The 57,671-nt window shown below is 61.5% G+C and carries 49 protein-coding genes and 1 tRNA gene (2 of these 50 cut by a window edge); 30 read left to right on the top strand and 20 right to left on the bottom strand.

Features of this window, described 5'->3' with window-relative positions; genetic code table 11:
* The 13 genes from CAG25_RS22080 to CAG25_RS22140 all read left to right on the top strand — a co-directional run.
* Positions 1-2,023: the 3' portion of a bifunctional diguanylate cyclase/phosphodiesterase gene (locus CAG25_RS22080; RefSeq protein ID WP_085612939.1), read on the top strand. Its footprint begins 1,724 nt before the window's first position; the window shows 2,023 of its 3,747 coding nt (coding positions 1,725-3,747); the start codon falls outside the window, past its left edge; the stop codon is at positions 2,021-2,023.
* A gap of 15 nt (positions 2,024-2,038) precedes the next feature.
* Positions 2,039-2,115: transfer RNA gene (locus tag CAG25_RS22085), tRNA-Ile, on the top strand.
* 212 nt (positions 2,116-2,327) lie between these two features.
* Positions 2,328-3,416, top strand: coding sequence for a pyridoxal phosphate-dependent aminotransferase (locus CAG25_RS22090; protein ID WP_085612940.1), 1,089 nt, complete (start codon positions 2,328-2,330; stop codon positions 3,414-3,416).
* Positions 3,417-3,523: 107 nt separating this feature from the next.
* Positions 3,524-3,985, top strand: a complete 462-nt coding sequence (locus CAG25_RS22095) for an Lrp/AsnC family transcriptional regulator (protein WP_064599860.1) — start codon at positions 3,524-3,526, stop codon at positions 3,983-3,985.
* Positions 3,986-4,131: 146 nt separating this feature from the next.
* The gene (locus tag CAG25_RS22100) at positions 4,132-5,814 is read left to right on the top strand and encodes an NAD(P)/FAD-dependent oxidoreductase (RefSeq protein ID WP_085612941.1); all 1,683 of its coding nucleotides are present in this window, start codon (positions 4,132-4,134) and stop codon (positions 5,812-5,814) included.
* 12 nt (positions 5,815-5,826) lie between these two features.
* Positions 5,827-6,621 (top strand): carbon-nitrogen hydrolase family protein, encoded by a 795-nt coding sequence (locus CAG25_RS22105; protein ID WP_085612942.1) that lies wholly within the window; start codon positions 5,827-5,829, stop codon positions 6,619-6,621.
* 38 nt (positions 6,622-6,659) lie between these two features.
* Entirely contained in the window at positions 6,660-9,086 is a 2,427-nt protein-coding gene (gene pqqF / locus CAG25_RS22110; protein ID WP_085612943.1) for a pyrroloquinoline quinone biosynthesis protein PqqF, read from the top strand.
* A 159-nt stretch (positions 9,087-9,245) separates the two neighbouring features.
* Positions 9,246-9,320, top strand: coding sequence for a pyrroloquinoline quinone precursor peptide PqqA (gene pqqA / locus CAG25_RS22115; protein ID WP_003444522.1), 75 nt, complete (start codon positions 9,246-9,248; stop codon positions 9,318-9,320).
* A gap of 84 nt (positions 9,321-9,404) precedes the next feature.
* A complete protein-coding gene (gene pqqB / locus CAG25_RS22120; protein WP_064599867.1) occupies positions 9,405-10,316 on the top strand; it encodes a pyrroloquinoline quinone biosynthesis protein PqqB in 912 nt (303 codons plus the stop codon).
* 21 nt (positions 10,317-10,337) lie between these two features.
* Positions 10,338-11,090, top strand: coding sequence for a pyrroloquinoline-quinone synthase PqqC (gene pqqC, locus CAG25_RS22125; RefSeq protein ID WP_064599869.1), 753 nt, complete (start codon positions 10,338-10,340; stop codon positions 11,088-11,090).
* On the top strand, positions 11,087-11,362 hold the full coding sequence (gene pqqD, locus CAG25_RS22130; RefSeq protein WP_085612944.1) for a pyrroloquinoline quinone biosynthesis peptide chaperone PqqD: 276 nt from the start codon (positions 11,087-11,089) through the stop codon (positions 11,360-11,362). Before pqqC ends, pqqD begins: the two co-directional genes overlap by 4 nt.
* Positions 11,334-12,506 carry a pyrroloquinoline quinone biosynthesis protein PqqE gene (pqqE, locus tag CAG25_RS22135; protein WP_085612945.1) on the top strand — a complete coding sequence of 391 codons (1,173 nt, stop codon included), beginning with the start codon at positions 11,334-11,336 and terminating at the stop codon, positions 12,504-12,506. Before pqqD ends, pqqE begins: the two co-directional genes overlap by 29 nt.
* A complete protein-coding gene (locus tag CAG25_RS22140) occupies positions 12,472-14,280 on the top strand; it encodes a S9 family peptidase (RefSeq protein WP_085612946.1) in 1,809 nt (602 codons plus the stop codon). The genes pqqE and CAG25_RS22140 overlap by 35 nt, the downstream gene beginning before the upstream one ends.
* A gap of 3 nt (positions 14,281-14,283) precedes the next feature.
* On the opposite strand, the gene CAG25_RS22145 is transcribed toward CAG25_RS22140, so the two are convergent.
* On the bottom strand, positions 14,284-14,442 hold the full coding sequence (locus CAG25_RS22145) for a YqaE/Pmp3 family membrane protein (protein ID WP_003228885.1): 159 nt from the start codon (positions 14,440-14,442) through the stop codon (positions 14,284-14,286).
* A 207-nt stretch (positions 14,443-14,649) separates the two neighbouring features.
* The gene (locus CAG25_RS22150; protein WP_085612947.1) at positions 14,650-15,933 is read right to left on the bottom strand and encodes an aspartate aminotransferase family protein; all 1,284 of its coding nucleotides are present in this window, start codon (positions 15,931-15,933) and stop codon (positions 14,650-14,652) included.
* Positions 15,934-16,102: 169 nt separating this feature from the next.
* Here CAG25_RS22150 and CAG25_RS22155 point away from each other — a divergent pair, with 169 nt between their 5' ends.
* Positions 16,103-17,032, top strand: coding sequence for a LysR family transcriptional regulator (locus CAG25_RS22155; RefSeq protein ID WP_085612948.1), 930 nt, complete (start codon positions 16,103-16,105; stop codon positions 17,030-17,032).
* A 227-nt stretch (positions 17,033-17,259) separates the two neighbouring features.
* Here CAG25_RS22155 and CAG25_RS22160 read toward each other — a convergent pair whose 3' ends face one another.
* The 11 genes from CAG25_RS22160 to bioB all read right to left on the bottom strand — a co-directional run bounded on the left by CAG25_RS22160 (position 17,260) and on the right by bioB (position 31,970).
* A complete protein-coding gene (locus CAG25_RS22160) occupies positions 17,260-19,038 on the bottom strand; it encodes an acyl-CoA dehydrogenase C-terminal domain-containing protein (protein WP_085612949.1) in 1,779 nt (592 codons plus the stop codon).
* Positions 19,039-19,222: 184 nt separating this feature from the next.
* The gene (locus tag CAG25_RS22165; protein ID WP_085612950.1) at positions 19,223-21,019 is read right to left on the bottom strand and encodes an acyl-CoA dehydrogenase C-terminal domain-containing protein; all 1,797 of its coding nucleotides are present in this window, start codon (positions 21,017-21,019) and stop codon (positions 19,223-19,225) included.
* Between the two features lie 90 nt (positions 21,020-21,109).
* Complete coding sequence (locus tag CAG25_RS22170; RefSeq protein WP_085612951.1) at positions 21,110-22,399, bottom strand: GGDEF domain-containing protein; 1,290 nt, start codon at positions 22,397-22,399, stop codon at positions 21,110-21,112.
* A 208-nt stretch (positions 22,400-22,607) separates the two neighbouring features.
* Positions 22,608-24,722, bottom strand: a complete 2,115-nt coding sequence (locus CAG25_RS22175) for a cytochrome-c peroxidase (protein ID WP_085612952.1) — start codon at positions 24,720-24,722, stop codon at positions 22,608-22,610.
* A 260-nt stretch (positions 24,723-24,982) separates the two neighbouring features.
* Entirely contained in the window at positions 24,983-26,788 is a 1,806-nt protein-coding gene (locus CAG25_RS22180; RefSeq protein ID WP_085612953.1) for a phenylacyl-CoA dehydrogenase, read from the bottom strand.
* A gap of 276 nt (positions 26,789-27,064) precedes the next feature.
* Positions 27,065-27,361: a pyrroloquinoline quinone biosynthesis protein PqqE gene (locus CAG25_RS22185; RefSeq protein ID WP_085612954.1), complete on the bottom strand. Its 297-nt coding sequence runs from the start codon at positions 27,359-27,361 to the stop codon at positions 27,065-27,067.
* 106 nt (positions 27,362-27,467) lie between these two features.
* On the bottom strand, positions 27,468-28,148 hold the full coding sequence (gene bioD, locus CAG25_RS22190; RefSeq protein WP_007959854.1) for a dethiobiotin synthase: 681 nt from the start codon (positions 28,146-28,148) through the stop codon (positions 27,468-27,470).
* Positions 28,145-28,951: a malonyl-ACP O-methyltransferase BioC gene (gene bioC / locus CAG25_RS22195; RefSeq protein WP_085612955.1), complete on the bottom strand. Its 807-nt coding sequence runs from the start codon at positions 28,949-28,951 to the stop codon at positions 28,145-28,147. The genes bioD and bioC overlap by 4 nt, the downstream gene beginning before the upstream one ends.
* Positions 28,944-29,675 carry an alpha/beta fold hydrolase gene (locus CAG25_RS22200; RefSeq protein ID WP_064599891.1) on the bottom strand — a complete coding sequence of 244 codons (732 nt, stop codon included), beginning with the start codon at positions 29,673-29,675 and terminating at the stop codon, positions 28,944-28,946. The genes bioC and CAG25_RS22200 overlap by 8 nt, the downstream gene beginning before the upstream one ends.
* Positions 29,668-30,846 (bottom strand): 8-amino-7-oxononanoate synthase, encoded by a 1,179-nt coding sequence (gene bioF, locus CAG25_RS22205; RefSeq protein ID WP_085612956.1) that lies wholly within the window; start codon positions 30,844-30,846, stop codon positions 29,668-29,670. Before bioF ends, CAG25_RS22200 begins: the two co-directional genes overlap by 8 nt.
* A gap of 68 nt (positions 30,847-30,914) precedes the next feature.
* Entirely contained in the window at positions 30,915-31,970 is a 1,056-nt protein-coding gene (bioB, locus tag CAG25_RS22210) for a biotin synthase BioB (RefSeq protein ID WP_085612957.1), read from the bottom strand.
* Between the two features lie 91 nt (positions 31,971-32,061).
* Between bioB and CAG25_RS22215 the strand changes: the two genes are divergently transcribed.
* The 5 genes from CAG25_RS22215 to rarD all read left to right on the top strand — a co-directional run bounded on the left by CAG25_RS22215 (position 32,062) and on the right by rarD (position 37,637).
* Positions 32,062-32,799 (top strand): ComF family protein, encoded by a 738-nt coding sequence (locus CAG25_RS22215; protein ID WP_085612958.1) that lies wholly within the window; start codon positions 32,062-32,064, stop codon positions 32,797-32,799.
* 58 nt (positions 32,800-32,857) lie between these two features.
* Entirely contained in the window at positions 32,858-33,622 is a 765-nt protein-coding gene (locus CAG25_RS22220) for a TOBE domain-containing protein (protein WP_085612959.1), read from the top strand.
* Positions 33,623-33,690: 68 nt separating this feature from the next.
* Positions 33,691-35,592 (top strand): PhoX family phosphatase, encoded by a 1,902-nt coding sequence (locus tag CAG25_RS22225; RefSeq protein WP_085612960.1) that lies wholly within the window; start codon positions 33,691-33,693, stop codon positions 35,590-35,592.
* A gap of 116 nt (positions 35,593-35,708) precedes the next feature.
* Positions 35,709-36,683: a serine/threonine protein kinase gene (locus CAG25_RS22230; protein WP_085612961.1), complete on the top strand. Its 975-nt coding sequence runs from the start codon at positions 35,709-35,711 to the stop codon at positions 36,681-36,683.
* Positions 36,684-36,749: 66 nt separating this feature from the next.
* Entirely contained in the window at positions 36,750-37,637 is an 888-nt protein-coding gene (gene rarD, locus CAG25_RS22235; protein ID WP_039768038.1) for an EamA family transporter RarD, read from the top strand.
* Between the two features lie 223 nt (positions 37,638-37,860).
* On the opposite strand, the gene CAG25_RS22240 is transcribed toward rarD, so the two are convergent.
* A complete protein-coding gene (locus CAG25_RS22240) occupies positions 37,861-38,379 on the bottom strand; it encodes a glycine cleavage system protein R (RefSeq protein WP_085612962.1) in 519 nt (172 codons plus the stop codon).
* 454 nt (positions 38,380-38,833) lie between these two features.
* On the opposite strand from CAG25_RS22240, the gene CAG25_RS22245 reads away from it, so the two are divergent.
* Entirely contained in the window at positions 38,834-41,011 is a 2,178-nt protein-coding gene (locus tag CAG25_RS22245) for a malate synthase G (RefSeq protein WP_074692165.1), read from the top strand.
* A 68-nt stretch (positions 41,012-41,079) separates the two neighbouring features.
* Here the strand turns inward: CAG25_RS22245 and CAG25_RS22250 are convergent, their stop codons facing one another.
* Together CAG25_RS22250 and CAG25_RS22255 are read right to left on the bottom strand one after the other, a co-directional pair.
* A complete protein-coding gene (locus tag CAG25_RS22250) occupies positions 41,080-41,490 on the bottom strand; it encodes a hypothetical protein (RefSeq protein WP_085612963.1) in 411 nt (136 codons plus the stop codon).
* A 152-nt stretch (positions 41,491-41,642) separates the two neighbouring features.
* Positions 41,643-42,089, bottom strand: coding sequence for a response regulator (locus tag CAG25_RS22255; protein ID WP_064599912.1), 447 nt, complete (start codon positions 42,087-42,089; stop codon positions 41,643-41,645).
* Between the two features lie 253 nt (positions 42,090-42,342).
* On the opposite strand from CAG25_RS22255, the gene CAG25_RS22260 reads away from it, so the two are divergent.
* The 8 genes from CAG25_RS22260 to CAG25_RS22295 all read left to right on the top strand — a co-directional run bounded on the left by CAG25_RS22260 (position 42,343) and on the right by CAG25_RS22295 (position 51,419).
* Complete coding sequence (locus CAG25_RS22260) at positions 42,343-44,283, top strand: putative nucleotidyltransferase substrate binding domain-containing protein (protein WP_085612964.1); 1,941 nt, start codon at positions 42,343-42,345, stop codon at positions 44,281-44,283.
* Positions 44,280-44,987: a PolC-type DNA polymerase III gene (locus CAG25_RS22265; RefSeq protein ID WP_085612965.1), complete on the top strand. Its 708-nt coding sequence runs from the start codon at positions 44,280-44,282 to the stop codon at positions 44,985-44,987. The genes CAG25_RS22260 and CAG25_RS22265 overlap by 4 nt, the downstream gene beginning before the upstream one ends.
* Before the next feature lie 110 nt (positions 44,988-45,097).
* The gene (locus tag CAG25_RS22270; RefSeq protein ID WP_039768032.1) at positions 45,098-45,616 is read left to right on the top strand and encodes an RNA polymerase sigma factor; all 519 of its coding nucleotides are present in this window, start codon (positions 45,098-45,100) and stop codon (positions 45,614-45,616) included.
* Entirely contained in the window at positions 45,613-46,584 is a 972-nt protein-coding gene (locus CAG25_RS22275; protein ID WP_085612966.1) for a FecR domain-containing protein, read from the top strand. Before CAG25_RS22270 ends, CAG25_RS22275 begins: the two co-directional genes overlap by 4 nt.
* Positions 46,585-46,762: 178 nt before the next feature.
* Positions 46,763-49,189: a TonB-dependent siderophore receptor gene (locus CAG25_RS22280; protein ID WP_085612967.1), complete on the top strand. Its 2,427-nt coding sequence runs from the start codon at positions 46,763-46,765 to the stop codon at positions 49,187-49,189.
* 73 nt (positions 49,190-49,262) lie between these two features.
* Positions 49,263-50,393 (top strand): PepSY domain-containing protein, encoded by a 1,131-nt coding sequence (locus CAG25_RS22285; protein ID WP_085612968.1) that lies wholly within the window; start codon positions 49,263-49,265, stop codon positions 50,391-50,393.
* Positions 50,390-50,569 (top strand): hypothetical protein, encoded by a 180-nt coding sequence (locus CAG25_RS22290; RefSeq protein WP_011336259.1) that lies wholly within the window; start codon positions 50,390-50,392, stop codon positions 50,567-50,569. The genes CAG25_RS22285 and CAG25_RS22290 overlap by 4 nt, the downstream gene beginning before the upstream one ends.
* Before the next feature lie 220 nt (positions 50,570-50,789).
* A complete protein-coding gene (locus CAG25_RS22295; RefSeq protein ID WP_085612969.1) occupies positions 50,790-51,419 on the top strand; it encodes a glutathione S-transferase in 630 nt (209 codons plus the stop codon).
* A gap of 87 nt (positions 51,420-51,506) precedes the next feature.
* On the opposite strand, the gene creD is transcribed toward CAG25_RS22295, so the two are convergent.
* Entirely contained in the window at positions 51,507-52,877 is a 1,371-nt protein-coding gene (creD, locus tag CAG25_RS22300; protein WP_085612970.1) for a cell envelope integrity protein CreD, read from the bottom strand.
* Positions 52,878-53,042: 165 nt separating this feature from the next.
* Between creD and CAG25_RS22305 the strand changes: the two genes are divergently transcribed.
* Positions 53,043-54,053 (top strand): acyltransferase, encoded by a 1,011-nt coding sequence (locus CAG25_RS22305; RefSeq protein ID WP_085612971.1) that lies wholly within the window; start codon positions 53,043-53,045, stop codon positions 54,051-54,053.
* Between the two features lie 24 nt (positions 54,054-54,077).
* Here the strand turns inward: CAG25_RS22305 and creC are convergent, their stop codons facing one another.
* The 3 genes from creC to CAG25_RS22320 form a co-directional block, all read right to left on the bottom strand.
* Positions 54,078-55,496 carry a two-component system sensor histidine kinase CreC gene (gene creC / locus CAG25_RS22310; protein ID WP_085612972.1) on the bottom strand — a complete coding sequence of 473 codons (1,419 nt, stop codon included), beginning with the start codon at positions 55,494-55,496 and terminating at the stop codon, positions 54,078-54,080.
* Entirely contained in the window at positions 55,496-56,176 is a 681-nt protein-coding gene (creB, locus tag CAG25_RS22315) for a two-component system response regulator CreB (RefSeq protein ID WP_007959816.1), read from the bottom strand. The genes creC and creB overlap by 1 nt, the downstream gene beginning before the upstream one ends.
* A gap of 73 nt (positions 56,177-56,249) precedes the next feature.
* On the bottom strand, positions 56,250-56,753 hold the full coding sequence (locus tag CAG25_RS22320) for an ATP-dependent zinc protease (RefSeq protein WP_064599935.1): 504 nt from the start codon (positions 56,751-56,753) through the stop codon (positions 56,250-56,252).
* A 175-nt stretch (positions 56,754-56,928) separates the two neighbouring features.
* Between CAG25_RS22320 and CAG25_RS22325 the strand changes: the two genes are divergently transcribed.
* Positions 56,929-57,671, top strand: partial view of an acyltransferase gene (locus CAG25_RS22325; protein ID WP_085612973.1) — the 5' portion only. Its footprint extends 145 nt past the window's final position; 743 of the gene's 888 nt are visible here — the first part of the coding sequence; it begins with the start codon at positions 56,929-56,931; its stop codon lies beyond the right edge, outside the window.

A 57,671-nucleotide genomic window follows, 5' to 3' on the forward strand; every position in this document is an offset into this window, starting at 1 on the left:
GCTGCTGTCGCGCCAGAGCGATGGCCTGCTGCTGGAGGTCAACGAAGGTTTCAGTCGCATCACCGGCTTCAACAGCGCGATGTCGGTGGATCGCTCGGCGCTGGACCTGGGCATCTGGGTCAACCTCAACGAACGCAAGCAAATGCTCGATCTGCTGCACCGCGACGGGTTCGTTCGCGACTTCAGCTGCCATATCCGCCGCAGCGACGGCCAGATCCGGCTCTGCGAGGTGTCCAGCCGTCCACTGCCGATCGGCGACGAAGACTGCATGCTGACCATCGCCCGGGACATCACCGAACGCCACCTGATGCAGGAAAAGCTGCAACAGGCTGCAACCGTGTTCGAGAGCACCGCCGAAGGCGTGCTGATCACCGACACCCAGCAACATATCAGTGCCGTGAACCGCGCCTTCACCGAAATCACCGGCTACAGCGAAAGCGAAGCACTGGGTCACACTCCGCGCCTGCTGGCCTCCGGCCTGCACGACAGCGCATTTTACGCGGCGATGTGGCATCAATTGACCGACGAAGGTCACTGGCAGGGCGAAATCTCCAACCGGCGCAAGAACGGTGAGCTGTATCCGAGCTGGCTGACCATCAGCGCCGTGCGCAACCGCGACAAGTTCATCACCCACTTCGTCGCGGTGTTCGCCGATATCTCCAGCCTGAAGCACGCCCAGGCCAAACTCGACTACCAGGCCCATCACGACCCGCTCACAGGCCTGCCAAACCGCACTCTGTTCGAAAGCCGCCTGTTGATGGCACTCAACAGTCAGCAGGAAAACGGCGGCCAGGGCGCGGTGTTGTTCCTCGACCTCGACCGTTTCAAACACATCAACGACAGCCTCGGTCACCCGGTCGGCGATTTGCTGCTCAAGGGCATCGCCGTACGCCTCAAGGAGCAACTGCGAGACATCGACACCGTCGCGCGGCTGGGGGGCGACGAATTCATCATTCTGCTGCCCGGCCTGCAGCAACCCGGCGATGCCGACAACATCGCCACCAAACTTCTGAACTGCTTTGGCGCGCCGTTCCAGGCCGGCGAGCATGAGTTCTTCATCAGCGCCAGCATCGGCACCAGCCTTTACCCGCGCGACGGCTGCGATGTCGCGACCCTGATCAAGAACGCAGACGCGGCGATGTACCGCTCCAAGGCCAAGGGCCGCAACCGGGTCGAAAGCTACACCCGCGACCTCACCGCCCAGGCCAGCGAACGCGTAGCACTGGAACACGAACTTCGCCGGGCCATCGAGCGCGAGGAGTTGTACCTTTATTACCAGCCGAAAATCAGCCTCGACGATCACAATCTGGTCGGCGCCGAAGCCCTGATCCGCTGGCGCCACCCGAACTTCGGCGAAGTGCCACCAGAGCATTTCATTCCGCTGGCAGAAGAGAACGGCATGATTCTGCAAATCGGCGACTGGGTGCTGGAAACCGCCTGTCGGCAGATGTTCGAGTGGGGCCAGATCTATGAATCCCTCGGCCCGCTGTCGGTGAACCTCGCCGGCGCACAACTGCGCCAACCGAATCTGCTGGGACGCATCGAGCAACTGCTCAAAGACAACCGCCTGCAGCCGGAATTACTGCAACTGGAAATTACCGAAAACTTCATCATGAGCCAGGCTGAAGAGGCGCTGGCAGTGCTGCACCAGCTCAAACAACTCGGAGTGCAACTGGCCATCGATGACTTCGGCACCGGTTATTCCTCGTTGAGTTACCTCAAACGCCTGCCGCTGGACATTCTCAAGATCGACCAGTCGTTCGTCCGCGGCCTGCCTGACGACCCGCACGACGCGGCGATTGTCCGCGCCATTATCGCTCTCGGCCGCAGCATGCAATTCACAGTAATTGCCGAAGGCGTGGAAACCCAGGCCCAACAACAGTTCCTCGCCGCCGAAGGCTGCGAACAGATCCAAGGCTACATCGTCAGCCTGCCGCTACCACCAGAAGAGTTCGCCGCGACGTTTCTTCGTATAGCCGTATCAGATTTTTCGGATAGCACAGCCGAGAAACCGTCGCTATAATCCGCGGCCTACTGAGGGCCTATAGCTCAGTTGGTTAGAGCAGAGGACTCATAATCCTTTGGTCCACGGTTCGAGTCCGTGTGGGCCCACCAAACATGAAAAAGCCGCGCATTCGCGCGGCTTTTTCGTTTCTGCCATTCCGGCCCGGGGGCAGTCGTTCCATCTCCCTCAAAACATGCGACTTCCGAAAGCGTGAACAGGGCTTGCCTCGTGCCTGTTTAAATCGACAACTAACCATTTCGTTACACTTTTGTCCTGGCACCCAAAGCCGAGGCACATCTGATGATTCGAAAAAGGAATTTTTATGGTTGATGTCACTCGCCGCTCACTCATGGGAATCGCCGCAGCACTCCCCCTGCTCGCGCAGTCATCCTGGGGACAGGCGCAACGTCAGGATGTACCGGCACCGGTACCCGGCGATGAGGTACTGATCAATTTCAACGAGAGCCCCTGGGGACCGGCACTCACCGCCCGACAGGCGATGCAGGAAGGCATTGCACTGTGCGGGCGTTATCCCTACAAGATCCAGTACCGACTCAACGCTCTATTTGCCCGCCAACAAGGCATACCGGAGGAGTATGTTCAGACCTTCTGCGGCTCCAAAATGGCCTTGCAGCATGCGGTTCACGCCTTCACTCGACGGGGCAGCCTGGTCGTCGCGTCGCCCTCTTATGAAGACCCTGTCGAGGCGGCGCGTGGCAGCCAGGTCGCGGTCCACGAAATAGCGCTGAATCCTGATCACGCCCATGATCTGCCACGCATGTTGGCGGCCGACCCGCAGGCGGGACTGATCTACGTCTGCAATCCGAATAATCCGACCGGTACGGTGACGCCCCACGCAGATATCCTGCTCGCGCTGGCGAACAAGCCAAAGGGAACGATTCTGTTGGTGGACGAGGCCTATATCGACTTCTCGAATGCGCCAACCTGCATCCCGTTGGTCAAGGACCATCCCGAACTGATGGTGCTGCGAACCTTCTCGAAAATCTATGGCATGGCGGGCGCTCGCCTGGGTATCGCGATAGCCAACCCGACCCTGCTGGAGCAACTGGAGGTGTTCGGCAACTATAACGTGCCGGCGGCTCCGTCACTTTTGGGCGGCATAGCCAGTCTCGAGGACACGCAGTTGCTGCCACAACGCAAGCACACCAACACGAAGCTGCGTGACGAGACGATCAGCTGGCTGGCCGCTCGTGGTTTTCGCTGCACGGTGTCGCAGGCCAACTGCTTCATGGTCGACGTGAAACGTCCTGCCACGGAGGTGGTGCAGGCGTTGGCCGATCGCCGGGTAAAGGTAGGCCGGGTATGGAAAGAGTGGCCGACCTGGATTCGGGTCAGCGTTGGCACGGAAGACGACATGCGACGGTTTCGCGAGGCATTTGCCAGCGTCTGATATCAAGACAGTTCCTATGGAAAACCGCGCGAGTGTCGCCCACAAGCTTACCGCCGGCCGAGCCTGTAACATGCGCAGCCAAAGATCCGCGCCCATGGAGACGCCCCTTGTCCGACATCCGCCCACCCGTGCTCGATGAAATCGACCGCCAGTTGATCGCTGCCCTGCAAATCAACGCCCGCGAAAGCGTGGCGATGCTGGCGCGGCAATTGGGGATCGCCCGCACCACCGTGACTTCGCGATTGGCGCGACTGGAAAAGGCCAAGGTCATCACCGGGTATGGTGTGCGTCTGGGTCAGCGCGTGGTGGACGGCGGATTGCAGGCTTACGTCGGGATCAAAGTGCAGCCACGCTCCGGCAAAGAGGTGCTGCGCCGGTTGAGCGCGATGGCCCAGGTACAGCAATTGTGCGCGGTGAGTGGTGAATTTGATTACGTAGCCTGGCTGCGAACCGATTCACCGGAGCAGCTCGATCAGCTTCTGGATCAGATCGGCAGCGTAGACGGCGTGGAGAAGACCACAACGTCGATCATCCTCAGCAGCAAGATTGATCGCGGGCATCCAGTTTGATCACTACTTTCGTCATATTGCAGCACTAATGTTCAAAACGACGACACATTGCGTCTTATTAACGTGTTCTACGCTCCCTAGAATGGCTGGCATCTTTTCCTATACTCAGACGCGCATCCAGCGTCGGGTCGCCAGCAAGGTCAGCCATGAACAAGAACAATCGCCATCCTGCAGACGGTAAGAAACCCGTCACCATTTTCGGCCCGGACTTTCCTTTCGCCTTCGACGACTGGATCGAACACCCGGCCGGTCTGGGCAGCATTCCCGAGCACAACCACGGCGCCGAAGTGGCCATCGTCGGGGCCGGCATCGCGGGTCTGGTGGCGGCTTATGAGCTGATGAAGCTCGGCTTGAAACCGGTCGTTTATGAGGCCTCGAAGCTTGGCGGTCGTCTGCGTTCGCAAGCGTTCAACGGTACCGACGGCATCGTCGCCGAGCTCGGCGGCATGCGCTTCCCGGTGTCATCCACCGCGTTCTATCACTATGTCGACAAACTCGGCCTCGAGACCAAGCCCTTCCCCAACCCACTGACGCCGGCCTCCGGCAGCACCGTGATCGACCTGGAAGGCAAAACCCATTACGCACAGAGCCTGAAGGATCTTCCTGCGCTGTTCCAGGAAGTGGCTGACGCTTGGGCCGATGCTCTGGAGGCCGGCTCACAGTTCGCCGATATCCAGCAGGCGATCCGCGACCGTGACGTGCCACGCCTCAAGGAACTGTGGAACACCCTCGTACCGCTGTGGGACGACCGTACGTTCTACGATTTCGTTGCCACATCGAAAGCCTTCGCCAAACTGTCGTTCCATCACCGTGAAGTGTTCGGTCAGGTCGGTTTCGGTACCGGCGGCTGGGACTCGGACTTCCCCAACTCGATGCTGGAAATCTTCCGCGTGGTGATGACCAACTGCGACGATCACCAGCATCTGGTGGTCGGCGGTGTGGAACAAGTGCCGCAAGGCATCTGGCGTCATGCGCCGGAACGCTGCGTACACTGGCCGCAAGGCACCAGCCTGAAATCGCTGCACCACGGCGCCCCGCGCTCCGGGGTAAAGAAAATCGCCCACGCGCCTGACGGACGTTTCGCAGTCACCGACAACAACGGCGATACTCGCGAATACGCCGCCGTACTGACCACCTGCCAGAGCTGGCTGTTGACCACCCAGATCGAATGCGACGAAAGCCTGTTCTCGCAAAAGATGTGGATGGCGCTGGACCGCACGCGCTACATGCAATCGTCGAAGACCTTCGTGATGGTCGACCGCCCGTTCTGGAAGGACAAGGACCCGGAAACCGGCCGCGACCTGATGAGCATGACCCTCACCGATCGCCTGACCCGTGGCACCTACCTGTTCGATAACGGCGACGACAAGCCGGGCGTGATCTGCCTGTCGTACTCGTGGATGAGCGATGCGCTGAAGATGCTCCCGCACCCGGTGGAAAAACGCGTGAAACTGGCGCTGGATGCGCTGAAGAAGATCTACCCGAAGGTCGACATCGCCGCGCGGATCATCGGCGATCCGATCACCGTGTCCTGGGAAGCCGACCCGCACTTCCTTGGCGCGTTCAAGGGCGCCCTGCCCGGTCACTATCGCTACAACCAGCGCATGTACGCGCACTTCATGCAAGACGACATGCCGCCGGAGCAGCGCGGGATTTTCATCGCCGGTGACGACGTGTCGTGGACGCCGGCCTGGGTTGAAGGCGCGGTGCAAACGTCGCTCAACGCGGTGTGGGGAATCATGAAGCACTTCGGCGGGTCCACACATAAAGAGAACCCCGGCCCGGGCGATGTATTCAACGACATCGGCCCGATCGCCCTGCCCGAGTAAGAGGAATCCCCGATGCGCGTAGCCCTTTACCAATGTCCACCGCTGCCACTGGAACCCGCCGCCAACCTTCAGCGCCTGCATCAACTGGCGATGGAGGCCAAAGGCGCCGATCTGCTGGTGGTGCCGGAGATGTTCTTGACCGGCTACAACATCGGCAAGGAGGCAGTCGCGACATTGGCCGAGGTCTACAACGGTGAGTGGGCGCAGCAAGTAGGACGGATCGCCAAGGCTGCCGGTCTGGCGATTCTTTACGGTTACCCTGAGCGCACCGCCGAAGGACAGATCTACAACGCCGTGCAGTTGATCGACTCAAACGGCGAGCGCCTGTGCAATTACCGCAAGACGCATCTGTTCGGCGATCTGGATCGTTCGATGTTCAGCGCCGGCGATGGCGAGTTTCCCATCGTTGAGCTCAACGGCTGGAAGCTCGGTTTCCTGATCTGCTACGACCTGGAGTTCCCGGAAAACGCCCGGCGCCTGGCCCTTGAAGGTGCCGAACTGATTCTGGTGCCGACAGCGAACATGATTCCTTTCGATTTCATTGCCGACGTCTCCGTGCGCTCCCGGGCTTTCGAAAACCAGTGCTACGTGGCGTACGCCAACTACTGCGGCCACGAGGGCGACATCCATTACTGCGGGCAAAGCAGCATCGCCGCGCCGGATGGCAGCCGCATCGCCCAGGCAGGATTGGATGAAGCACTGATCGTCGGTGAGCTGGATCACCAGTTGATGGTCGACTCCCGTAGCGCCAACCGTTACTTCAACGACCGCCGCCCCGAACTTTACGACGCGCTCAACAAGCGCTAATCCGCTAGCATTGGCACTTCACTGTTCTGGAAGTGCCCATGCCTGCGCCGACTCACCCCCGCCCCCACACCGAAACCCTGGCCAACGGCTTGCGCGTGACCCTGCGTCACGTGCCCGGCCTGAAACGCAGCGCCGCTGCGTTGCGAGTGGCGGCCGGCAGTCATGACGTGCCGTTGGCATGGCCGGGGCTGGCGCACTTCCTTGAGCATCTGCTGTTTCTTGGCACCGAGCGATTTCCTGCACAGCAAGGGCTGATGGCCTACGTGCAAGGTCACGGCGGCCAGGTGAATGCCAGCACCCGCGAGCGCACCACCGATTTCTTCTTTGAATTGCCGCCAGCGTCGTTCAGCGCTGGGCTGGAGCGTCTGTCAGACATGCTCGCCCATCCGCGTATGAATCCGGACGATCAGTTGCGGGAACGGGAAGTGTTGCAGGCGGAGTTTGTCGCGTGGACGCAGGATGCTGCGGCTCAGCAGAAAGAAGCGCTGTTCGAAGGGTTGTCAGCGGAACATCCGTTGCGCGGTTTCCACGCCGGAAACCGCGACAGCCTGCCGGTGGAGCAAGCGGACTTTCAACAGGCATTGAAAGACTTCCACCAGCAGTTCTACCGCACCGGGCAAATGACCCTGAGCCTGGTCGGGCCGCAGAGTGTTGAAGAGCTGCGCACGCTGGCCGAACAGTTTGCCGCCACGCTGACGCCTGGGGATAAAACTGCACAGACAGCCCCCGTTCGCTTGATGGGCAACGCTGAGGAGAGTTATCAACAGGCCGGCGAGCATCGCGGCAATCTGCTGTTTGCGTTGGAGGAGTTACCGGAGTCGTCAGCCGAAGCGCTGGCGTTTCTCTGCCACTGGTTGAACAGCGCCAAACCCGGTGGCTTGCTCGCCCATTTGCAGCAGCAGGGTCTGGCGGAAGGTTTGCAGGCCTGTGTCCTGTATCAGTTTGCCGAGCAAGCTTTGCTGCACCTTCAATTCACGACGCCATCCGGTCCACTCGACGCCATCCGCGCACAGTTTCTCGACTGGTTGAGCTTCTTCGCAGCCCAGCAGGACTGGCCAACTTTGCGGGAGGAATATTCGGCACAGTTTCAGCGTCAGCAGCAGGTCAGCGGCGCGCTGCAACGGGCGCGACTCGACAGCGAACAACTCGAGAGCGGCCTGTCCGACGCGGCCGTTACGGCGCTCAAAGTAATTCTCGGCAAAATCGGCACTGTGGATAACTTCAGCAGTCACTGGCATCTGCCCGCGGCCAACCCGTTTCTGCGCACAGCCGAGCCGCTGGCCAACGCCGGTCTGATCCGCGGCCAGACCAGCGCCCACCGAGGCCTGCGCACATTCGCTCAGGATCGCTCGCGCAGCCGCCGCGAACGCTCGCCGATGCAATTCAGCCAGGCGCTACCGGATAACGGTGACGACGGCGCGGTGTATGTGCGCTGGCAGACGGAAGCGGCGGCCACGGCCGAGCTGCAAGCGAAACTGCAACGCAGCCTGCGGGAGGTGTCTGACGACGCGCGTCAGGCCGGGGTGGAGTTGTCCTTCAGCACTACGGGTAATCAGTGGCTGCTGAAATTGACCGGCCTGCAGGACACACTGCCGGTTGTGCTGGAACATGCGCTGAAATATCTGACGCAGGTCGATGCCGACTCGCCAAGCGGTGAGCCGCCAGTGCCGTCGATGCTGATCCGTCAATTGCTCAAGGCATGGCCGGAGCGTTGCCTGCCCGTGGTTGCGCAATCCGATGATGCCAAGCAGCTGTGGACAACTTCCCGTTGGGATGGTCTGGCGCTGGGTTTCGATGCCCATACCCAATCGGCCATGGGACTGGCCCTGAGCCGCATTCCCGGCAAGCCATCCAATGAATTACCAACCCTGCCGGCATTCCACGCACAACTTCGCTGGGATCAGTTCGACACCGCCTCCAGCGAACACGCATTACTGCTGTTCTGCCCGACCGCCAGACCGGACATTCCCAGCGAAGCCGCGTGGCGCTTCCTTGCGCACCTGTGCCACACGCCGTTCTATCAGCGGCTACGAGGTGAATTGCAACTGGGATACGCGGTGTTCAGTGCTTTCAGACAGGTACACGGTCAAGGTGGATGGCAGTTCGGCGTGCAATCGCCGACCGCCACTCCCGCGCAACTGCTCGATCACGTTCAACAGTTCATCGAAGGCATCCCCGCGCTGGTCGAAAACATTGATGATGCCTTCCTCGTCGAGCAGCGCCAGATCCTCGCCGTACACCTGGATGCCGGCATCCTGTCCGGCAAGGAGGCTGCCGAACTTCTGTGGCAGGCAAAACTCGCCGGCCACTCGTCGGATTACCTGATTCAACTGAGCAATGCCATAAGTCAGCTTGACCGCGAGGCATTGCTGGCCGCCGCACACTGTTTAATCCGCGCCGAAGGCGGCTGGCACGTCCTGGCCAACAGCCCTTCGCCGGGCGCACCGTGGCAAGCGGCAAATTGATCATTACCGGGGCTGCAAGGAGCTTTCTCAAAGATTCACGGGCAAACCCCCTGAAATTTTGAGTAACATAGCCACCTAACTATTTGGAACATCCCTGCGCTGCCGTGGACTATACCTATGGATAGCGCTATCCCACCCACCTGAAAAAGGAGTCACCCGATGGCCTGGACCAAACCTGCTTACACCGACCTGCGCATCGGCTTCGAAGTCACCATGTACTTCGCCAGCCGCTGAGTCCTGCCTCAAGCAGAACATTGCAGTGCAACGCCTCGGCTCGCCGGGGCGTTTTATTTTCAGCGTTGAAATGATGGAGCGTTCATGTTCGTCCAGATTCTGGGTTCGGCCGCCGGTGGCGGTTTTCCGCAGTGGAACTGCAACTGCGTCAACTGCGCAGGCTTTCGCGACGGCAGCCTGAATGCCAAGGCCCGTACCCAATCGTCCATCGCCATTTCCGATGACGGCGTGAACTGGGTGCTGTGCAATGCCTCGCCAGACATCCGCGCGCAGCTTCAGAGCTTCGCCCCGATGCAGCCGGGCCGCGCCCTGCGAGACACCGGCATCAGCGCGATCATTCTGATGGACAGCCAGATCGACCACACCACCGGCCTGCTCAGCCTGCGCGAGGGCTGCCCGCATCAGGTCTGGTGCACGGACATGGTCCACGAAGACCTGAGCACCGGTTTCCCGCTGTTTACCATGCTCAAGCACTGGAACGGCGGGCTGGACTGGAACCGCATCGAACTCGACCAGAGCTTCACCGTCGCCGCGTGCCCGAACCTGCGCTTCACCCCGCTGCCGTTGCGCAGCGCCGCACCGCCCTACTCGCCGCACCGCTTCGACCCGCATCCGGGCGACAACATCGGCCTGATTGTCGAAGACCTCAGCACCGGCGGCAAACTGTTCTATGCGCCAGGCCTGGGCAAGGTCGATGCGCCGTTGCTGGAAATCATGGCCGGCAGCGACTGCGTGCTGGTGGACGGGACGATGTGGGATGACGATGAAATGCAGCGTCGTGGCGTCGGCACCCGCACCGGCCGCGAAATGGGCCACCTGGCGCAGAACGGCCCCGGCGGCATGCTCGAAGTGCTGGAACAGCTTCCCGAGCAGCGCAAGGTGCTTATCCACATCAACAACACCAACCCGATTCTCGATGAGGACTCGCCGGAGCGCGCGGAGCTGGTGCGGCGCAATGTTGAAGTGGCGTATGACGGCATGAGCATCGTCCTGTAACGAATGGCCCGGAGAACCGCAATGACCGACACCCCGCTGTCCCCCGCCGAATTCGAAGCGGCCCTGCGCGCCAAGGGCGCCTATTACCACATTCATCACCCGTATCACGTGGCGATGTATGAAGGCCGGGCCACCCGCGAGCAGATTCAGGGCTGGGTCGCCAACCGTTTCTACTATCAGGTGAACATTCCCCTGAAAGACGCGGCGATCCTCGCCAACTGCCCGGATCGCGAGATCCGCCGCGAATGGATTCAGCGCCTGCTCGACCACGACGGCGCGCCCGGTGAGGACGGCGGCATCGAAGCCTGGCTGCGTCTGGGCCAGGCCGTCGGTCTCGATCCGGATCAATTGCGTTCCCAGGAACTGGTGCTGCCCGGCGTGCGTTTCGCCGTCGATGCCTACGTCAACTTCGCCCGCCGCGCCAGTTGGCAGGAAGCTGCCAGCAGCTCTTTGACCGAACTGTTCGCGCCGCAGATCCACCAGTCGCGTCTCGACAGCTGGCCGCAGCATTACCCGTGGATCGACCCGGCCGGCTACGAATATTTCCGCACCCGTCTCGGTCAGGCCCGCCGCGATGTCGAGCATGGTCTGGCGATTACGCTGGAGCACTACAGGACCCGCGAAGGTCAGGAGCGCATGCTGGAAATTCTCCAGTTCAAACTGGACATTCTTTGGAGCATGCTCGATGCCATGAGCATGGCTTACGAACTGAACCGCCCGCCGTATCACAGCGTCACCGATCAACGGGTCTGGCATAAAGGAATCGCCTTATGAGTTTCGACCGCAGCAAGACCCCGACCTGGCGTTCCGGCTACCGTTTCCAGTACGAACCGGCCCAGAAAGGCCACGTGCTGCTGTACCCGGAAGGCATGATCAAGCTCAATGAAAGTGCCGCGCTGATCGGCGGCCTGATCGACGGTGAGCGGGACGTCGCGGCAATCATTGCCGAACTCGACAGACAGTTTCCCGGCGTGCCCGAGCTCGGTGACGACATCGAGCAATTCATGGAGGTTGCCCGTGCGCAACACTGGATCGAACTTGCCTGAGTCATCGGTGCAAGTCCCGGCCAAACCGGAAATCGGCCTGCCGCTGTGGCTGCTCGCCGAGCTGACCTACCGTTGCCCGCTGCAATGCCCGTACTGCTCCAATCCGCTGGATTTCGCCGAGCAGGGCAAAGAACTGAGCACCGAGCAGTGGATCAAGGTGTTCCGCGAAGCGCGGGAGATGGGCGCAGCGCAATTGGGCTTCTCAGGTGGCGAACCGCTGGTACGCCAGGACCTTGCCGAGCTGATCCACGAAGCGCGCCAGTTGGGCTTCTACACCAACCTGATCACCTCCGGCATCGGCCTGACCGAACAGAAGATCAGCGACTTCAAGAAGGCCGGCCTCGATCACATCCAGATCAGTTTCCAGGCCAGCGACGAGCAAGTGAACAACCTGCTCGCCGGCTCGAAAAAAGCCTTCGCGCAGAAACTGGAAATGGCCCGTGCCGTAAAGGCCCACGGCTATCCGATGGTGCTGAACTTCGTCACCCATCGGCACAACATCGACAAGATCGACCGCATCATCGAGCTGTGCATCGCGCTGGAGGCCGACTTCGTCGAACTCGCCACCTGCCAGTTCTACGGCTGGGCGCAGCTCAATCGTGTCGGCCTGTTGCCGACCAAGGAACAACTGGTCCGCGCCGAACGCATCACCAACGAATACCGCGCCAAGCTGGAAGCCGAAGGGCATCCGTGCAAGCTGATTTTCGTCACGCCGGACTATTACGAAGAGCGCCCGAAAGCCTGCATGAACGGCTGGGGCAGTCTGTTTCTGACAGTCACACCAGACGGCACCGCCCTGCCCTGTCATGGCGCCCGACAGCTGCCGGTACAATTTCCCAATGTGCGCGACCACAGCATGCAGCACATCTGGTACGACTCGTTCGGCTTCAACCGCTTTCGCGGTTATGACTGGATGCCCGAGCCGTGCCGCTCCTGCGACGAGAAAGAGCAGGACTTCGGCGGCTGCCGCTGCCAGGCCTTCATGCTCACCGGCGATGCCAGCAATGCCGACCCGGTGTGCAGCAAGTCAGAACATCACGGCGTGATTCTCAAGGCCCGCGAAGAAGCCGAGCACGCCACCCAGACCATCGAACAACTGGCCTTTCGCAATGAACGAAACTCGCGCCTCATCGCCAAAGGCTGAGCCTTTCAGCGCCACCGCCGCGGTTGCCGCCGGCGTGGACTTCGCCGAATTGCAGCTCGGCGCCCAGGGTTTGTTCTGGAATGAATATCGCCCGACAGACGCCGCCTGCCGGATCTGGCACTGGCGCGATGGTACGGCGAAATGTCTGACACCTGCGGGTTTCAGCGTGCGCAGTCGGGTGTACGAATATGGGGGTGGGGCGTTTTGCCTGACGCCTGACGGGGTGGTTTTTGTCAACGAGGCGGATCAGCAGTTGTATCGCCAGACGCTGGATGGCGAGCCCGTGGCATTGACGTCTGGCGAGCGTCGTTATGGCGATCTGAACTACGCCGACGGGCAGGTGCTGGCCGTTGAAGAGAACGGTGATCGCCATCGTCTGGTGGCTATCGATCTGGCGAATGGCGACCGCCAAATGCTGGTTGAAGGGGCGGATTTTTACGCGTCGCCGATCATCAGTCCGGACGGCCAGCGCCTGGCGTGGATCGAGTGGAGCCGTCCGCATCAGCCGTGGACATCCACACGACTGATGCTCGCCGAGCGCTCGGATAACGGGATTTCCGTCCCACGCTGTGTGGCGGGTGAAACCCTTGAAGAGTCGATCCAGCAACCGCGTTTCGATGCCAATGGCCGACTGGGCTGTCTGACCGATCGTGCTGGTTATTGGCAACCGTGGGTCGAGTCGGCAAACGGCTTGCAACCGTTAGCCAGCGCCGAAGCCGATCACGCTCCAGCCCCATGGCAACTTGGCGGCTGCACCTGGCTGCCCACCGACGAAGGTTTTTTGGCGAGCTGGAGCGAAGGCGGTTTCGGTCGTCTGGCGCTCAACGGCGAAGACTTCACCGGCGACTACAGCCGCTTCCGTCATCTGGCTGTCGATGATCAGTTCATTTACTGCATTGCCGCCTCACCGATCAGCCCTTCAGCGGTGATCGCCATTGATCGCAAATCGCGTGAAGTGAATGTCCTGGCCGGCGGTGTCGCACCGCTGCCCGCCGAGCGCATCAGCCGCCCGCAAACCCTGCGCTACCCCAGCGGTTCGGGTGAAGCACACGGATTCTTTTACCCGGCCACGAATGGCGATGCGAAACCGCCGCTGGTGGTGTTCATCCACGGTGGCCCGACGTCGGCCTGCTACCCGATGCTCGACCCGCGCATTCAGTACTGGACACAACGCGGGTTCGCCGTCGCCGATCTCAACTACCGAGGCAGCAGCGGCTATGGCCGAGAGTATCGACAGGCCCTGCATCTGAGTTGGGGAGTGGTGGATGTAGAGGATGCTTGCGCAGTGGTGGCCTATCTGGCCGAACGCGGCATGATCGATGGCGACCGTGCGTTTGTCCGTGGCGGCAGCGCCGGCGGTTACACGACGCTGTGCGCACTGGCGTTCCATCAGGTATTCCGCGCTGGCGCCAGTCTGTACGGTGTCAGCGACCCGGTGGCCCTGGCCCGTGCTACGCACAAATTCGAAGGCGATTACCTGGACTGGCTGATCGGCGATCCAGAGAAGGACGCCGAACGCTACGCCGCCCGCACGCCGTTGCTGCACGCAGGCAACATCCGCGTACCGGTGATTTTCTTTCAGGGTGAACTGGACGCCGTCGTCGTGCCGCAACAGACCCGCGACATGGTCGCGGCTCTGGAGCAAAACGGCATTGAGGTCGCAGCGCATTACTACGCCGACGAACGCCACGGCTTCCGCCGGGCCGCCAACCAGGCCCATGCGCTGGAGCAGGAATGGCGGTTCTACCGGCGAGTGATGGGTTTGACGGACTGAGACTCAGCGCTTGGCGATGATGTACACCGCGTGCACGATCCCCGGGATGTAACCGCACAACGTCAGCAGAATGTTCAGCCAGAACGCGCCGCCGAACCCGACCTGCAGAAACACACCCAGTGGCGGCAATAGAATGGCGATGATGATGCGGATAAAGTCCATGGGGCAGCTCCTGATTGGGGGTTGGCTCACCTGAGCCATACAAGCTAATCGACCTGTGCCGTCTGTCAGGGTTCAGTGCAAACCGCAATCTCGCCATCTGATTGCCATTACCCGGCCACAAAAAAAACGCCCCACGCCAAAAGAATCAGGCGTGGGGCGTGCGTTATACCGCGAGACGGTTCTTGAATTCGGGTGGGAAACTTCAGCTCAGACGGCAATTCCTTTGCGGCATTGCAGCTGCGCGGTGCGTACCCGGGAGAAGGCGCGGGCCAGACGCAGGAGCATTTCGTCGATGTTGGCCTGGCTGACGTTGAGCGCCGGGGTGAAGCGCAGGCAGTCGGCTTGTGGGGCGTTGAGCAGCAAACCTTCGTGAAGCGCGGCTTTTACCACGGCCTCGGCGGAGTCTTCCGACAGGCTCAGTCCCCAGAACAGCCCCTGCCCGCGTAACTCGCCATGCTCATAACGATGGGCCAGACGGGCGAGCCCTTCGCGCAGATGCTGGCCGTTGTCCCGGATCTGTTCGAGGAAGGCGCGGTCCTGCACGCTGTCGAGCACCACCAGGCCAGCGGCGGTCATCAGTGCGTTGCCATGATGCGTACCGCCCAATTCCCCAGGTTCGAAACAGCAGGCCTTGCCTCGCGCCAGCAGCGCCGCCAGTGGAACACCGCCGCCGAGGCCTTTGCCGAGCACGACGATATCGGCGCGCACTCCGTAGGACTGTTCGGCGAGCAAGGTGCCGCAGCGGCCGATGCCGGTTTGAACTTCGTCGAGAATCAGCAGAATCCCCAGCTCCCGGCACAGACGTTCGACACCCTTGAGGTAATGCTCGGTCGCCGGGATTACTCCGGCATCGCTCTGGATCGGTTCGAGCATGATCGCCACGGTTTGTGCGTCGACCGCTGCATGCAATGCCGGCAGGTCATTGAACGGCACCAGATCGAAACCCGGCAGCAGCGGCGCGAAGCGGTTGTGCAGGTTGCAACTGTCCGACGCCGAAATCGTCGCCAGACTACGTCCGTGACAGCCTTGTCTGGCGACAATGATCCGCGAAGCGCCACCGCGATGCAGTTGACCCCATTTGCGCGCCAGTTTGATCGCTGCTTCACAGGCCTCACTGCCGCTGTTGAGCAGGTACGCCTGATCGCTGGCAGTGCTGGAACACAGGCGCTCGGCGAGGCTGAGCATGCCGCGGTTGTGCAGATTGAAGCCGGGATTGATCAGGGCCTGGGCCTGGCTGGCGATGGCCTTGACCAGCGCCGAAGGGCTGTGGCCAAGGCTGTTGGCGCCGCCGGCCTGGGAAAAGTCCAGGTAGGCGCGGTCATTGCTGTCCCATAGCCAGGAGCCCTGGCCGCGAACGAATACCTGCTGCGGGCGCTCGACGCTGGGCATCAGACGTTCGGCATTCAGGCCATCAGCGACGTTCGATTCCTGGGTTTCAAAAACCAGGTCATCGAGGCTCGGCGTCTGGCGCCGCAAACTGAACAGATTCATTGAAAAAAACCTCGATCGAGGTTTTTTGAACTGCCTATGCAAACACTTTCATAACAAACGCTGGTCATGGCGCTTTCCGGCCCTGTAAGCCTTGTGAATGCGGTTAGACTAGGCCGGTTCACGGCGTCGAGCCATTTCGATTTCCCAGCATTTTCGATAAGTATTACTTATGGATTTCAAACAACTGCGTTATTTCGTCGCGGTCTACGAAGAAGGTCATGTCGGACGCGCCGCCGAGCGCCTGTCGATCTCTCAACCCGCGCTGTCCCAGCAGATCCGCCAGCTGGAACAGAACCTCGACGTCACCCTGTTCGAACGCAGCAGCAAACGCCTGTTGCCGACCCTCGCCGCCCACACCTTGTACAACCACGCCCTGCCGCTGCTCGACGGCATGCAGCGGGCGCGCGAGGCGCTGGGCAACTTCAAGGGTCAGGCACTGCGCACATTGGCGATTGGTGTACTGCAAACCGTGCACACCAGCCTGGTGCCGCAGATGCTTGAGCGGGTGCGCAAGGCCCAGCCGCATCTGGTAGTGCAAATTTATGAACTGACGGGGCTTGAGATCGAGCGGCGACTGCTCAACGGCTCGCTGGATATCGGCATCAGCTATTTGCCGCCACGTCAGCCGGGGCTGCACGGCGTAATGCTGTACGAAGATGAACTGACGCTGGTCATCCCGGCGGATCATCCGCTGCGGGAATTCAAGAAAGTCTCGATGAGTCAGGCGGCCGAATTGCCGATGTTGCTATTGGGCGAAGAATTTCAGATCCGTCAGATCTGGCAGGCGCAATTGGCCAGCCTCGGACGACGCCCGCAAGTGCAGGCCGAATTGAACAATATGGTCGGGATTCTAGACAGCCTGCCGCATACGCGTCTGGCGACGGTGCTACCCGGTCGTTCGCAAAAGGAGTACGACGATCAGGATCTGTTGTGGAAACCGTTGAGTGAGCCGCGTGTACCGTTGAAGGTCGGGCTGGTGTGTCGCGATGTGCAGCGCCAGCAGGCGCCATTGGCCTTGCTGCGAACGTTGCTGGAAGAGGTGATGCAGCGTGAGGACAAACCGCTGAAAGGTGCACCACCGCTGGACGCGCTGAGCTGAAAACTTTTCTGCGGGCATAAGAAAACCCCGCCGAAGCGGGGCTTTGCAGACTGTTTCCCTGACATCCATTTCACTCCGCCACCCTGGCAGAATCCTACGTGTCCGTGTTGTTGCTTTGCGCTTCCTGCGCGACGTCCATGGAAAGTAGATTAGCTCTGGATCCAATCTACGCCTATGGGAGAACAGCAGCACGTCATGTAAGAGATCGCTTACATGACGTTACATCATCAGAACTGCGCAGCGTCCAGCAGGAACAGCGACTCGCTGCCAGCCTTGACCGACGCGCTCAGCGAGTGAATCCGCGGCAGCAGACGGGCGAAATAGAACCGCGCCGTGCCGAGTTTGCTCGCGTAGAAATCGTCCTGCGCTTCTTTGCCCAGCGATGCCTTGGCCATCAGGGCCCACATGTAGGCGTAAGCGGTGTAGCCAAACACTTGCAGGTACTCGACCGACGCTGCGCCGATTTCGTTCGGGTTGGTTTTCGCCCGGTCCAGCAGCCACGAGGTCAGCTCGTCGAGGGTGTCGACAGCATCATTCAGCGGCTTGGTGAACTCGCCCAGATCGGCACTGGCGGTCGCGGTGAAATGGCGGATCTCGTCGGCGAACAGTTTGTAGAACGCGCCGCCGCTGCCGACGATCTTGCGACCCACCAGGTCCAGCGCCTGAATGCCGTTGGTGCCTTCGTAGATCTGGGTGATGCGCACATCCCGCACTAGTTGCTCCTGGCCCCACTCGCGGATGTAGCCGTGGCCGCCGAAGATCTGCTGACCGTGGACAGTGGTTTCCAGACCCAGATCGGTCAGGAACGCCTTGGCCACTGGTGTCAGCAAGGCAACCAGATCTTCCGCACGCTTGCGGGTCGCGGCGTCTTCGCTGAACTTGGCGGTGTCGAGTTGCATCGCCACGTAGGTGGAGAACGCACGGCCGCCTTCGTTCGAGGCTTTCATGGTCAGCAGCATGCGACGTACGTCCGGGTGGACGATGATCGGGTCGGCCACCTTGTCTTTGTTCTGCGCGCCGGTCGGCGAACGGCTCTGCAGGCGGTCGCGGGCGTATTCGATGGCGTTCTGGTACGAGCGCTCGCCGGTGGCCAGGCCCTGGATACCGACGCCCAGACGCTCGTAGTTCATCATGGTGAACATCGCGGCCAGGCCCTTGTTCGGCTCGCCGACCAGATAACCCACCGCTTCGTCGAAGTTCATCACACAGGTGGCCGAGGCCTGGATGCCCATCTTGTGTTCGATCGAACCGCAATTCGCAGGGTTGCGTGCGCCCAGGCTGCCATCGGCATTGACCATGAACTTCGGCACCAGGAACAGCGAAATGCCCTTCGGCCCAGCCGGTGCGTCAGGCAGCTTGGCCAGCACCAGGTGAATGATGTTTTCGGTCAGGTCATGCTCACCACCGGTGATGAAGATCTTGGTGCCGCTGACCTTGTAGGAACCGTCGGCCTGAGGCTCGGCCTTGGTGCGAATGATGCCCAGGTCGGTGCCGGCGTGCGGCTCGGTCAGGCACATGGAACCGGCCCAGACACCGGCGTACATGTTCGGCAGGTAAGCGGCTTTCAGTTCTTCGCTGGCGTGAGCGTTGATCGACAGGCAGGCGCCGGCGGTCAGCATCGGATACAGACCGAAGGCCAGGCTGGCGGAGTTGACCATTTCTTCGACCTGGGCCGATACGGCTTTTGGCATGCCCATGCCGCCGTAAGCCGGATCACCGCCAACACCGACCCAGCCGCCTTCGGCGTAAGTCTGATAGGCCTGTGGGAAACCAGCCGGCGTGGTGACGGCACCGTCGGCCCAGTGGCAGCCTTCTTCATCGGCGGCACGGCTCAGGGGCGCGATGCTTTTGCTGGTGACTTTGCCGGCTTCTTCGAGAATGGCTTCGACGGTTTCCGCGTCCACGGTCTCAGCCAGCGCCGGCAGTTCGGCCCAGAGTTTGGCGACTTCGAACACTTCATTGAGGACGAAGCGCATATCGCGCAGCGGCGCTTTGTAGTCAGCCATGGCAAACCTCGCAAAGATCTAAACAGGTGATTCGTGGAAGGGTGTTTTCGTTGAGCTGGAGTGTAACCCAACAACTTTTGCGACACATAGGGTCAGGCAGTGACTGTTTTGTTATTTTTAGTCACCAGCCATCCAGCATAAAGAAGCCCGCAATCAGCGGGCTCTTTTGTTTAACAGGCGCGCGTTACAGCGCAAACAACTGGGCCGGCAGCTTCATCAGGCAATCGCTGCCCGCCTCGATCGCCGAGCGATGCGCCGCGGTGCGCGGCAACAGACGCTTGAAGTAAAACTCGCACGTCGCCAGTTTGCCCTGGCAGAAATCGCCATCACCCTCGCCCGACTCCAGCTGCGCCTGAGCAACCAGCGCCATGCGCAGCCACAGATAGCCGAGAACGATGTAACCGCTGTACATCAGGTAATCCACCGACGCGGCGCCCACTTCATCCGGGTTCTTCATCGCGGCCATGCCGACCTTCATGGTCAGCTCGCCCCACTGCTGGTTGAGGCCATCGAGTTGCGCGACAAACTCGCCAAGTTGCGCATGCCCAGCGTTGGCGGCGCAAAACTTGTGGACGATTTTGGTGAAGTTGCGCAGCAGCTTGCCCTGACTGCCCAGCACTTTGCGTCCGAGCAGATCCAGCGCCTGAATGCCGTTGGTGCCCTCGTAGATCGGCGCGATCCGGCAATCGCGAACCAGTTGCTCCATGCCCCACTCGCGGATAAATCCGTGGCCGCCGAACACCTGCATGCCGTGGTTGGTCACCTCAAGGCCGGTGTCGGTCATGAACGCTTTGCAGATCGGGGTCAGGAACGCCAACAGGTCTTCGGCCTGCTGACGCGCCTCGGCGTCCGCGCTCAGGTGCGCGACATCGAGCATCTGAGCGGTGAAATAGGTCAGCGCGCGGTTGCCTTCGTTGAAGGCTTTCATAGTCAGCAGCATGCGTCGCACGTCCGGGTGGACGATGATCGGGTCGGCCGGTTTGTCCGGAGCTTTGGCGCCGGTCAGGGCACGCATCTGCAAGCGATCGTTGGCGTATTTGATTGCGCCCTGAAAACTCGCTTCGCCCAGACACAGGCCCTGCATTCCCGTGCCGAGGCGCGCATGGTTCATCATGGTGAACATGCAGTTCAGGCCCTTGTTCGGCTCGCCGATCAGGAAGCCTTTGGCGTCGTCGAAGTTCAACACGCAGGTGGCCGAGGCTTTGATGCCCATCTTGTGCTCGATCGAGCCGCAGGAAACGCCGTTGCGCTCACCCGCCTCACCGGCTGCGTCCGGAAGGAATTTCGGCACGATGAACAGCGAAATGCCTTTGGTCCCGGCCGGTGCGTCCGGCAGCTTGGCCAGCACCAGATGAATGATGTTGTCACTCATGTCGTGCTCGCCGGCGGAGATGAAAATCTTGCTGCCGGTCACTGCATAACTGCCGTCGGCCTGAGGCACGGCGCGGGTCTTGATGATGCCCAGATCGGTGCCGCAATGGGCTTCGGTCAGGCACATGGTGCCGGTCCACTGGCCGGCGGTGAGTTTGCGCAGATAGGTGTTTTTCTGTTCCTCGGTGCCGTGGGCGTGGATCGCCGACATGGCGCCGTGGGTCAGGCCCGGGTACATGCCCCAGGAGGTGTTGCTGGAGGCAACCATTTCGCTGATCACCAGCCCCAGCGAGCTTGGCAGGCCCTGGCCGCCGTAGGTCGGATCTGCCGCCAGACCGTGCCAGCCGCCTTCCACGTATTGTGCGAAGGCTTGCTTGAAGCCTGTAGGCGTTGTTACCACGCCGTTGTCGAAATGGCAGCCCTCTTCGTCGCCACTGCGATTGAGCGGTGCCAGAACGTTCTCACAGAACTTCGCGCCCTCGTCGAGGATCGCGTTGATCATGTCCGGGCTGGCGTCGTGGGCGCCGAGGGCCGCGTACTGAGTGTGGAAATCAAAGACGTGGTCGATCAGAAAGCGCATGTCGCGCAAGGGAGCTTTGTACTCGGGCATGGTGGCTTCTCCTTCAGCAGATTGCTTCAACCTACTGCCGGCCACCCTGCCCCACAATCACTGTCCAGACGCTGAATGCGCCGTCATCACTCAACCTGCGGCGCTGTCCATGCGCACCGCGCCACGGCGGTTCTGCCCGAACGCCATCACGCAGTTTCGCCCTGCGCCCTTGGCGCTGTAGAGCGCCTGGTCGGCGGATTTCAACACTTCTTCCGGGGTGCGCTGTTCCAGGCGTTCGGCCACGCCGATGCTGACCGTGACCGACACACTGGACGCGCCCGAACCCGAGCGACGCTGGCGGCCCTGCTGATCATCCTGCGGGCGGCTTTCCTGATTGCGCAGCTGGATGTTGTAGGAGGCAATCGACTCGCGAATGACTTCCAGGTGCGGCATGCACTCTTCAAGGGTCTTGCCTGCAAACACCAGGGCGAATTCCTCACCGCCATAGCGATACGCCCTACCGCCGCCGCTGATTTTCGACAGCTTGCTGGCGACCAGTCGCAGAACCTGGTCACCCACGTCGTGGCCGTGGGTGTCGTTGAATTTCTTGAAGTGATCGACGTCGCTCATTGCCAGCACATAGTTGCGCCCCAGACGCTGCATGCGCTCGTTGAGTGCGCGGCGGCCGGGCAGGCCGGTGAGCTCGTCGCGGAATGCCATTTGATAAGCCTCGTGCGCCACCGCCGCCGCAATCATCAGCATCACCTGGCTGCACATGATGTTCAGGGTGAACGGCAGGATGAAGGTTTTCGGCAGCATCCAGAACACCCCGAGCAACCCCACCAGTTGCGCCGCGTGCAGCGGCCGCGGGTTGCGCCAGTATTGCCAGGCCAGCAGCAGAAACGCCGAGATGAACACCGGATACGACAACTGAATCAGGCTCATCCACGCGCCGTGCAGCGCCGGCCAGCGGATCTCGGAAAGCCACATCAGCAAGGCCTGCGGATAACTTTGCTCAAGTCCCAGCGCCACGCTGCCAAACGCCAGCAGCACGGCGAAGCGCGCGACCATGTCCTGAAACAGGTGCGTGCGTTCCTGCCACGCGGCGAATAGTCCGAACAACAGCGGCAATAGCAGACAGACCAGATGGAAGACGACTGCCGCGTCTTCGCGCACCTTGCCGTTGTCACGGTAATAGTCCGTCTGGGTGTCGAGCAGGAAGTAGGCGATGTACACCGTGACCATCAGAAACAGCTCGCGCTGGCGTCGGTAAACCGCACAGTACGAACCGCCCAACAGCAGCACCAAGGTTGGCAATACGTTGAAGAGCGAGGTGAAGAACACGTTGAGGTCTTTGACGTACGCAGCCGCCAACCCCGCAAGCAACAACAGCAGTGAAGGAATGAAATGACTGAAACGTACAGCGGAAGAACGCGGCAAGGGTAAAGCTCCGACCGTCTTGGCAAAGAGATGGCATTGTGCCTGCAATGTGGCCAGTTAAGTACACACAATGTGATCCAGATCACAGGCAGCCTCTTTAACGGCCGAAATCTGAAGTTACTGAGGGATTTAGTAAGGTTTTTTGCGCAATGGCTGCTAGACGGCCACCATGGCCATCACTCTTGATGGCCATGGTGTGTTTTTCTGCTCAGAGATCGTTGTAGAACGGCTGCAATGGCCCCTCTGCCGCCGGCCGGCCTTCAGCACCGTAAGGCTTGAGATTGAGCGATGCGTCCATCGCCTGACGGGTCGTGACTTTCGGACTGGCCGGACGCTGGGTCACGGCGTTTTCATCGCCGATGTGGCCCTGCGGAATCACCAGCGACGGATGATCGAACGGTGCGCGCTCCCACGCCACGCGCGGATCGGTCAGGCCGACCTCCATGAATTTCACCAGAGCGTCGATTTCATCGGGCGTCAGGTTCAGCGCCGTCATGTCCGGGTCGAGATTGGAGGTGTTGTGCTGATTCACCGCCGGATGCTCGAAGCCGCTGGTGTTGTTGGCGTCCTCGCCGCGCCGGTCACCGCCACGGTTGTAGAACTCCATCACCTGCTTGAGCGTCGAGCGGCTGCCGTTGTGGAAGTACGGGCCGGTCAGGGCGATGTTGCGCAGGGTCGGGGTCTTGAACGCGCCGTCGACCGAGTCGCGGAAACCGACGTTCGGCTTGAGCGTCGCATCGCACGGAATCGCCGCGCTCAACGGCGCCTCGAATGTGCAGACATCGACGTCCAGCGGATCCACCGAACGGCCGCCCTGCAACACGCTGTTGTACTGACGGGTGAACGACCATGGATTGCCCCACGCATCCGCGCCGCCAAGGGCCAGGTCTTCCGAGGTCGGCCGCACACCGGTGTTGTAGAAACCGTTGTCGTAAAGGGTGGTCAGGTTGTCGGCCATCACCATGCGCTCGATGCGTTCGCGCGGATGCATCAGCAAGCGGCTGGCGGCGTTGGTCAGCTCCGGTCCGCCGTGGCAATTGACGCATTTGCCCTTGCCGAGAAACAGGTTCATGCCCTCGACCTGTTGCGCGTTCATCGCCGTGTGATCGCCTTGCAGATAGGCATCGATCGGCGCCTGATCGGACACCAGCGTGGCCTCATACATCTGGATCGCCAGGCCGAAGAACAGCGGGAAATTGGCCTCCATCTGGGTGTACGGCGCACCGCCCACCAGAACGTTTTGCGTGGCGTTCCACAGCCGGGGCTGGAAGGCGCTCTTGATCAGCTCGCGATAGGTCGGACGCCGTGCGCCGGACACTGGAGCCAGCACCGAGTCGGTGGATGAGATCCGCTGCTGCTTGAGCATCAGCGTGTCGAGCATCCTGCGACCGATGTCGGCAAAAGTGCGGCCACCGCAGGACATTTCCACCGGACTGCCGGGCGGGCCGACGGCTTGCGAGGCGGCAGACGCATCGTTGAGCGCCAGCCGCACTTTGGTCGCGACCGTGCTGCGTTCGCTGGTCACGTAGATCCCGGCATCCGGATCGCGATTACCGAACGGCGAGAAGCCGTTGAACACGTTGTTGGCCCGACCGTCCCAGAAGTTGCGCACGTTGAACGCGGCATTGATCACCGACGGCGCGTTGCGTCCAGTACTGCGACGTACGTTGATGCCGCCTACCTGAAACAGTCCGTCCGGCTGCTGGGTGCATTTGTCGAAACGCGGCTGGTTGGGTTTGACGAAGTTGGCGTCAAACACGCCTTGCGAGCCGACCACGTCGTCCGTCGAGTACACGATGGGCGAGTTGCGCTCCAGCGGATTGCTCAGCACGTGGGTCGGGAAGTCGGTTTTCTTCAGCGTGTAGTTCGGGCCACCCTTGCCACCGGACAATGTCGCGTAGGACGCCACGTCACCGGGAATGTCCGACGCCACAAACGGCTTGTTGAAGATCGACGCGACGTTGGCGTTGGTGTGCGCCTGGCCGGGGTTGAGCTGGTTGGTGATGCGGTGGTCGACGCCGGCGTGGTAATGGCAGGACGCGCAGGCCGTGGACCCATCGCTGCCGATCTCCATGTCCCAGAACAGCGCCTTGCCCAACAGGATCGCAGCCTGGCGATTGAGCACGTAGTCGGTCATCAGGTCGACCTTGCGCCCACCTTCGGTTCCGGACGGATCAGGGGGCACCATCCCGCGCAACGATTGCAGCGAAGGGACTTCCGGCACCGGGGGATCGACTTCGGCGGGGTCGGCGGCCCATGCGCTGTGGACTGACAGCGCGATGGGTAACCAGAAGGTCAAACGAGCGAGTCGACTGATGTTCATAGGCTTCACCCTGACTGTTGTTGTTAAGTGCCGGGCGTCTTGCTTCTTTGAGCAGGCAGTTCTGGTTAGCACCGGTAAATCGGGCAGTGCAATTAATTGGCCACTCTTCTGGAAACATTTTGAATCAATAAGCGCAGGGATTCGGCCGAGCAGTGGCTTCATCAATGCTGGGGAATCAGCCCCGGGATTGGGGAAATCCGGGCACAAAAAAACCGCTGCCCCCGAGGGAGCAGCGGTTTTTTGAAAGACCGCGTTAAGGCTTAGTAGCCCAGTGCGAAATCTTCTTCTTTCATGTCCATCAGGTTGTTGGCGCCCGACAGCATGGTGGCCACGTGCGTTCGGGTACGCGGCAGGATGCGCTGGAAGTAGAAGCGCGCGGTTTGCAGCTTGGCGGTGTAGAACGCCTCGTCGCTGGTGCCGGCAGCCAGTTTTTCAGCAGCCAGACGCGCCATGTCAGCCCAGAAGTAGGCCAGGCAGGCGTAACCGGAGTACATCAGGTAGTCCACGGAGGCCGCGCCGACTTCTTCGCGATCTTTCATGGCGGCCATACCGACCTTCATGGTCAGTTCGCCCCACTCTTTGTTCAGTGCAGCCAACGGTGCGACGAATTCTTTAACAGCTTCGTTGCCTTCGTTGTTCTGGCAGAACTTGTGGACGATCTTGGTGAAGCCTTTGAGCGCCTCGCCTTGAGTCATCAGCACTTTACGGCCCAGCAGGTCGAGTGCCTGGATGCCGGTGGTGCCTTCGTACAGCATCGAGATGCGGCTGTCGCGAACGTTCTGCTCCATGCCCCACTCGGCGATGAAGCCGTGGCCACCGTAGATCTGTACGCCGTGGTTGGCGGATTCGAAACCGACTTCGGTCATGAACGCTTTTGCGATCGGAGTCATGAAGGCCAGTAATGCGTCGGCTTTCTTCTTCTCTTCGTCGTCCACGCCGTATTTGACGATGTCGACCTGTTTGGCGGTGAAGTACACCATCGCACGGTTGCCTTCGGCGAATGCCTTCATGGTCAACAGCATGCGGCGTACGTCTGGGTGAACAATGATCGGGTCAGCAGCCTTGTCCGGCGCTTTCGGGCCAGTCAGGGAACGCATTTGCAGGCGATCGCGAGCGTATTTCAGGCCGCCCTGGAAGCCGATTTCGGCGTGAGCCAGACCTTGCAGTGCGGTACCCAGACGTGCGGTGTTCATGAAGGTGAACATGCAGTTCAGGCCTTTGTTCGCCGGGCCGATCAGGAAACCGGTCGCGCCGTCGAAGTTCATCACGCAGGTCGCGTTGCCGTGGATGCCCATCTTGTGTTCGATCGAACCGCAGGTCACCGCGTTGCGTGCACCGACGGTGCCGTCGGCGTTCGGCAGGAACTTGGGAACGATGAACAGCGAGATGCCCTTGGTGCCGGCCGGTGCGTCCGGCAGGCGAGCCAGTACGATGTGGACGATGTTGTCGGCCATGTCGTGTTCACCGGCCGAGATAAAGATCTTGGTGCCGGAAACTTTGTAGGAACCGTCGGCCTGAGGTTCGGCCTTGGTGCGCAGCATGCCCAGGTCGGTGCCGCAGTGCGGCTCGGTCAGGCACATGGTGCCGGTCCATTCGCCGGAGACCAGTTTGGTCAGATAGGCTTCTTGCTGCTCTGGGGTGCCGTGCTCGGAGATGGTGTTCATCGCGCCGTGCGACAGGCCCGGGTACATGCCCCACGACCAGTTGGCTTCGCCGACCATCTCGCTGACAGCCAGACCCAGCGACTCAGGCAGACCCTGACCGCCGTGCTCGACGTCATGGGCCAGGCTCGGCCAGCCGCCTTCGACGAATTGCTTGTAGGCCTCTTTGAAGCCGGTCGGGGTTTTCACGCCGGACTCGCTCCAGGTGCAGCCTTCGGTGTCACCCACGCGGTTCAGCGGTGCCAGCACCTGCTCACAAAACTTGGCGCCCTCTTCGAGAATGGCGTCAACCATGTCCGGCGTTGCTTCTGCACACGCTGGAAGGCTCTGATAGTGCGCTTCGTAGCCGAGCAGTTCGTCACGAACGAAGCGAATATCACGCAAGGGGGCCTTGTAGTCAGGCATAGCGATAAACCTCTGCTGATGTAACCGGGAATGAACGACCGCGTTGATTTGTTGTGACGGTCAAACAGTTGTTTGAAACATACGTTTACGCCGAAATCTTGTCAAGCGTCGTTCTTTTGCCATTCGTCATCACATTTTCCGAACGCCGGACACAGCAGCGCGACATGTGCCCGACCGAGCCATGTGCACTGAAAAAAGATTAGTTGAGGGAGAAGGACTTACAACGAAAAACGCCGCGAACAGTCGCGGCGTCTGGCAAAGCGCAGATCAAAAAAATCAGGCGAATGTGTCGATGATCGTACCGAGCATTTCATCGGAAGCCTTGGCGACTTTCACGCCCAGTTCCGCCTGAAACTTGCCTTGGGCCATCTCGACCATGTTGCTCGACAGGTCCGATTGCTGGGCGCGATCCACCGAACGCAGACGATCGACCTGCACTTCCGAAGACTGGCTGGTCACCGAACGCTCGATAGTGCTGCTGGCGATCTGGCTGGCCGCCTGATCGACGCGGTTCTGCCCGGTCTGAATGGTGCTCAGACCTGCATAAAAAGCTGTGTTTCCGGAGATTTCCATGGGAGCTCTCATCCTTGGGAAGGATCAATGGTCGCCATTGAACCAGAGGCGCCAGAAAAACACCCGTCAAAAACACTAATGGCACAGTGCCTTGTCATAGCCAAAATCAGTCGAGCAGATCCAGTTGCAAGTGATCGGCAACCGCTTCGGCGCTGACCGCCTTGAGTTTTGGCACCCGCCCCAGGCACGGCGCCGGGATTCGCTCGGCCAGTGTCGCCAGGTTTTCCTCCAGCCGCGAAGTCTTCGGATCAATAATATTCGCCACCCACCCGGCCAATTGCAGCCCGTCTCGGGCAATTGCCTCGGCAGTCAGCAACGCATGGCTGATGCAGCCCAGACGCACGCCGACCACCAGAATCACCGGCAATTTCAACGCAATGGCCAGATCCGACAAATTGTCCTGATCCGCCAGCGGCACTCGCCAACCGCCCGCGCCTTCGATCAGCGTGAAGTCGGCGTTCATGGCCAGGATCTCGCGCATCGGCGCCAGCAACGATTGCACGGTCAGCGCCACACCCGCCTCACGCGCTGCCAGATGCGGCGCGATGGCCGGCTCGAACGCCACCGGGTTAACCTGTTGATAGGTCAGCGGCAACGAGCATTCGGCCTGCAACGCCAGCGCATCGGAATTGCGCAAACCTCTGGGCGTCACCACACAACCGGACGCCACCGGTTTGCCCGCTGCCGTGCTCAATCCTGCCGACCGCGCAGCGTGCAGCAACCCGGCGGCGACGGTGGTCTTGCCGACGTCAGTGTCGGTTCCGGTGATGAAATAGGCTGCGCTCATAAGGGTTTCTCCAACACGGCGTAGACCACCTGATAGGTCGCTGGCAGCCCTTGAGGCTGACGGAACTGCTCGTAAGCCTCGACCAGCCCCAGAATCCGCGCCCGCCCGGTCAATCCACCCGGCCGGCCAGGGTTCAGGTTATGCGCGCCCAGTGCCTTGAGTTCGTGGGTCAGGCTGCGCACATCCGGGTAATGCAGCACATGCGGCCGATTCTCCAGACTGGCCGTACGCAAACCACTGGCCGCGCACAATTGCTCATAGCGGGCGAACTCGCGGAAGCGGTTGACGTGCACCAGGCCATCGACCTGACGCCAGCTGTCGCGCATTTCGTACAGCGTCCCTACACAAAGACTAGCAAACGCGAAAATCCCCCCCGGTTTCAGCACCCGAAACGCTTCGCCGAGCACCGCTTCAAAGTCTGCGCACCACTGCACGGCGAGGCTGGAGAAGATCAGATCACATGTCGAATCCTGTAACGGCAAACGTTCGGCATCGCCAGCGATAAAGTGCGTGGCGCCACCCAACGGCCGCGCGTGATTGAGCATGCCTTCAGCGATATCCAGCGCCAGCCCCTCACCAAATCGCTCGGCCAGCGCCCGAGTGAAATACCCGGTGCCGCAGCCCAGATCCAACCAGCGTGCCGGCCGAAAATCCACCGGCAAGCGATTCATCAACTGCGTACCGACATCGCGCTGCAACTCGGCGACGCTGTCGTAGCTGGCCGCTGCGCGAGAAAAAGAAGCTGCGACCTGGCGCTTGTCAGGCAAGCCGCCGGGCAACGCCGCAACATACAAATCAGTCATCACCGCACTCACTTAAAAACGCTTGGATCGCTCCCGCCACACCGTGGGGATCTTCCAGAAGAAACGCATGGCTGGCCTGCTCGATCAGACCGACCTCGACATCCGCCAGCAACGCGAACAACTCGCCCGCGGCCTCCGCCGGCACCAGCCCGTCAAGCCCGCCGAACAAATGCAATTGCGGGCCACGAAACGCCTGCAACGCTTCCCGCGTATCGATCTGCGCCAACAACTCCAGACCGGCCATCAAAGCGGCCGGCGAGGTGTTCGGCGCGCCGCCGAGCAACAGACGCGACAAGCCGCGCGCGTCTTGCGCGCCCTGGGCGCACAGCAGCGAGAATCGCTTGAGGGTCGTGCGCGGGTCGGCGCTGCAGCCGGCCAGAAACGCATCGAAGGTTTCGCCGGGCATCGCGCTCGGCCATTGTTCATGGGCGACAAACGAAGGATTGCTCGCCAGGGTCAGCAAGCCGCAGCAATGTTCGCCACGCCGGGCCGCCAGCTCGGACGCGAGCATGCCGCCCAGCGACCAGCCGCCAAGCCAGGCATCTTCGGGGACGCGCTCATCGAGCTCGTCGAGCCAGTCGTTCAGATCGCTGGAGTCCAGCTCCGGCAACGGCTCGATGTCGACCTGCAGGTGTTCGTCGAGTCCGCGCAACGCAGCGGCCAACGGCTCCAGCGGCGAAACGCCGAGCCCCCAACCCGGTAACAAAATCAGGCGATCACGCATGGCTCGGCTCCGACGTAAGTTGAGCAAAGCAATCGGCCAGTCCTTCTAACAATAGCTGCACCTGCGCCTCGCTGTGGGCAGCGGTCAGCGTCACCCGCAACCGCGCACTGCCGGCAGGCACGGTCGGCGGGCGGATTGCGGTGACCATCAGCCCACGCTCACGCAGCATCTGCGACAGACGCACGGCGCGACCGGCATCGCCAATCAGGATCGGCTGGATCGGCGTGAAGCTGTCCATCAGTTCCAGGCCGATCTGTTCGGCGCCGTGGCGGAACTGGCGGATCAGCGTCTGTAAATGTTCGCGACGCCAGTGTTCGCTGCGCAGCAGTTCCAGACTTTTCAACGTTGCGCAGGCCAGCGCCGGCGGTTGGCTGGTGGTGTAGATGTATGGGCGGGCGAACTGGATCAGGCTTTCGATCAGCTCTTCACTGCCCGCGACGAACGCACCCGCCGTGCCGAACGCTTTGCCGAGGGTGCCGACCAGTACCGGCACATCCTCCTGGCTCAAACCGAAATGCTCGACGATGCCGCCACCGTTCGCCCCCAGCGGACCGAAACCGTGAGCGTCATCGACCATCAGCCAGGCGCCTTTGGCCTTGGCTTCCCGGGCCAGCGCCGGCAAATCAGCAAGGTCGCCGTCCATGCTGAATACGCCGTCAGTGACCACCAGTGTACTGCCGGTGGCTTTCTCCAGGCGCTTGGCGAGGCTGTCGGCGTCGTTGTGCAGATATCGATTGAAGCGCGCGCCGGACAACAATCCGGCATCCAGCAACGAGGCATGATTGAGCCGGTCTTCCAGCACCGTGTCGCCCTGCCCGACCAATGCAGTGACCGCGCCGAGATTGGCCATGTAACCGGTGGTGAACAACAGCGCACGCGGCCGTCCGGTGAGGTCAGCCAGGGCTTCTTCCAATTCGTGATGCGGGCCGCTGTGGCCGATCACCAGATGCGAAGCACCGCCACCGACGCCCCACTTCGAGGCACCGGCGCGCCAGGCTTCGATCACTTGCGGATGGTTGGCCAGGCCCAGGTAATCGTTGTTGCAGAACGCCAGCAACGGCTGACCGTCGACCACCACTTGCGGCCCTTGCGGGCTTTCAAGCAGCGGGCGCTGGCGATACAGATTTTCGGCACGACGGGCAGCAAGGCGTGCGGCGAGATCGAAAGACATGCAAGCCTCACGGGTGGCAAATGAATCAGCAGGCGCCGTCCGAGGCAGCGCCTGAGAAAAACGGGCGATCAGACCGCCGCGTTATAGAACTGCTCGCTGCTCTTCTGCTCCACCAGCGCCTGCTCGATGGCGGCCTGGTGGACTTCGTCGGCATGCTCTTCGCGGGCTTCCGGCTGAATGCCCAGGCGTGCGAACAGCTGCATGTCCTTGTCGGCCTGCGGGTTGGCGGTGGTCAGCAGCTTGTCGCCGTAGAAGATCGAGTTGGCACCGGCGAAGAATGCCAGGGCCTGCATCTGCTCGTTCATCGCTTCGCGACCGGCGGACAAGCGCACGTGGGATTGCGGCATCAGGATGCGCGCCACGGCGAGCATGCGGATGAAATCGAACGGATCGATGTCGTCGGCGTTTTCCAGCGGCGTGCCGGCCACTTTCACCAGCATGTTGATCGGCACCGACTCCGGATGCTCCGGCAGGTTGGCCAGCTGGATCAGCAGGTTGGCGCGGTCATCGAGGGACTCGCCCATGCCGAGAATGCCGCCGGAGCAGATTTTCATCCCCGCATCGCGCACATAGGCCAGGGTCTGCAGACGCTCGGCATAGGTGCGGGTGGTGATGATGCTGCCGTAGAACTCCGGCGAGGTATCGAGGTTATGGTTGTAGTAGTCGAGCCCGGCCTTGGCCAGGGCTTCGGTCTGGTCCTGATCGAGACGGCCGAGGGTCATGCAGGTTTCCAGGCCCATGGCCTTCACGCCTTCGACCATCTTCAGCACGTAAGGCATGTCCTTGGCCGACGGGTGCTTCCACGCCGCGCCCATGCAGAATCGGGTCGAACCGATGGCCTTGGCGCGGGCAGCCTCTTCGAGGACTTTCTGCACTTCCATGAGCTTTTCTTTTTCCAGCCCGGTGTTGTAGTGACCGGACTGCGGACAATATTTGCAATCTTCCGGACAGGCCCCGGTCTTGATCGACAACAGGGTGGAAACCTGAACGCGGTTGGCGTCGAAATGCGCGCGGTGCACCGTCTGCGCCTGGAACAGCAAGTCGTTGAATGGCTGAACGAAGAGTGCTTTGACTTCGGCCAAAGTCCAGTCGTGATGCAGGGTGGCAGTGGTGCTGGCGCTCATGGGCGTTTCCTTGGTTATGCTTGGCTGGCGCCTGGGGAAACGGAATACCCACAGGCACGACACGGATGTTCGGCATATTTAAGGAAGAGTCATGCGCTGTCAACCACACTACGAAAGGCCGGTTTACATCTGGTTAAAAAACAAACAGAACTGCTTGTTGTGCGACGAACCGGCAGACGCGCAAATCCCGATCTGCACCGCCTGCGAAACCGATTTGCCGTGGCTGGGCGATCAATGCCTGACCTGCGCCCTGCCCCTCGCAGCCGGCCTGACTTGTGGTGGCTGCCTGCAGGATCCACCGGCCTTTGAACAGGTCGCCGTGCCCTGGACTTACGGCTTTCCGGTGGACACGCTGATCACCCGTTTCAAGCACAACGCCAAATGGCCGCTTGGCCACTTGCTCGCCGACGTTCTCGGCGAGTTCCTGCAACATCGCTTCGAAGAAGACCTGCCTCGCCCGGACGCCCTGCTACCGGTGCCGCTTGCGCCGAAACGCTTGCGCCAGCGCGGCTTCAATCAAGCGGCGATGCTGGCGCAGTGGCTGGGCAAGGCACTCGACCTGCCTTGCGAGGAATACAGCCTGTTGCGCGTGCAGGATACCGATGCCCAGCAGGCCCTCAACGCCAAGGCGCGTAAACGCAATCTGCGACACGCCTTCGCCTTGAGCCCCGATGCCCAGGTGCAAGGCCGGCACCTGGCCCTGGTCGACGACGTGCTGACCACCGGCGCCACCGCCCAGGCGCTGGCCCGTTTGCTGATGGACGCCGGCGCCGCGCGGGTGGATGTGTACTGCCTGGCCCGTACGCCAAAACCCGGCGACGCGGCTTGACGGATACGCCACGAGCCGCCAACGTCCTCCCTCAACCCTTCAGTACAAAGCGTCCGCCATGTCCCTGCCCAGTCTGTTGTCCCAGCACATCGTCCGCCGTCCGCAGCGCATCGCCTTGCTGCAACACATCGCCGAACAGGGTTCGATCACCCGCGCCGCGAAGAGCGCCGGCCTGAGTTACAAGGCGGCGTGGGATGCCATCGATGAGCTGAACAACCTCGCACAAAAGCCTCTGGTCGAGCGCGCGGTAGGCGGCAAGGGCGGTGGCGGAGCCAAACTGTCGAGCGAGGGCGAGCGAGTGCTGCGCCTCTATCAAAAGCTGCAAGCCTTGCAGGCCCAGGTGCTGGAAGCGGCCGAGGACGCCAGCGATCTGGATCTGCTCGGTCGGCTGATGCTCAGGACCAGCGCGCGCAACCAGCTGCACGGCAAAGTCGCGCTGATCGAAGGTCAGGGCCGCAACGACCTGATCCGCCTCGAACTGGCTGAAGGCCTGTCGATCGACGCGCAGATCACCCACGACAGCACCGTCCATCTGGAACTGCGACCGGGTACCGAAGTGGTGGCGCTGATCAAGGCCGGCTGGCTCGAACTGCTCGCTCCCCAAGCCACGCCTGCCGTCGGCCACAACCTGTTGAACGGTCGGATCGAGGCGATTCTCGACGCCGCAGACGGCCCGAGCGAAGTGCGCATCGCTCTGCCCAACGGCCAGACCCTGTGCGCACTGGCCGAACCGCTGGACTTGCGCAGCCGTGGTCTGAAGGTTGAGCTACCGGTGCAGGTGCAGTTTTCCCCGTCGAATGTGCTGCTGGGCACACCGCTCTGAGCGCACTGCAACGAAAGCGTCATCGACCCGCATTAAGGTGGCTGCCAAAACCATGCAGGGAGCCTGATGTGAGCCTATTAGAAGAAAACCAATCCACAGACCTGGAAAAAATGGTCGGCCTGAGCCGTCGCGGTTTCATCAGCGCCGGCGCGCTGTGCGGCGCGGCGATGTTCCTCGGCGGCAACCTGCTGAGTCGCAGCGTGCTGGCCGCCAGTGTCAGCGCCGGCAACAGCCGTCTGCTTGGCTTCGACAGCATTCCGGCGGCCACCACCGACACCATCAGCCTGCCCAAGGGCTACAAGTCGTCGGTGCTGATCAGCTGGGGCCAGCCGCTGCACAAGAACGGCCCGGCCTTCGACCCGAGCGGCAACGGCACCGCGGCCGCACAGGAAGTGCAGTTCGGCGACAACAACGACGGCATGAGCCTGTTCGAATTCCCGGGCGAGAAAAACCGCGCGTTGATGGCGATCAACAACGAATACACCAACTACCGCTACCTCTATCCGCACGGCGGCATGCCGCAATCGGCCGAGGACGTGCGCAAGGCTCTGGCCTGCGAAGGCGTGTCGGTGATCGAAGTGCAGCGCAAGAACGGCCAGTGGCAGTTCGTCCAGGGCTCGCGCTACAACCGGCGCATTCACGGCAACTCGCCGCTGCGCATCAGCGGCCCGGCCGCCGGTCACGATCTGATGAAAACCAGCGCCGACAAGCACGGCAAAAAAGTCCTCGGCACTTTCCAGAACTGCGCCAACGGCAAGACACCGTGGGGCACTTATCTGACCTGCGAAGAGAACTTCACCGACTGCTTCGGCAGCAGCAACGCCCAGCAACAGTTCGACCCGGCGCAAAAGCGCTACGGCGTATCGGCCGCCAGCCGCGAGATCAACTGGCATCCGTTCGATCCACGCTTCGACATGGCGAAGAACCCCAACGAGCTCAACCGTCACGGCTGGGTCGTGGAGATCGATCCGTTCGACCCGCAATCGACCCCGGTCAAACGCACTGCGCTGGGCCGCTTCAAACATGAAAACGCCGCGCTGGCCGAGACCGACGACGGTCGCGCCGTGGTGTACATGGGCGACGATGAACGCGGCGAGTTCATCTACAAATTCGTCAGCCGCGACAAGATCAATCACCGCAACGCCAAGGCCAACCGCGACATCCTCGATCACGGCACGCTGTACGTGGCCAGGTTCGATGCCGGCGACGGCAATCCGGATCACCCGAAAGGCCAGGGCCAGTGGATCGAACTGACCCACGGCAAGAACGGCATCGACGCCAGCAGCGGTTTCGCCGATCAGGCCGAAGTGCTGATTCACGCGCGTCTCGCCGCCAGCGTGGTCGGCGCCACGCGCATGGACCGTCCGGAGTGGATCGTGGTCAGCCCGAAAGACGGCCAGGTCTATTGCACCCTGACCAACAACGCCAAGCGCGGCGAAGACGGCCAACCGGTGGGCGGGCCGAACCCGCGCGAGAAAAACGTCTACGGACAGATCCTGCGCTGGCGCACCGACCGCGACGATCACGCGGCGAAAACTTTCGCCTGGGATCTGTTCGTGGTCGCCGGCAACCCGGGCGTCCACGCCGGTACGCCGAAGGGCGGCTCGTCGAATATCACCCCGCAGAACATGTTCAACAGCCCCGATGGCCTCGGCTTCGACAAGGCCGGACGGTTGTGGATTCTCACCGACGGCGACTCGAGCAACGCCGGTGATTTCGCCGGGATGGGCAACAACCAGATGCTCTGCGCCGATCCTGCCACCGGGGAAATTCGCCGGTTCATGGTCGGGCCGATCGGCTGTGAAGTCACCGGGATCAGCTTCTCGCCGGATCAGAAAACCCTGTTCGTCGGGATTCAGCACCCGGGCGAGAACGGCGGTTCGACCTTCCCCGAGCACCTGCCGAACGGCAAGCCGCGGTCATCGGTGATGGCGATTACCCGTGAGGATGGCGGGATCGTTGGCGCCTGATCGGGCGACGCTCTGATCGTTCCCGTGCACTGCACGGGAACGATCCCACTCAAGACAGCCCGTCTGCGCTACCATGCTGAGCCGGACGCGGCAGCCTGCTGCGCGCAGGAGTCAGCATGGCCCACCCGTTTGAAACCCTCACCCCAGACCTCGTGCTCGATGCTGTCGAAAGCATCGGCTTCCTGAGCGACGCGCGCATTCTGGCGCTCAACAGTTACGAAAACCGCGTCTATCAGGTCGGCATCGAAGACTCGGAACCGCTGATCGCCAAGTTCTATCGCCCGCAGCGCTGGACCAACGAAGCGATCCTGGAAGAGCACCAGTTCACCTTCGAACTGGCCGAAGTCGAGATCCCGGTGGTGGCGCCACTGATCCACAACGGCGAAACCCTGCACGAACACGCCGGATTTCGTTTCACCCTGTTTCCCCGTCGCGGTGGCCGGGCGCCGGAGCCGGGCAATCTCGATCAGTTGTATCGCCTCGGCCAGTTGCTCGGGCGCATGCACGCGGTCGGCGGTACCAAACCGTTCGAACACCGCGAAGCGTTGGCCGTGAAGAACTTCGGCCATGACTCGCTGACCACCCTGCTGGAAGGCAACTTCATTCCCAAGGCCCTGCTGCCGGCCTACGAGTCCGTCGCCCGTGACCTGCTCAAGCGCGTGGAAGACGTCTACGCCAGCACGCCGCACCAGAACATCCGCATGCACGGCGACTGCCACCCCGGCAACATGATGTGCCGCGACGAGATGTTCCACATCGTCGACCTCGACGACTGCCGCATGGGCCCGGCGGTGCAGGACATCTGGATGATGCTCGCCGGCGACCGTCAGGATTGTCTCGGGCAGCTGTCGGAATTGATGGACGGCTACAACGAATTCCATGACTTCGACCCGCGCGAACTGGCGCTGATCGAACCGCTGCGCGCCCTGCGCCTGATGCATTACAGCGCCTGGCTGGCCCGGCGTTGGGACGATCCGGCGTTCCCCCGCAGCTTTCCGTGGTTCGGCAGCGAGCGGTATTGGGGCGATCAGGTGCTGGCGTTGCGCGAGCAACTGGCGGCGTTGAACGAAGAGCCGTTGAAGCTTTTCTGACACGACACGTCTATACAACTGCCCGTACAATCGCTGCTTTGTTAGCTGCCTAAGCAAGGATTCTGCATGCAAGCCGCCAACCCGCGTCGCGGGTACATTCTGGGCCTGAGCGCCTACATCATCTGGGGACTGTTCCCGCTCTACTTCAAAGCCATCGCCGAAGTGCCGGCGGTGGAAATCATCATTCACCGGGTGCTGTGGTCGGCGCTGTTCGGCGCGCTGCTGTTGATGGTGTGGAAGCATCCCGGCTGGTGGCAGGAGCTGCGCGACAACCCGAAACGCCTGGCGATTCTTGCGCTCAGCGGCACCTTGATCGCGGCCAACTGGCTGACCTACGTGTGGTCGGTGAACAACGGCCGGATGCTGGAAGCAAGCCTCGGTTACTACATCAACCCATTGGTGAACGTGCTGCTGGGCATGCTGATCCTCGGCGAACGCTTGCGGCGCATGCAGTGGCTGGCGGTTGGTCTGGCGGCGGTCGGTGTTGCGCAGCAGGTGTGGCAGGTCGGCAGTCTGCCGTGGGTATCGCTGGTGCTGGCGCTGACCTTCGGTTTCTACGGGCTGATCCGCAAGCAGGCGCCGGTCAAGGCGTTGCCGGGGCTGGTGGTGGAAACCTGGATGCTGGTGCCGATCGCCCTCGCGTGGCTGCTGTTCAATCCGACCGCCACCAGCGCCCAGGCCGAGTTCTGGACCACCTCCGAAGCCTGGTGGCTGGTGGCGGCCGGCCCGGTGACGCTGGTGCCGCTGGTGTGCTTCAACGCGGCGGCACGGCATCTGCCCTACACCACCCTCGGTTTCCTGCAATACCTGGCGCCGACGTTGGTACTGCTGCAAGCCGTGCTGCTGTTCGGCGAGCACTTGTCGTCCAGCACGCTGATCGCCTTCATGTTTATCTGGGCCGGTCTGGCGGTGTACAGCGTCGATGCATGGATGAGCTTGCGCCGGCGCAGCTGATCAAAAAACGCACAAACCTCCACAGGCCACGGTTCTCGTGGCCTGTATCGTTCCTTCCCAAGGTTATCCACAGCGTGATCCCCGCCGTTTGTGCGCAAGTCACTGAATGCCGACGGTTTTTTGATCAATTTTCGCCAAGCCACAGCGGACGTGGCCTGGCGTCCGGTCTCTACAGGTTATCCACAGGCAGGTGCACGTTTAAACTGGATAACCAGATCCGTCTTCACAGGTCGGTGCGCAGCACCAGTTCGACCATCAAGTCATCGGCCAGGGTTTCCAGGCGCGATTGCAGCACGTCCAGCGACAGGGTCAGCGGCACTGCCAGGATCGCCTCGGCGTGGAACAGCGGCTCGCTGCTCATCGGCGCCGGTCGTACTTCGGTCACCAGCCGTTCGAGGTTGACGCCCTGCTCGCTCAGCAACCGAGTAATGTCGCGCACGATGCCGGGACGATCATTGCCCACCAACTCCATGGCGATCGGTTTCCAGGTGCAGGCCTGTTCGATACCGCTTTCCGCCACCAACACGCGAATGCCCTGTGCCGACAGTGCTTGTAAGGCATCGACTAATTCGTCGTAAGCCTCCGCCGGCACGCCGACCCGCAGGATCCCGGCGAACTGCCCGGCCATGCACGACAGGCGGCTTTCCAGCCAGTTGCCGCCGTGTTCGGCGATGCATTGGGCGATGCGCTCGACCTGCCCGGGCTTGTCCGGTGCGAAGACGGTGAGTACGAGGTGATCCATGGCGCAGCCCTCTTGTCATGACTTTTGTTATAGAAAAGCAAGTATAGGCAAGCGTTCTACAGACGCCTCAGACGCTCGAAGTCACAAATCGTGTACAACTTTTTATATTTAACTGGAACAATCCATTGGTTTTTTGAGAACATCCCGTTCCGCGCCGTGACCGCAATGCGTCATGGGGTCGCAGAACGACGTAATTAGTCCGATTTTCACAACCGCAACTCATCATGTAGTATGCCGCAGCGCGCACTACATAACGCTGGATCGATGTCTGCCCAAGGCACGTTCGCAACCCTGAAAGCCCCGTCAGCAAGGCCCCCAAGCCGTTGATTGGTCCCAACCCAGCCGCCAGCGATGGCATGTACTGGTCGAAGGGTTTGTGGTTTAAATGGCCAGAGGCTTCATTGTTAAATTGACGAGCTGAAAAGCGAAATAGCTGAGCAGAGTGAGGCAAGCAATGACTGAACACGTTCAAGTCGGTGGCCTGCAGGTCGCCAAAGTCCTGTTCGACTTCGTGAACAACGAAGCCATTCCCGGTACCGGCCTCACCGCCGACAAATTCTGGGAAGGTGCCGACAAGGTCATTCACGACCTGGCGCCGAAGAACAAAGCCCTACTCGCCAAACGCGATGACTTCCAGGCTCGTATCGATGGCTGGCACCAGAGCCGTGCCGGTCAGCCCCACGACGCCGTGGCCTATAAAGCCTTCCTGCAAGAGATCGGTTATCTGCTGCCAGAAGCGGCTGATTTCCAGGCAACGACGCAAAACGTCGATGACGAAATCGCCCGTACCGCCGGCCCGCAACTCGTGGTGCCGGTGATGAACGCCCGCTTCGCCCTCAACGCCTCGAACGCCCGCTGGGGTTCGCTGTACGACGCCCTGTATGGCACCGATGCCATCAGCGAAGCCGGCGGCGCGGAAAAAGGCAAAGGCTACAACAAGGTGCGTGGCGACAAAGTCATCGCCTTCGCCCGTGCATTTCTCGACGAAGCCGCGCCACTGGCGACCGGCTCCCACGTCGATTCCACCGGCTACAAGATCGCTGACGGCAAACTGGTCGTCACCCTCAAGGGCGGCAGCACCAGCGGCCTGCGCAACGACGCACAGCTGATCGGTTTCCAGGGCGACGCCAATGCGCCGATCGCGATTCTGCTGAAAAACAACGGCCTGCATTTCGAGATCCAGATCGACGCCAGCACCCCGGTCGGCCAGACCGATGCCGCCGGCGTCAAAGACATCCTGATGGAAGCGGCCCTGACCACCATCATGGACTGCGAAGACTCCGTGGCTGCTGTCGATGCCGACGATAAAGTGGTGATCTACCGCAACTGGCTCGGCCTGATGAAGGGCGATCTGGCGGAATCCGTGTCCAAGGGCGGCCAGACCTTCACCCGCACCATGAACCCGGATCGTACCTACACCAAGGTCGACGGTAGCGAACTGACCCTGCACGGCCGCTCGCTGCTGTTCGTGCGCAACGTCGGTCACCTGATGACCATCGACGCGATCCTCGACAAGCACGGCAACGAAGTGCCGGAAGGCATCCTCGACGGTCTGGTGACTTGCCTCGCGGCGATGCACAACCTGAACGGCAACACTTCGCGCAAGAACACCCGCACCGGTTCCGTGTACATCGTCAAGCCGAAGATGCACGGCCCGGAAGAGGCGGCGTTCACCAACGAGCTGTTCGGTCGCATCGAAGACGTGCTGGGCCTAAAACGCAACACCCTGAAAGTCGGGATCATGGACGAGGAGCGCCGCACCACGGTCAACCTCAAGGCCTGCATCCAGGCTGCCAGCGAGCGCGTGGTGTTCATCAACACCGGCTTCCTCGACCGCACCGGCGACGAAATCCACACCTCCATGGAAGCCGGCCCGGTGGTTCGCAAGGCTGACATGAAGGCCGAGAAGTGGATCGGCGCCTACGAAAACTGGAACGTCGATATCGGTCTGAGCACCGGCCTGCAAGGTCGTGCGCAAATCGGTAAAGGCATGTGGGCGATGCCCGACCTGATGGCGGCGATGCTCGAACAGAAAATCGCTCACCCGCTGGCCGGCGCCAACACTGCCTGGGTTCCGTCGCCGACCGCCGCTGCGCTGCACGCGCTGCACTACCACAAGGTCGACGTGTTCGCCCGTCAGGCCGAGCTGGCCAAACGCGCCCGCGCTTCGGTCGATGACATCCTGACCATCCCGCTGGCGGTCAACCCGAACTGGACCCCGGAGCAGATCAAGAACGAACTGGACAACAACGCCCAGGGCATTCTCGGTTACGTGGTGCGCTGGATCGATCAGGGCGTGGGCTGCTCGAAAGTGCCGGACATCAACGACGTCGGCCTGATGGAAGACCGTGCAACGCTGCGTATCTCCAGCCAGCACATCGCCAACTGGCTGCGTCACGGTGTGGTAACCGAAGCGCAAGTGATGGAAAGCCTCAAGCGCATGGCGCCGGTGGTGGACCGTCAGAACGCCAACGACCCGCTGTACCGCCCGCTAGCCCCGAACTTCGACAGCAACATCGCCTTCCAGGCGGCAGTCGAACTGGTGATCGAGGGCACCAAACAGCCGAACGGTTACACCGAGCCGGTTCTGCACCGTCGTCGTCGCGAGTTCAAGGCTGCCAACGGCCTGTAACCTTCGCGGATGCCGGACATGAAAAAGCCCTGATCTTTTGGTCAGGGCTTTTTTGTTTGTGATAAACATCAATCGGACGAAGCCGTATAGCTGCCGGAGATTTTGACAATCGGAACACTGTCCGAAAACGTTACGTTCTCCAGCGTACCGTGATGTTTGAAGTCCCCACCGAACGGAGGACGCTCGACGATTACCGTGAGCTTGCCACTTTTCGGACCGAAATGTTCAGTACCTTCGGGATCACGATAGTCCAGCCGTTGACCGGGCTGCGCTGCGTAATCTATGGTGTGCGTACCGTCAGGCAGAGCAGAGCCGTATTGGACAAAGACACTTTCAGGCCATTCACCATTGAGCGTTGCATACGATAGATAGGCGATGCCGTCTTCCACTTCAAACTTGCGTGGCGGCTCATCCCCTACATAAACCAGAAAAGTACCTGTTACGGTCACTTTCGGCGATGCGGAATCCTGGGTACTCATGACAAACTCCTTTAACCGGGTTTTAGGCGCTGACTGATTGTCAGCCCTGGAGCGCTCAGTTAACGGAGTTTCGGAAGTGTATGGCTACTGTCAGAACTGACAGTTGACAATGATTTCAGATCAACGGCAATACCAAAACGAACATAGCCGATTCAGGGCTCGATCCCCAGTTCATGTCTGACGAGACCGAGCAACTTGGCGGTATCGATCGGTTTGAGCAGGAAATCCACCACACTCAAATGCATCGCCGCGATCGCGTCCTTCACGTCGGCATCGCCCGAAACAATGATGATCGGCATCGCCGCCCGTACCGATTCACGCACCTGACGAATCAGGTCCAGCCCATCGACATTGCCCATCCGCAGATCGGTGATCACCAGGCCGATGGAGGGCCTTTCCTCGAGCATCTTCAGCGCGGACTCACCGCTGGCCGCGGTCATGCAACGAATACCGTCCAACCCGAGAATCTCCGACAACAGCTCCCGGGCGTCCTTGTCGTCATCGACGATCAATACGCGCTGCGGTGGCAGATCGGGTTCGAGCATTACAGCGCTGAGCGCTTCGCGCTCGGCGTCGCTCAAAATATCGTGGTCGGACATGGCGTTCTCTACGTTTTCAATTCGATCCCCTGGCACAGTGGTCAGACATCGCTGGGCAGAGCTTCAATGTGCACTTCGTCGGATTTTTTTCCAAGGGGCGAACCGAAGAATTTCCGACTGATTTTGTAGGGCATATCCGAAAATTCCCCAACGGCATGCCCAACCTAGACTTACGTCCAATGGGCACCCCGCGCGATGGGGTCGACCATGGCTGCAACGATCCGACAACAACAATTCGAAAAAGACTGCGGTAATGGTTATGAGTAAAGCGGACGCCTTCACCCAGGCAGGGAAAACCGCGGTGTTGCAGAACATTCAGGGCACTTTGCAATTCCTCCAGCGCTTCCCCCCTTTCAATCAAATGGAACACGCCCACCTGGCCTACCTGGTGGAGCAATGCCAGCTGCGCTTCTACGGTCAGGGCGAAAGCATCATCAAACCCGCCGACGGGCCGGTCGAACACTTCTATATCGTCAAGCAGGGCCGAGTGGTCGGCGAGCGTCCGCACACGGCCAAGGGCGGCACCGAAACCACGTTTGAAATCACCACCGGCGAGTGTTTTCCCCTCGCTGCGCTGCTCGGCGAACGGGCGACCCGCACCGAACACCTGGCCGGCGAAGACACCTTCTGCCTGCAACTGAACAAACTGGCGTTCATCAAGCTGTTCGCCCTTTCCAGCACCTTCCGCGACTTCGCCCTGCGCGGAGTCAGCAGCCTGCTGGATCAGGTCAATCAGCAAGTCCAGCAGAAAGCCGTGGAAACCCTCGGCACCCAATACTCGCTGAACACCCGTCTCGGCGAATTGGCCATGCGCCATCCGGTGACCTGCAACCCCTCCACCCCACTGCGCGAAGCGGTGAAGCTGATGCACGAACAGCAGGTCGGCAGCATCGTCGCGGTGGACGAGCAAAAGGCACCGCTGGGGATTTTCACCCTGCGCGACCTGCGCCATGTCGTGGCGGAAGGAGTTGGCGACTTCAGCGAGCCGATCGAGCGTCACATGACCCGCTCGCCGTTCCATCTGTCGCCGGATCACAGCGCCTTCGACGCGGCGATTGCCATGACCGAGCGGCATATCGCCCACGTGTGTCTGGTCAAGGATCGACGCCTGTGCGGCGTGGTTTCCGAACGGGATCTGTTCTCGCTGCAACGGGTCGATCTGGTGCACCTGGCGCGGACCATTCGCAGCGCCCAACGGGTCGAACAGCTGGTGACCCTGCGCGGCGAGATCGGCCAACTGGTGGAGCGCATGCTGGCTCACGGTGCCTCGTCGACCCAGATCACCCACATCATCACCCTGCTCAACGATCACACCGTGTGCCGGATAATCGAACTGACCCTTGCCGAAAAAGGCGACCCCGGCGTACCGTTCAGTTGGCTGTGCTTCGGCAGCGAAGGCCGGCGCGAGCAGACTCTGCACACCGATCAGGACAACGGCATTCTGTTCGACGCGCGGGATGCGGCCCATGCGGCGGAGATTCGCGGCAAGCTGCTGCCCATCGCCCAGCAGATCAATACCAGCCTGGCGCAATGCGGTTTCACCCTGTGCAAGGGCAACGTCATGGCCGGCAATCCGCAGCTGTGCCTGTCCCGCGCCGAATGGGCCCGACGCTTTGCCGCGTTCATTCGCGAGGCGACGCCGGAGAACCTGTTGGGCTCCAGCATCTATTTCGACCTGCGCGTGGTCTGGGGTGATGAACAGGGCTGCGAGCAATTGCGCCGCGGGATTCTCGATCAGGTCGGCGACAATCGTCTGTTCCAGCGAATGATGGCCGAGAACGCCTTGCGCAACCGTCCGCCGGTTGGGCGATTCCGTGAGTTCGTGCTGACCCGCAAGAACGGCGAGAAAGCCACGCTTGACCTGAAAATCCAGGGCCTGACCCCCTTTGTCGACGGCGCACGTTTGCTCGCACTGGCCCATGGCATCGACGCCAACAACACCCTCGAACGCTTTCGCCAACTGGTGGATAAAGAAGTCATCGACCGGCTGGATGGCGCCGCGTACGAAGAGGCCTATCACTTCATCCAGCAGACGCGCATGCAGCAGCATCAACTGCAGACCCGGGAAAACCTGCCGTACTCGAACCGGGTCGATCCCGACAGCCTCAATCATCTGGACCGGCGCATCCTGCGTGAATCCCTGCGCCAGGCCCAGCGCCTGCAAAGCAGCCTGACCTTGCGGTATCAGCTATGAGCCTGTTTTCGTGGCTGCGCCCGGCCAGCCCCGTTGTGCCGCACGACCTGCAACAACGCCTGACGAAACTCCCGGCCATCGGCGAGCTGCGCGAGTGCAGTCTGCGCGAACAGCGTTGGGTGGTGCTGGATCTGGAAACCACCGGGCTGAACCTGAACAAGGACCGGGTGCTGTCGATCGGCGCGGTGGTGATCGAGGACGGAGCGATCGACTTCAGTCAGCAGTTCGAACGCACCCTGCAATGCCGCGAGCTGAAACTCGGCCCGAGCGTGTTGATTCACGGTCTGGCACCGAGCGCGATTGCCGCCGGCAGCGAGCCCACCGAAGCCCTGGTCGAGCTGCTGGAGTTTATCGGCGACAGTCCGGTGCTGGCGTTTCACGCCTCCTTCGACCAGCACATGCTCGGGCGCGCATTGAAGGAACATCTGGGGCACAAGTTGCAGACGGTGTTCCTCGATGTGGCGCAGATCGCCCCGCTGGTTTGCCCCCAGGCGCACATTCGCGAGGCGGGGCTGGACGAGTGGATCGACTGGTTCAAGCTCGAAGTGTTCGAACGTCACCATGCGAGCGCCGATGCTCTGGCCACGGCGGAACTGGCGCTGATCCTGTTCAGCCGGGCACGCCAGCAGCAGATCCACAGTCCGCTGAATCTGCAGCAACGCCTGAGTCAGTGGAAACGCCGCCAGCAGACGCATTCGTTCTGAATCCGGGTTGTCGCCCGACAACCCGACCGGTGGCCAATTGCTAACCATTCCCACCTCTGCCACAATCGCGAACAATTCTCGTTAGTTAACACTTCCCAGTCGGTGTCGTCGTGTCTTCAGCCCAAAGCCCTCACAGTGAGCTCGTCGGTGCGTTGTATCGCGACCACCGCGGCTGGCTGCTGGCTTGGCTGCGGCGCAACGTGGCTTGCCCGCAACGCGCCGAGGACCTGAGCCAGGACACCTTCGTCCGCCTGCTCGGCCGCGACGAGTTGCTGACACCCCGCGAACCCCGGGCGTTTCTGGTGGCGATCGCCAAAGGGTTGCTGTTCGACTACTTCCGCAGGGCCGCGCTGGAACAGGCGTATCTGACCGAACTGATGCTGATCCCCGAGGGCGAACAGCCCTCGGTCGAAGAACAGCAACTGATCCTCGAAGACCTCAAGGCCATCGACCGCATGCTCGGCAAGCTGTCGACCAAGGCCCGCGCCGCTTTCCTCTATAACCGCCTCGATGGCCTGACCCACGCCGAGATCGCCGACAAACTCGGCGTGTCGGTCCCGCGCGTACGCCAGTACCTGGCCCAGGGTATTCGACAGTGCTACATCGCGTTGTACGGTGAGCCAACATGAGCCCGGCCAGTTCTAGACCGGTCCCGGCCCATGTGCTGGACGCGGCGATTGCCTGGCAATTGACCCTCGATTCCAGCACGCCACTGGAGCGCGAAGAGTTCGCAAAGTGGCACGCGGCCAACGAAGAACACGCCCGCGCCTGGCGCCAGTTGGGCATGCTCGACCAGCGTTTCAGCGTGGCCAAGGGCCCGGCACGCAACGCGTTGCTGCAATCGCGCGAAGGTATCCGCCGCCGGGTGCGCAAGCTGGGCAGCGGGCTGGCCAGTGTCGTGGCGGTGGTCGGGCTGGCGTTGTTTGCCGGCGAACGTTATCTGCCGCTGGATTACTGGCTCGCCGATCAACGCACCGCCACCGGCGAACAGCGCACCGTGCGCCTGGCCGACGGCACCGTACTCAACCTCAATACCCACAGCGCGGTGGATGTCCGTTTCGATGAAAAACAACGCCTGATCGTGTTGCAGGAAGGCGAAATCCTTGTCGAAACCGGTCACGGCGATGCGCGGCCATTCATCGTCGAAACCGCCGAGGGCAGCATGCGCGCCCTGGGCACGCGGTTTCTGGTCAAGCGCGAAGACGCCGGCACGCGCCTGAGCGTTCTGCAGTCGGCGGTGGCGGCGCATCCGCAATCCGATCCGCAGGAACAGATCCTGCGCGAAGGCCAGCAAGTGCTGATCCGCCACAACGGTCTGGATTCGGTGGTGGCGCTCAACCCCGGCGCCGATGCCTGGACCCGCGGCATGCTGGTGGTGGACAACGCGCGCCTGGAAGACCTGGTGCATGAACTTGGCCGCTATCGTCGCGGCCATCTGGGCATTGCGCCGGAAGTCGCCGACCTGCGCATCACCGGCAGCTTCCCGCTGCACGACACCGACAAGGCGCTGAACGCCCTGCTGCCAACCCTGCCGGTGCAGATCGAGCAGCACACCCCATGGTGGGTAACCGTGGCCAAGGCTGATCCGAAGCCCTGACATTCAGCACTGCCTGCCCACGACTGGCCGCCTGCCACACCCCTGAAAACGGACTTTCTGCTGACTTGCGCAGCCATGTCGTTCGTTAATCGAAATTATTTTCATCCAGCCCTATCACTTTTCGAATCTCGTCCGGCACACAGGCAATTGAGAAATATTTCCATTCAGGAGCCGCCGTATGTCCCGTTCGCTAGACACCTTGTTGCGCCCCAGTTTGCTGGCGGTCGCCATTGCCCTCTGCACCCCGCTGGCCAGCAGCCAACTGATCGCCGCTGAACAGGCATCGAGCGTGCGCGCCTACAACCTGCCGGCGGCCCCGCTGTCGACCACCCTGAACCAAATCGCCAGCCAGGGCGGCCTGACGCTGTCGCTGAACCCGTCGCTGGCGGCGGGCAAGACCTCGGCGCCGGTCACCGGCCAATATGACGCGGCCGGCGCCCTGCGCGCGGCGCTGCGTGGCACCGGCCTGCAACTGGAACAGAGCGGCTCTGGCACCTACACCCTGGTCGCCGTGCCGGAAGGCGCGATGGCCCTGCCGGAAACCTCGGTGATCGGCGTGGAAAACTTCGAAAGCGCCTGGGGCCCGGTCGAAGGCTACACCGCCACGCGCACCGCCGCCGGCACCAAGACCGACACCGCGCTGGTCGAAGCGCCGCGTTCGATTTCGGTCGCCACGCGCCAGCAAATGGAAGACCGAGGCGTGCACAGCCTTGATGACGCCGTGCGCTACATGCCGGGCATCACCGCCAGCAGCTACGGCAGCGACACTCGCGCCGACTGGCTGCGCGTGCGCGGCTTCGAACCGACCCAGTTCCTCGACGGCCTGCCCCTGCCAAAAGGCGTGTACGCCAACCCGAAACAGGAAACCTGGAACCTCGACCGCCTCGCCCTGCTGCGCGGCCCGGCCTCGTCGGTGTACGGCCAGACCCCGCCGGGCGGCCTGCTCGACATGGTCAGCCGTCGTCCGAGCGATGTGCAGAGCAGCGAAATCCAGTTGCAGTACGGCAGCGACAACCACCGCCAGATCAACTTCGCCAGCACCGGCAAGATCGACGACGCCGGCCAGTTTCTCTACGGCCTCAGCGGTGTGGTACGTGACAGCGGCACGCAGATCGACCACGTCGACAACAAGCGCTACAACATCGCGCCGAGCCTGACCTGGAACATCGACGACGACACAAAATTCACCCTGCTGACCCAGTTCACCCGCGACGATACCGGCATCACCAGCCAGTTCCTGCCGGTGCAGGGCACCAAGATCGACATGCCGTTCGGCAAGGTTTCCCATCACAAGAACCTCGGCGATCCGGACTGGGAATACTACGACCGCACCTACTACGCGCTGGGCTATGCCTTCGAACATCGCCTGAACGATACCTGGCAGTTCAAGCAGAACCTGCGTTACACCAAGTCGGATCTGTCGTTCCAGGGCATCACCGTTGGCTCGTATCCGTTCACTCAAGTGGACAATGACGGCAACGTCGGCCGTACCACGACCATCGTCGACGAGGACATCAGCCAGTTCGCCGTGGACAACAACTTCCAGGCCGACTTCGCCACCGGCGACATCCGCCACACCCTGTTGCTGGGCCTGGATCACCAGCGCAGCAACACCAACTACACCTCGATTTTCGGCAGCGCACCGGAGATCAATGTGAACAACCCGATCCATGGTCAGCCGATCGTGCGCCCGGCGCGTTCCACCGCCTTCTATGACTACAACCAGAAGACCTACCAGACCGGCCTCTACGTCCAGGACCAAATGGCCCTGGACCAATGGCGCCTGACCCTGGGCGGTCGTGAAGACTGGGTGCATACCAGCACTCAATTCATCAACAAGGGTGACGCCACCAACACCCAGCGCGACAAGGCGTTCAGCGGTAACGCGGCGATCAGCTATGTCTTCGACTCCGGTTTCGTGCCGTACCTGTCCTACGCCGAATCATTCCAGCCGACCACTGGCGCCGACGCCTCGTCGACCGAATCGCTCAAACCCACCGAAGGCAAGCAGTGGGAACTGGGCATCAAGTACCAGCCACCGGGCAGCAAGACCCTGCTGACTGCGGCCGTGTATGACCTGACCCAGAAAAACGTCTCGGTCAGCTCGTTCGTCAACGGCGTATCGATCACCAGCCAGACCGGTGAAGTCAAAGTCAAAGGCCTGGAGCTGGAAGCCGTCTCCGACGTTACCGACAACCTGAAGGTCATCGCCGCGTACACCCTGGCCAAGTCCGAAGTGCAGAACGGCGCCGACAAGGGCAACCGCCTGCAACTGATGCCGAACCAGCAAGCGTCGCTGTGGGCCGATTACACCTGGCACAGCGGCGTGCTCGACGGCTTCGGCATCGGCGCCGGCGCGCGCTACACCGGCAACACCTACGGCGACAAAGCCAATACCTGGCTGGGCAAGGCAGACGCCTACACCGTGTTCGACGCCGCCGTGCATTACGACCTCGGTCGTCTGGACAACAGCCTCAAAGGCGCGTCGCTGGCACTCAACGCCACCAACCTGCTGGACAAGGATTACATTTCCACCTGCGACAGCTTCTACTGCTACTACGGCGACCAGCGCAGCGTCGTCGCCAGCGCCACTTACAAGTGGTAAGCGCCTGAGCTGAACAGGCCCTGCAACCAGGCCGTCCCTCGTGGACGGCTTGGGTGTTTTTGAAGGTCATGAAATGAAAAGTAAAACAATTCGCCGCTGGTCCTTCGTCCACACCTGGACCAGCCTGATCTGCACCGTGTTTTTGCTGCTGCTGGCCCTGACCGGCCTGCCGCTGATTTTCCATCACGAGATCGACCACCTGCTGGGCGATGCGCCCGAGTTGCGGGTGATGCCGGCGGACACGCCGCATCTGAACCTGGCGCAACTGGTCGAAGCGGCGGAGAAGCATCGGCCCGGCGAGGTCGTGCAGTACTTCGGTTTCGAAGACGACGAACCGAATGCCGTGCTGACGATCATGGCCAGGACCGCCGGCACCGAACCCAACTCCTCGCACACCTTCATGCTGGATGCGCGCACCGGCGAAGCACTGGAAATGCCGTCGGCCAACGGTGGGCTGATGCTGTTCATCCTGCGCCTGCACGTCGACATGTTCGCCGGTCTGCCGGGCAAGCTGCTGCTGGCGTTCATGGGTTTGCTGTTCGTGGTCGCGATCGTGTCCGGCACGGTGTTGTACCTGCCGTTCATGCGCCGCTTGAAGTTCGGCACCGTGCGCCAGGACAAATCCACCCGCCTGCGCTGGCTCGACCTGCATAACCTGATCGGCGTGGTGACCCTGACCTGGGCGCTGGTGGTCGGCGTGACCGGTGTCATCAGCGCCTGCGCCGATCTGCTGATCGCCGCGTGGCGGGCCGAAGCCCTGACGACCCTGATCGCGCCCTACCGCGATGCCCCGCCCCTGACGCAACTGGCCCCGGCCACCCATGTGCTGGAAATTGCCAGTGACGTCACACCGGGGATGAAACCGGACTTCATCGCCTTCCCCGGCACGCGCTTCTCCAGCGAGCACCATTACTCGGTGTTCATGAAGGGCGGCACCCACCTGACCTCGCACCTGCTGACCCCGGTGCTGATCGACGCCAGCACCCTGCAAGTCACGGCGGTGGCAGAGCGACCGTGGTACATGGACGCCATGGGCATGTCGCAGCCGCTGCACTTTGGTGACTACGGCGGCATGCCGATGAAAATCCTCTGGGCCACGCTGGACGTGCTGACCATCATCGTCCTCGCCAGCGGCGTGTACCTGTGGGTGGTGCGGCGCAAGGCCGCGAAACCGGTGTTGGAAACGGCGGAGGCCGCTGCATGAAGCCGCGTCAGTCGAATTTCTGGAAAGTCTTCAGCACGCCGCTGGTGATCGCGCTGCTGAGTGCGGCGGGCCTGTTCGCGGCGCTGCTGGGCGACGGGATCTGGGATGGCCTGAGCTGGGTGGGTCTGGGCATTCCGGCCACCATTGCTCTGCGCGGATTGCTGCAACGTCGCTGAGATTTGCATTGGCTGGACTGGCCTCTTCGTCGGATCGCCGCCCGGGGCAAGCCTGTTCCCACAGGGTTCGCGGTGTTCACGGGATCGGTGAACACCCGAGAACGTGTGGGAGCGGGCTTGCCCGCGAAGGCGTCTGCAAAGACGCTATCAAACTCTCGCCAGCCACGCCGGAACTTACTAGGCTACGCCTTTGCACTTTGAAGACTGCCGAGGAATGCCCATGTCCGCTCCCAGCATGACCCTGTTCCACAACACCCTGTCCCCGTTCGTGCGCAAAGTCATGGTGCTGTTGCACGAGACCGGCCAGCAGGATCGCGTCGCGCTGCAGGATTGCGTGCTCAGCCCTGTCAGCCCGGACGCCGCCCTCAACGAAGACAACCCGCTGGGCAAGATCCCGGCCCTGCGCCTGGCCGACGGCAATGTCATCCATGACAGCCGGGTGATCCTCGACTACCTCGACCACCAGCACGTCGGCAACCCGCTGATCCCCCGCGACGGCTCGGCCCGCTGGCGGCGCCTGACCCTGGCCTCGATGGCCGACGGGATCATGGACGCCTCGGTCATGGTGCGTTACGAGCAGGCCCTGCGCGCCCCGGAAAAACACTGGGACGAATGGCTCGAGGCCCAGCGCGAGAAGATCCGCCGCGCCCTCGCCCTGCTGGAACGCGACGCGATTGCCGAACTGACCTGCCACTTTGACGTCGCCGCGATCAGCGTGGCCTGTGCGCTGGGTTACTTGGATCTGCGCTTCCCGGATCTGGGCTGGCGTGAAGCCAATCCGCAACTGGCCAACTGGTTCTTTGAAGTGAGCCAGCGGCCGTCGATGATTGCGACGATGCCGAAGGTTTGATGTGCCGGGCGGGAGGCAGCGAGGCAAAGATCAGCGTCATCAACAACTCGGCCTCCCGCTGCTCCTCACGCAGCCCCACGAACCGGCTCATTGCACCGCTCCGATATCGAACTCCAGCGGTTTGGCCGGTTTCTGCCCGATCCCGTACCAGTCCAGATTGCGGGTCAGCACCATGAACACACCGAGCAGACCGAACAGCAGCAGCGAGCCCATCAGCAGCGCGTAATCCTCGGCGCTCAGCAGGCCGTAGAGCAAGCCGTACAACGCCGCCAGCCCCGCCGAAAAACTCAAGCCATGCCGCACGCTGCGCAGCACATGGCAGACGTAGAACCCGATCAACAGCACACAACCGCTGGCCGACAACAGATACGCCAAGGCAAAACCGATGTGCTCCGACAACGACAGCAGCAACAGATAAAAGAACGCCAGCGCCACACCCACCAGCGCGTATTGCACCGGGTGCACCGCCAGGCTTTTCAGCACTTCGAACAGGAAGAAACCGGCGAACGTCAGGACGATGAACAGCAGCGCATATTTGATCGCCCGGTCACTCTTCAGATACTGATCCACCGGATCGATGAAGCTCACGCCGAAACTGCGCCCGTTGAACGCCTCACAATCATTGCCCGACACGCAGCGGCTCATCGCTTCTTGCAAATTGGTGGAGAAAAACGAGGTCTGCCAGTCAGCGGTAAAACCCAGATCGTTGATCTCGCGTTTGGCCGGCAGGAAGTTACCGATGAAGCTTGGGTGCGGCCAGTTGGCGGCGAGGTTTACCCGGCTGGTTTTGCCCACCGGCAGCACCTGCAACGAACCGGTGCCTTGCAGGCGCAAGTCGAAACCGAAGGCCAGTTCCGTGGTCTTGCTGGTGTCCAGCGCCGGCAGCGTCACTCGCACACCCTCGCCCAGCCAGCCAACCTGAGTACCGGGCACGAAGTCCAGGCGTTGCGCGCCCAGTTCCAGCTTCAGCGCGTTTTCAATCCCGCGAATGTCACTGATACCGACCGCCAGGAACGGCGCTTCGAAGCTGTAATCGGCAAAATCCTCCTTGATCCCCAACTGCGCCGGCAGCGAGAAATGCCCACTGATGCGGTTGTCGGCATGGAACAGCCGCGCCTCGTAAATGCCCCGGGCACGCAGCTCGGTCTGCACCTGGCCGTCGAGCTCAAAACGCTCCGGGAGGAAATACAGGCGTCCACGTTCTTCGCCGATTTCCTGGTAACGCTCATCGCTTTTCTCTTTGGTTTTCCAGGTGCGCACCACTTTGCGATACGGCACAACCATCACCGGCCCGCTGAGTTGCTGGCTGAAGCTTGAGCTTCTGGCAATGTCTTCCAGCACACCGTCGCGCAGTTGCTGGCGATCGTCGATGATGCCGTCAATCATCAACAGCGGCACCAGCAATACCAGGATCAGCAGGGCAATGGCCCCGAGTTTGAATGTCAGATTTCGGTTCATCGGAACGCTCCCTTGTTGGAATGGAGCGAGTCTGCAAACGCTGTATGGATTTGTTATGGAGGTTGTGTGGGCTTTACGTGGAAATACCTGTAAAACGCTGTTCCACGGGAGCCGCCACCCGACTTTTCCGGCACCGGCGGACAAATGGAACAAAGGACTATTGGATTGCGTAACAACTCTTTCGATCTGATCAGGCACGTGGCCGCGTTATTGGTGCTGGTCAGCCACCACTTCGCCCTGAGCGGTTTGCAGGAGCCGGGCATTTCTGGCTACAACTCACTGGGTGGCATTGCGGTCATTGCCTTCTTTTCGATTTCCGGCTTGCTGATTACCCACAGTTTCCTCAATGCCAAGGGCCTCGCTGACTATCTGGGCAAACGTGTCGCGCGGATCTTTCCGGCGCTGATCGTTTGCGCCTTCCTCATGACGTTTGTGGCCGGCGCGCTGTTTGCCGAGGGCTATGTGACGAGCCCCGCCGTCCTGATCGACTTCCTGCGTATCTCGCTGTTCGGTCGGGCGAGCATCGAGCCAGTCACTGACGGGTTTATCTTCAGTGAATCCTTCAACGGCAGCCTCTGGACACTGAAAATCGAATTCGCTTTTTATCTGTTGGTCGCGGTGGTGCTGAGTCTGCACCGACGGGCGGCAGCAGCGGGTGCGATGCTTGCGCTGTTCTGCGTGGCGACCTTTGTACTGGGCAACGGCCCTGCCACAGCGCTGACTCAGAAGCTCGCGGTGTATGGATGTGCCGGTATCGCGTTTTTTGCCGGATCGCTGCTGGCCTTCTACAAGCAATTGCTGGGCGACAGACGCCGATTGGCAATCATGCTGCTGGCCTTTATCGGGATTGCTTCACTGGCAATCGGGACACCGGTGGCCGGCGTGGTCGTCACCCTGAGCATCTGCCTGGCCACCCTGAGTGTGGGCCTGCTCTACGTCGATCGCACCATCCGGGGTCGATTCGACCTGTCCTACGGCATCTACCTGTATGCGTTTCCCGTACAGCAGTTGGTGATCAACAAGACATCACTGACGTTCGTGCCCTCCATGCTGCTGTCGGCGCTGATCGTGATCGTGCTGGCCATCGCCTCCTGGCACTGGGTCGAGCGACCGGCGCTGCAATGGGCGCATCGCCGAAACAAGGCTCGAATCAACGAAGCGGCAACGCCGTCCTGAGCGGGCGAAGGATTACCGGGCTAATCACGGCAGGTGCAATTGCACCTGCACGCCCCCTGCGAGGTTCTCGATGCGCAGAGAACCACCGTGCAGCTTGATCACCTCCTCGACGAAGTTCAGCCCAAGCCCCGTGCTTTTGCGCCCGCTGTCAGGACGCGGCAATGAATAAAAGCGCTCGGTCAGACGCATCAGCGCGTAATCGGGGATGGGCGCGGCCTCGTTGAACAGGCGAAACACAATCTCGTCGCCAACCCGCTCTGCATCAAATCGCAGCAAGCCCTTGGGTGGCGTGAAATCCAGCGCGTTTTCCAGCAGATTGCCCAAGGCCTGGCGCAGCAGAAACGGCTCGCCGAGCAATGCCAGATCGGCGGGGATGGCCCGTTCGATTCTCAGTTGCCGCCCTTCAATCCGTGCGGCCTGTGCCTGCAAAACTTCATCGACCAACGCCGCGAGCGGTACGGCGACACGTTCTTCCAGGTCCTGACGCTGCTCCACCTGAGCCAGATCGAGCAGGCGCTCGATCAACTGCTGCATCCGGGCACTTTCACTGTCGATGTTGCCGACAAAGCGTAATCGCTGATCCGCCGGCATCTCGCCCTGCAACAACTCGGCGGCACCGCGAATCGCCGCCAGCGGGCTCTTCAATTCATGGGTCAGGGTGTGCACATAACGTTCGACGTAGGCCTTGCCTTCGAGCTGGGTACGCATCTGTTCCACGGCGGTCGCCAACTGCTCCAGCTCGCCGCCGCGATAGTGCGGCACCGCCACCCGACGGCCCTCGCTCACGGCCTGGGCGTACACGGTCAAGCGGTGCAGCGCGCGGCTCAGCCACCACGACAGCACGGCGCCCAGCAGCAGGCCGAGGCCGATCAATCCGGCGCCGTAACCGAGCAAGCGCCGTTCGGTGCGATCGACATAGGGTTGCAGTGAACTGTTGGGTTTGGCCACGGTGACCACTCCGATGATCGCGCCGTTGTCGCGGATCGGCGCACCGACGTGCATCACTGAAGAATTCGGATCATTCGGGTCACTGCGGCTGGAGCGTGCGCCGTATTCGCCGCGCAGGGTCAGGTAGACGTCGTTCCAGCGCGAGTAGTCCTGGCCGACGGCCAGACCGCTGGAGTCCAGCACCACGATGCCCTTGGCGTCAGTGACGTAGATGCGGTGGTTGACCTGGTTTTTCGCCAGGCCCCAGATCGTCGCCTTCGGCTGGCGCTCGCCATAGGCACGGAGCAATTCGGGCCAGCGATTCTGGTTGAGGGTCCCGGCCTTGAAATCGTCCCGCAGGATTTCCGCCATCAGGTTGGCGGTGTCGACCAGGGTTTCTTCGGTGGACTGGCGCACGCCGGGGCGGATTTCTTCCATCACGGTGTTGAGCACGAAATACCCGGTCAGGCCGATAAACAGCACGTACACCAGGAAAATCCGCAGCCCCAGCGACATCAGCTGTGCCCCGGACTGTAGCTGTAGCCGAGGCCGCGATGGGTCTGGATCGGCTCGGCCTCGGCGCGCACCAGACGCAATTTGGCGCGCACGCTTTTGATATGGCTGTCGATGCTGCGCTCGTAACCGGCATCCGCCGCCACCCCCAGCGCATCGAGCAATTGCTCGCGGCTGAACACCCGCTCGGGTTGTTCGAGCAGGCATTGCAACAAACGGAATTCGTGGCGGGTCAGGCTCAGAGGCTGGCCGCGATAGCTGATCTGCACGCGTTCGGGATCGATGCGAAACAGCGCCGAGGACGCTTCGATGACCGGACGTGGCGCCATGCGCTTGAGAATCGCCCGGACCCGCGCCGCCACTTCCCGTGGGCTGAACGGTTTGACCACATAATCATCGGCACCGATTTCCAGGCCCACCACCCGGTCGATCTCGGCGTTGCGCGCGCTGAGGAACAGCACCGGTACCTCGCTGAAGCGACGCAATTGCTTGCAGGTTTCGAAGCCGCTGATGTCCGGCAGGCCGATGTCGAGGATGATCAGATCCGCCGGGGTCTGGCGCTGATGCTCCAGCGCTGCCGCGCCCAGGCTCAGCCAGGTCGTGGTGAAGCCCTCGCCCTGCAAGGCAAAAATCAGCGTGTCGGCAATCGCCGCTTCGTCTTCGACAATCAGGATATGAGGCATGGCGTCCGAGCCTGTGGGTTAAGTGCGCGAACGGTGCCCCAAGCCCGGCGTTACGTCAATGAGACCACTTGTTTCAGCAATCAGGTTTGTCGGCGGTGAAGCGCCGAGCCGGGTTCACCGCCGCGCCGAACTCGCGCAGGGCCTTGGCACCGATCAGCAACGGGTAGTTGAAGTTGCTGCGGTCGGTCAGGTTGACCTCCACGGTACGCTTGACGTCGCCCAGGCACAGCTCCAGATCGACCACCGGGCGCTTGGCCACTTCGGTGCTTTCGCCCTCGTCTTCTTCATCCGAGCGACTCTTGATCTTGCTGATCCGCGCGACCTTGTGTTCGTACACCTTGTTGCTGGCGTCCTTGGTGGCCAAGCGGAAACGCACCCAGTCTTCGCCGTCACGGGTGAAGGTCTCGATGTCCTTGGCCGAGAGCGAGGCGGTCAGCGCGCCGGTGTCCATCTTGGCCTTGAGCACTTCACCGCCGATTTCCGGCAGCGCGATGTATTCGTAACGACCGTACAGGGTCGGTTCGGCGGCGAGCACCGGCAGGGCGACGAGGGAAAGCAGTGCAAGGAGGGATTTCACGTAAGGGGCTTCCTTGGGAAATGGGGGCGTCAGACGCGAGATTTTAGACCGTTGTTCGCATGAACGTTCCCGGCAGGTTATCGCGCCACAGGTGAAACATTCGTCACCGGCGGATTTGGCCTGCCGGCCGAAGCCACTTATCATGGCGCGCCCATCCGTTTTCCAAGAGTTGCTTATGCGCCGCCTGCTCACCGGCTGTCTCGTCACCCTGCTGCTGTTGTCCAACACCCTGGTATTGTTCGGCCCGCTGATGGTGTTCGCCGTGCTCAAGCTGATCCTGCCGGGGCGCTTTCGCGACTATGCCTCGTGGGCGGTGATGTGGATCGCCGAAACCTGGGCGGAAATCGACAAGCTGATCTTCCGCCTGTGCATTCCCACGCAATGGGATATTCGCGGCGGCGAAGACCTGCGCAGCGACACTTCCTACCTGGTGATCAGCAACCATCAGTCCTGGGTCGATATCCCGGCGCTGATCCAGACTCTCAACCGGCGCACGCCGTTCTTCAAGTTCTTCCTCAAGAAAGAGCTGATCTGGGTGCCGTTCCTGGGCCTGGCCTGGTGGGCGCTGGATTACCCGTTCATGAAGCGCTACACCAAGGCGTTCCTGGCGAAGAACCCGGAGCTGGCCGGCAAGGATCTGGAAATCACCAAGGCCGCCTGCGAGCTGTTCAAGCGCCAGCCGGTGACGGTGGTGAATTATCTGGAAGGTACGCGTTACACCGCTGCGAAAAGCACTCAGCAGCAGTCACCGTTCAGCCACCTGCTCAAGCCCAAGGCCGGCGGCGTGGCGTTCGTACTGGCGGCAATGGGCGAACAGCTGGACGCGATTCTCGATGTGACCGTGGTTTATCCACAGCAGAAGATTCCGGGGTTCTGGGACCTGATCAGCGGCAACGTGCCACGCGTGATCGTCGACAT

The sequence above is a fragment of the Pseudomonas sp. B16(2017) genome (assembly GCF_002113205.1).
Classification (GTDB): domain Bacteria; phylum Pseudomonadota; class Gammaproteobacteria; order Pseudomonadales; family Pseudomonadaceae; genus Aquipseudomonas; species Aquipseudomonas pharyngis.

Excerpts from the sequence above, each read along its gene's own strand:
- CAG25_RS22215 (WP_085612958.1), top strand. The coding sequence starts at position 32,062 with ATGCGCTGTCAACCACACTACGAAAGGCCGGTTTACATCTGGTTAAAA.
- creC (WP_085612972.1), bottom strand. The coding sequence starts at position 55,496 with ATGTCGCTGGGGCTGCGGATTTTCCTGGTGTACGTGCTGTTTATCGGC.
- CAG25_RS22185 (WP_085612954.1), bottom strand. The coding sequence starts at position 27,361 with ATGGAAATCTCCGGAAACACAGCTTTTTATGCAGGTCTGAGCACCATT.
- CAG25_RS22280 (WP_085612967.1), top strand. The coding sequence starts at position 46,763 with ATGTCCCGTTCGCTAGACACCTTGTTGCGCCCCAGTTTGCTGGCGGTC.
- pqqD (WP_085612944.1), top strand. The coding sequence starts at position 11,087 with ATGAGTTTCGACCGCAGCAAGACCCCGACCTGGCGTTCCGGCTACCGT.
- CAG25_RS22165 (WP_085612950.1), bottom strand. The coding sequence starts at position 21,019 with ATGCCCGAGTACAAAGCTCCCTTGCGCGACATGCGCTTTCTGATCGAC.
- bioB (WP_085612957.1), bottom strand. The coding sequence starts at position 31,970 with ATGAGCGCCAGCACCACTGCCACCCTGCATCACGACTGGACTTTGGCC.
- CAG25_RS22290 (WP_011336259.1), top strand. The coding sequence starts at position 50,390 with ATGAAGCCGCGTCAGTCGAATTTCTGGAAAGTCTTCAGCACGCCGCTG.
- CAG25_RS22275 (WP_085612966.1), top strand. The coding sequence starts at position 45,613 with ATGAGCCCGGCCAGTTCTAGACCGGTCCCGGCCCATGTGCTGGACGCG.
- CAG25_RS22295 (WP_085612969.1), top strand. The coding sequence starts at position 50,790 with ATGTCCGCTCCCAGCATGACCCTGTTCCACAACACCCTGTCCCCGTTC.
- CAG25_RS22090 (WP_085612940.1), top strand. The coding sequence starts at position 2,328 with ATGGTTGATGTCACTCGCCGCTCACTCATGGGAATCGCCGCAGCACTC.
- creD (WP_085612970.1), bottom strand. The coding sequence starts at position 52,877 with ATGAACCGAAATCTGACATTCAAACTCGGGGCCATTGCCCTGCTGATC.
- pqqB (WP_064599867.1), top strand. The coding sequence starts at position 9,405 with ATGTTCGTCCAGATTCTGGGTTCGGCCGCCGGTGGCGGTTTTCCGCAG.
- bioF (WP_085612956.1), bottom strand. The coding sequence starts at position 30,846 with ATGTCTTTCGATCTCGCCGCACGCCTTGCTGCCCGTCGTGCCGAAAAT.
- CAG25_RS22180 (WP_085612953.1), bottom strand. The coding sequence starts at position 26,788 with ATGCCTGACTACAAGGCCCCCTTGCGTGATATTCGCTTCGTTCGTGAC.
- CAG25_RS22140 (WP_085612946.1), top strand. The coding sequence starts at position 12,472 with ATGAACGAAACTCGCGCCTCATCGCCAAAGGCTGAGCCTTTCAGCGCC.
- CAG25_RS22285 (WP_085612968.1), top strand. The coding sequence starts at position 49,263 with ATGAAAAGTAAAACAATTCGCCGCTGGTCCTTCGTCCACACCTGGACC.
- CAG25_RS22265 (WP_085612965.1), top strand. The coding sequence starts at position 44,280 with ATGAGCCTGTTTTCGTGGCTGCGCCCGGCCAGCCCCGTTGTGCCGCAC.
- CAG25_RS22160 (WP_085612949.1), bottom strand. The coding sequence starts at position 19,038 with ATGGCTGACTACAAAGCGCCGCTGCGCGATATGCGCTTCGTCCTCAAT.
- CAG25_RS22200 (WP_064599891.1), bottom strand. The coding sequence starts at position 29,675 with ATGCGTGATCGCCTGATTTTGTTACCGGGTTGGGGGCTCGGCGTTTCG.
- CAG25_RS22260 (WP_085612964.1), top strand. The coding sequence starts at position 42,343 with ATGGTTATGAGTAAAGCGGACGCCTTCACCCAGGCAGGGAAAACCGCG.
- pqqF (WP_085612943.1), top strand. The coding sequence starts at position 6,660 with ATGCCTGCGCCGACTCACCCCCGCCCCCACACCGAAACCCTGGCCAAC.
- CAG25_RS22150 (WP_085612947.1), bottom strand. The coding sequence starts at position 15,933 with ATGAATCTGTTCAGTTTGCGGCGCCAGACGCCGAGCCTCGATGACCTG.
- CAG25_RS22145 (WP_003228885.1), bottom strand. The coding sequence starts at position 14,442 with ATGGACTTTATCCGCATCATCATCGCCATTCTATTGCCGCCACTGGGT.
- CAG25_RS22250 (WP_085612963.1), bottom strand. The coding sequence starts at position 41,490 with ATGAGTACCCAGGATTCCGCATCGCCGAAAGTGACCGTAACAGGTACT.
- pqqC (WP_064599869.1), top strand. The coding sequence starts at position 10,338 with ATGACCGACACCCCGCTGTCCCCCGCCGAATTCGAAGCGGCCCTGCGC.
- CAG25_RS22220 (WP_085612959.1), top strand. The coding sequence starts at position 32,858 with ATGTCCCTGCCCAGTCTGTTGTCCCAGCACATCGTCCGCCGTCCGCAG.
- rarD (WP_039768038.1), top strand. The coding sequence starts at position 36,750 with ATGCAAGCCGCCAACCCGCGTCGCGGGTACATTCTGGGCCTGAGCGCC.
- CAG25_RS22230 (WP_085612961.1), top strand. The coding sequence starts at position 35,709 with ATGGCCCACCCGTTTGAAACCCTCACCCCAGACCTCGTGCTCGATGCT.
- CAG25_RS22245 (WP_074692165.1), top strand. The coding sequence starts at position 38,834 with ATGACTGAACACGTTCAAGTCGGTGGCCTGCAGGTCGCCAAAGTCCTG.
- creB (WP_007959816.1), bottom strand. The coding sequence starts at position 56,176 with ATGCCTCATATCCTGATTGTCGAAGACGAAGCGGCGATTGCCGACACG.
- CAG25_RS22155 (WP_085612948.1), top strand. The coding sequence starts at position 16,103 with ATGGATTTCAAACAACTGCGTTATTTCGTCGCGGTCTACGAAGAAGGT.
- CAG25_RS22175 (WP_085612952.1), bottom strand. The coding sequence starts at position 24,722 with ATGAACATCAGTCGACTCGCTCGTTTGACCTTCTGGTTACCCATCGCG.
- CAG25_RS22105 (WP_085612942.1), top strand. The coding sequence starts at position 5,827 with ATGCGCGTAGCCCTTTACCAATGTCCACCGCTGCCACTGGAACCCGCC.
- CAG25_RS22100 (WP_085612941.1), top strand. The coding sequence starts at position 4,132 with ATGAACAAGAACAATCGCCATCCTGCAGACGGTAAGAAACCCGTCACC.
- bioD (WP_007959854.1), bottom strand. The coding sequence starts at position 28,148 with ATGAGCGCAGCCTATTTCATCACCGGAACCGACACTGACGTCGGCAAG.
- CAG25_RS22255 (WP_064599912.1), bottom strand. The coding sequence starts at position 42,089 with ATGTCCGACCACGATATTTTGAGCGACGCCGAGCGCGAAGCGCTCAGC.
- CAG25_RS22240 (WP_085612962.1), bottom strand. The coding sequence starts at position 38,379 with ATGGATCACCTCGTACTCACCGTCTTCGCACCGGACAAGCCCGGGCAG.
- bioC (WP_085612955.1), bottom strand. The coding sequence starts at position 28,951 with ATGACTGATTTGTATGTTGCGGCGTTGCCCGGCGGCTTGCCTGACAAG.